The following is a 57,671-nucleotide window of genomic DNA, read 5'->3' on the forward strand; positions in this document are numbered from 1 at the left end:
CGTCGACGACGAGGCCCGGCGGGACCTTCAGATAGCCGAGGTCACGGGCGATGCCCATGTTGCGGACCATCGAGCGGCCGACGAAGGCGACCCGGCGGCCGTACTCGTGCGCCGCGTCGAGGATCTGCTGGATGCGGTGCACATGGCTGGCGAAGCTGGCCACGATGATCCGCTTGCGGGCGCCCGCGAAGACCTGGCGGAGCACGTTCGAGATGTCGCGCTCCGGCGGGACGAAGCCCGGGACCTCGGCGTTCGTCGAGTCGGAGAGAAGAAGGTCGATGCCCTCCTCGCTCAGGCGCGCGAAGGCGTGCAGGTCGGTGAGGCGGCGGTCCAGCGGGAGCTGGTCCATCTTGAAGTCGCCGGTGTGCACCACCATGCCCGCGGGCGTGCGGATGGCGACCGCGAGCGCGTCCGGGATGGAGTGGTTGACCGCGACGAACTCGCAGTCGAAGGGGCCGACGCGCTCGCGGTGGCCCTCGGCGACCTCGAGCGTGTAGGGCCGGATGCGGTGCTCCTGGAGCTTGGCCTCGATCAGGGCGAGGGTCAGCTTGGAGCCGATCAGCGGGATGTCCGGCTTCTCGCGCAGGAGATAGGGGACGCCACCGATGTGGTCCTCGTGGCCGTGCGTGAGGACGATGCCCTCGATGTCGTCGAGGCGGTCCCGGATGGACGTGAAGTCCGGCAGGATCAGGTCGATTCCGGGCTGCTCCTCCTCGGGGAAGAGCACTCCGCAGTCGACGATCAGGAGACGCCCGTCGTACTCGAAGACGGTCATGTTGCGGCCGATCTCGCCGAGGCCGCCGAGCGGGGTGACCCGCAGGCCGCCCTTCGGGAGCTTCGGCGGGGCGCCGAGTTCAGGATGCGGATGACTCAAAAGACTCTCCTCACCACGCGCGCCACGTACCTCCGGGGCACGTGGCGCGCATGACGTTCGTGCAGTAGCAGTTGTCTGGGTGCAGGCATGTGGCCTGCGATATTGCCTATTCAGTTGTGAAGTCTGTGGTTTACAGCTGTACCCCGCCGGCGGCAAGATCGATCTTGAGCTGAGCGGTCTCCTCGGGGGAGAGCTCGACCAGCGGCAGGCGCAGCGGTCCGCCGGGGCGGCCCTGCAGGGCGAGTGCCGCCTTGGTGGTGATCACACCCTGCGTACGGAACATGCCCGTGAAGACCGGGAGCAGCTTCTGGTGGATCTCGGTCGCCTTCTGTACGTCGCCGTTGGCGTGCGCCTCGAGCATCGCGCGCAGCTCGGGCGTGACGACATGGCTGACGACGGAGACGAAGCCGCACGCGCCGACCGAGAGCAGCGGCAGGTTGAGCATGTCGTCGCCGGAGTACCAGGCGAGGCCGGAGCGGGCGATGGCCCAGCTGGCGCGGCCCAGGTCACCCTTGGCGTCCTTGTTGGCGACGATACGCGGGTGCTCGGCGAGGCGCACGATCGTTTCGGTGTTGATCGGTACGCCGCTGCGGCCCGGGATGTCGTACAGCATCACCGGCAGCTCGGTGGCGTCGGCGATCGCGGTGAAGTGCCGGAAGAGGCCTTCCTGCGGGGGCTTGTTGTAGTACGGCGTGACGGTGAGCAGGCCGTGTGCGCCGGCTCGTTCGGCGGCGCGGGCGAGCTCGATGCTGTGCCGGGTGTCGTTCGTGCCGACGCCGGCCACGATGTGGGCGCGGCCTCCGACGGCGTCCACTACGGCTCGTACAAGCTCGGTTTTCTCCGCGTCGCTGGTGGTCGGGGACTCGCCGGTGGTGCCGTTGACGATCAGGCCGTCGTTGCCTGCGTCCACCAGGTGGGCGGCGAGCTGCTGCGCGCCGTCGATGTCGAGTGCGCCGTCCGCCGTGAAGGGCGTGACCATGGCGGTGAGGACCCGCCCGAAGGGGGTCTGCGGAGTGGAGGTCGGAGCCATGGGTAACACGCTACTCGCTGCTCAGTGCGGGGTCGCCCCTCGGGTGACGCACAGGGCCTGACGAGGGAGGAGCCCGGCACTGCCTGCTCGGGGGTTCAAGCAGTGCCGGGTCCGTTTGATCAGGCTAGATGAACTTCTAGAAATGCCGCAATACGGACACTTCGCTCGGCTCATCCGCACATCAGTGCCTCAAGGAGCCGCGCGTCCGCGCGTCCTGGGGCGCGACGACGGTGCCGTGCGCGGTCGCACGCCCCCCGGGGTCAGGGAGCGACGCGGCCGTTGGTGTTGAAGGCCGCGTGCGTGAGCGGCATGAGCCTGGCCCACTCCTGCTCCATCTTCTCGCCGACCATCTCGATCTCCCGCTGCGGGAAGGACGGGACCTTGGCGAGCTCGTGCTGCGTGCGCAGGCCGAGGAAGTGCATCAGGGAGCGGGCGTTGCACGTCGCGTACATCGACGAGAACAGGCCCACCGGCAGGACCGCGCGGGCCACTTCGCGGGCCACGCCCGCGGCCAGCATCTCCTGATACGCCTCGTACGCCTGGCGGTACGAGTCCTCCATCACGCGGCCCGTCAGCTCCTGCTGGGCCTGGGTGCCCTCGACGAAGACGTACTTCCCCGGGCGGCCTTCCTGGACGAGCTTGCGGGACTCGTCCGGGACGTAGAAGACGGGCTGGAGCTCCCTGTACCTGCCCGATTCCTCGTTGTACGACCAGCCGACGCGGTGGCGCATGAACTCGCGGAAGACGAAGATCGGGGCGCTGATGAAGAACGTCATCGAGTTGTGCTCGAAGGGGCTGCCGTGGCGGTCCCGCATCAAGTAGTTGATCAGGCCCTTGGAGCGCTCCGGGTCCTTCTTCAGCTCGTCCAGGGACTGCTCGCCCGCGGTCGAGACCCGCGCCGCCCACAGGACGTCCTGGTCGGTCGCGGCGTGCTTGACCAGCTCGACCGTCACATCGCTGCGGAAGCTGGGCTTGAGGTCTTCGGCTGGGGTCTCGCTCACTGGCGGGGTCCTTCCATGTGCATCTTCGGGCAGCCCATGTGCGTCTGCGGGCGGCGCCCACTCTATGGCCAGGCACTGACAATCGGCCGTCCGGTGACCCGTCCTGACAATCTTCGGCGAATTTGCCGAAACCGGGCACCTTTTGGTCGTTTCGTGCGTCTGTCTAGTCAACAGAGTTCCGTTCGAGTCCCGTGAGGAGAAGCGCGCCCCATGTTCCGTCGGCGAGAGCCCGTTCCCTTCGCCTTCATCGCCGAAGCCGACAAGTTCCGCAGCAACGTCACTCCCCCACCCCGTGAGCGCGCCACGGCCGGCCAGATCGTGGGCCGGACGCTCATCGGCCTCACCGTGGTGGCCGGCCTGGTGGGCTCCCTGCTCTTCGGGATGCCCGCGATGTCGGCCGACCAGTCGCCCGCGAAGACCCAGCAGTCCGAGGCGTCCGACGGGCGCTGAGGGCCGCCGGCGGTCCTGGCCGGGCGGTAGCCCCCTTGGCCCCCCATGGGTGGTAGCAGGGAGCACGGCTCGATAACCTCACCGGGCACAGCCCATGCGTGGATTGAGTGAGGATCAGCCGTGCCCCTGCCTTTCCTGACCGCGGACCGCGCTTTCGACGACCCGGCCGACGACGCCGCGCTGCCCTTCGAGGACCGCGACCGCTGGCGTCGGCCGTACCGCCCGGGCCCCTGGCGCGTAGCCGCCGCGGCCGTGCTGCTGCTCCTCGCCTCGTACGTCCTCGTGGCCGCCGTGATCATCGCCGCCGCCGGTGCCCTGCCGGGTGCCGCGGCCTGTGCGGGCCTGGCCGTCCTCGTCATCGCCGCCGCCCTGCGGCTGCTGCGCATGGGCACCTGGGTGAGCGCGCAGGGGCTGCGCCGGGTGGCCTTCCTGACCACGCACACGGTGCCGTGGGCACAGGTCGCCTCGGTGCGTACGGCCCAGCAGCCGGTGCGGTGGCTCGGGCTGCCCCGCACCGTGCAGGGGCAGGCCCTGGTCCTCGTACGCAATGACCGGGCCACGAGCGAGCAGCGGCTGCTCCTGACCGACCGGAACGCGGACTTCCTGGCGCGGCGGACGGCCTTCGACCGGGCGGCCGACACCATCGAGGTGTGGGCGGACGAGTACCGGCGCACGGCCTGACCGCGCGTACGGCCTGACCGCGCGCGCGTACGCGAACGGCCTGACCGCGGTGCCGCCCCAGCGGCCGTCAAGCCTCCGCTACACGTTCAGCGCCCTGCCCTCGTGCAGCGCGATCGCCCTCTGCATGGCCTTGCGGGCCCGGGGCGTGTCCCGGGCGTCGTGGTAGGCGACGGCCAGGCGGAACCAGCAGCGCCAGTCGTCGGGGGTGTCCTCCGTCTCCGCCTTGCGCCGGGCGAAGACCTCGTCGGCCGAGTCTCGGTCGATGCGGCCGCTGGGCGTGCGCTTCAACTCGTCGACGGGCAGGCCGCCTTCGGCCTCCAGCTCGGCGGCCAGGCGGTTCGCGCGCCGCACGAACCGCGTGTTCTGCCACAGGAACCAGACGCCGATGACCGGCAGGATCAGCACCGCGACGCCGAAGGTGACGGTGAGGACGGTGCCGTGCTGTATCAGGAGCACGCCGCGGCTGCCGACCAGGACGAAATAGACGACCAGGACGGCAGCCGTGACGGCGTAGGTGATCTTCGCTCGCATGGGGTTTCTTTTCCGGATCGGCCGAGGCCCGGTCAGCCGAGGTCCAGGAAGTGTTCCAGGCCGAAGGTCAGACCCGGCGTGGACACCACCCGGCGCGCGCCGAGCAGGATGCCCGGCATGAAGCTGCTGTGGTGCAGCGAGTCGTGCCGGACGGTGAGGGTCTCGCCCTCGCCGCCGAGCAGCACCTCCTGGTGGGCCAGGAGGCCGCGCAGGCGCACGGCGTGCACGGGGACGCCGTCGACGTTGGCGCCGCGGGCGCCGTCGAGCGCCGTCTCGGTCGCGTCCGGCTGCGGGGCGCTGCCCGCCTGCTCGCGGGCAGCGGCGATGAGCTGGGCGGTGCGGGTGGCGGTGCCGCTGGGGGCGTCGGCCTTGTTCGGGTGGTGCAGCTCGACGACCTCGACCGACTCGAAGTACGGCGCGGCGATCTGCGCGAACTTCATCGTCAGGACGGCGCCGATGGAGAAGTTCGGCGCGATGAGCACGCCGGTCTCCGGTGACGCGGCCAGCCAGGTGCGGAGCTGCGCGAGGCGCTCGTCGGTCCACCCCGTCGTACCGACGACGGCGTGGATGCCGTGACGTACGCAGAAGTCGAGGTTGTCCATCACCGACGACGGGGTGGTCAGCTCCACCGCGACCTGGGCGCCGGACTCGGCCAGCGTCTCCAGGCCGTCGCCCCGCCCGAGAGCGGCGACCAGCTCCATGTCGTCGGCGGCCTCGACGGCCCGCACCGCCTCGGAGCCGATCCGGCCCTTGGCGCCGATGACCGCCACGCGCAGCTTGCTCATGTCCTTCATTCCTTACGGGAGTTGGGCGGAGTTGGGCCCTCGGTCGGGCGGCGCAGCCGGGCGCCGCTAGGCGACCGCGTCGTGCAGGCGCGCCGCCTGCTTGTCCTGGAGCGGGCCGATCGCGGAGAGCGAGGGGCGCCGGCTCAGGACGTCCCGGGCCACTTCGCGCACCTCGTCCGGCGTGACCGCCGTGATCTTGGCGAGCATGTCGTCGACCGACATCTGCTCGCCCCAGCACAGCTCGCTCTTGCCGATGCGGTTCATCAGCGCGCCGGTGTCCTCGAGGCCGAGGACGGTGGAGCCCGCGAGCTGGCCGATGGCGCGGGCGATCTCGTCGTCCGTGAGGCCGTGCCGGGCGACGTGGTCCAGCTCGTCGCGGCAGATCTTCAGGACGTCGTGCACCTGGCTCGGGCGGCAGCCCGCGTACACACCGAAGAGGCCGGTGTCGGCGAATCCGGAGGTGTACGAGTACACGCTGTACGCCAGCCCGCGCTTCTCGCGCACTTCCTGGAACAGGCGCGACGACATGCCGCCGCCGAGCGCGGTGTTCAGGACGCCGAGGGCCCAGCGGCGCTCGTCGGTGCGGGCGAGGCCCGGCATGCCGAGGATGACGTGGGCCTGCTCGGTCTTGCGGTCGACGAGCTCGACGCGGCCGGACGTGGTCAGGCGGCGCGAGCCCGTGCGGGGCGTGAGCGGCGCGGCGTCCGTGCGGTGCAGTGCGCCGGCCTTCTCGAAGGCGGCGCGGACCTGGCGGACGACCTTCTGGTGGTCGATGTTGCCGGCCGCGGCGACGACGAGGTGGGTCGGGTCGTAGTGCTTCTTGTAGAAGCGGCGTATGCGCTCGGCGGTGAGGGCGTTGACGGTGTCGACGGTGCCGAGGACCGGGCGGCCCAGCGGGGTGTCGCCGAGCAGCGTGTGCGCGAACAGGTCGTGCACGCAGTCGCCCGGGTCGTCCTCCGTCATCGCGATCTCTTCGAGGATGACGCCGCGCTCCGCGTCGACGTCCTCCTGCTCGATGAGCGAGCCGGTGAGCATGTCACAGACGACGTCGATCGCGAGGGGCAGGTCGGTGTCGAGCACGCGCGCGTAGTAGCACGTGTACTCCTTGGCCGTGAACGCGTTCATCTCGCCGCCGACGGCGTCGATGGCGGAGGAGATGTCCAGGGCGCTGCGCCGGGAGGTGCCCTTGAAGAGCAGGTGCTCCAGGTAGTGCGTCGCCCCGTTCAGGGACGGGGTCTCGTCCCGTGAGCCCACGTGGGCCCAGATGCCGAAGGTCGCCGAGCGGACGGAGGGCAGGGTCTCGGTGACGATGCGCAGGCACCCGGGGAGGGTGGTCTTGCGGACCGTGCCGATGCCGTTCTCGCCCTTGATGAGGGTTTGGGTACGGGCGACGGCCCGCGCCTCCGAAGAGGTGCGGGCCGTCGCCTTGGAGCTACGGGACGTCACTTGGCAGCGTCGTCCTTTGCGTCGTCGGCCTTCGCGTCGGCGTTCTCCTCGGCGTCCTCGCCCTCGACCACGGGGATGAGGGAGAGCTTGCCGCGGGAGTCGATCTCGGCGATCTCGACCTGGACCTTCTGGCCCACACCGAGGACGTCCTCGACGTTCTCCACGCGCTTGCCGCCGGCGAGCTTGCGGATCTGCGAGATGTGCAGCAGACCGTCCTTGCCCGGGAGCAGCGACACGAACGCGCCGAAGGTGGTCGTCTTGACGACCGTGCCCAGGTAGCGCTCGCCGACCTCCGGCATGGTCGGGTTGGCGATGCCGTTGATCGTGGCGCGGGCGGCCTCGGCGGCCGGGCCGTCGGCGGCACCGATGTAGATGGTGCCGTCGTCCTCGATCGTGATGTCGGCGCCGGTGTCCTCCTGGATCTGGTTGATCATCTTGCCCTTGGGGCCGATGACCTCACCGATCTTGTCCACGGGGATCTTGACGGTGATGATCCGCGGGGCGTTCGGGGACATCTCGTCCGGGACGTCGATCGCTTCCATCATCACGTCGAGGATGTGGAGGCGGGCGTCGCGGGCCTGCTTCAGGGCGGCGGCCAGGACGGAGGCCGGGATGCCGTCCAGCTTGGTGTCGAGCTGGAGGGCGGTCACGAACTCCTTGGTGCCGGCGACCTTGAAGTCCATGTCACCGAAGGCGTCCTCCGCACCGAGGATGTCGGTGAGGGTGACGTAGTGCGTCTCGCCCTCGATCTCCTGGGAGATCAGGCCCATGGCGATACCGGCGACGGCGGCCTTCAGGGGCACACCGGCGTTCAGCAGCGACATGGTGGAGGCGCAGACGGAGCCCATGGACGTCGAGCCGTTGGAGCCGAGGGCCTCGGACACCTGACGGATGGCGTACGGGAACTCCTCGCGCGTCGGCAGCACCGGCACGAGCGCGCGCTCGGCGAGGGCGCCGTGGCCGATCTCGCGGCGCTTCGGGGAGCCGACGCGGCCGGTCTCGCCGGTGGAGTACGGCGGGAAGTTGTAGTTGTGCATGTAGCGCTTGCGCGTCACCGGGGACAGCGTGTCGAGCTGCTGCTCCATGCGGAGCATGTTCAGCGTGGTGACACCCAGGATCTGGGTCTCGCCGCGCTCGAACAGCGCGGAGCCGTGCACGCGCGGGATGGCCTCGACCTCGGCGGCGAGCGTACGGATGTCGGTCACGCCGCGACCGTCGATCCGCTTCTTCTCCTTGATGACGCGCTCACGGACCAGGGCCTTGGTCAGCGAGCGGTAGGCCGCGGAGATCTCCTTCTCTCGGCCCTCGAACTCCGGGAGGAGCTTCTCGCCGGCCAGCGCCTTGACGCGGTCCAGCTCGGTCTCGCGCTCCTGCTTGCCGGCGATGGTGAGCGCCTGCGCGAGCTCGGGCTTGACGGCGGCGGTGAGGGCCTCCAGCACGTCGTCCTCGTAGTCGAGGAAGATCGGGAACTCGCCGACCGGCTTGGCAGCCTTGGCGGCGAGGTCCGACTGGGCCTTGCAGAGGACCTTGATGAAGGGCTTCGCGGCCTCGAGACCGGCGGCGACGATCTCCTCGGTCGGGGCGTCGGCGCCGCCCTTGACCAGCTGGATGGTCTTCTCGGTGGCCTCGGCCTCGACCATCATGATCGCGACGTCGCCGTCCTCGAGGACGCGACCGGCGACGACCATGTCGAAGACGGCGTCCTCGAGCTCGGTGTGCGTCGGGAAGGCGACCCACTGGCCCTTGATGAGCGCCACGCGGGTGCCGCCGATCGGGCCCGAGAAGGGCAGGCCCGCGAGCTGCGTGGAGCAGGAGGCGGCGTTGATCGCGACCACGTCGTACAGGTGGTCGGGGTTGAGCGCCATGATCGTCTCGACGACCTGGATCTCGTTGCGCAGGCCCTTCTTGAAGGACGGGCGCAGCGGGCGGTCGATCAGGCGGCAGGTGAGGATCGCGTCCTCGGAGGGCCGGCCCTCACGACGGAAGAAGCTGCCGGGGATCTTGCCGGCGGCGTACATCCGCTCCTCGACGTCCACCGTCAGGGGGAAGAAGTCGAGCTGGTCCTTGGGCTTCTTGGAAGCGGTGGTGGCCGACAGCACCATGGTGTCGTCGTCCAGGTAGGCCACGGCGGAGCCGGCGGCCTGACGGGCCAGGCGGCCCGTCTCGAAGCGGATGGTGCGGGTGCCGAAGGTGCCGTTGTCGATGACGGCCTCGGCGTAGTGGGTCTCGTTCTCCACTAGCGGTTCTCCTACGTTTGTCTTCGCCCCCGGGCCCGTGTGGCCTGGGAGTTTCCCCGGGCCCGTGTGGCCTGAGGGTCCCCCGCCCGTATGGCCGGGGAGGTTCCACCGTCGGCCCGTGTGGCCTTGGGTGGTGTGGAGAAGCGCGCCGTGTGTGCGGGCCGGTCTTCGATCGAAGCACCCGGGGTTCGTCTTTTTCGTATCCCGGGGGCCACTACCGAGGACCGGCGGCGGCTGGATGCGCCTCTCCTATGGGGTTGTGATCGCGGGCTCGTGCCCGCTTCCGGTGGTGTGCCGGATGTCACCAGACTACAAAGGGCCGGTGACACCGCGCACGTACAGCAAAGGGAGCGGCCCCCTTCGAGTGCTTCGAGTGGGAACCGCTCCCTTCACGGCGTCTTACTTGGCGCCCGCCGCGCCGCGGCGGATGCCGAGCCGGTCAACCAGGGCACGGAAGCGCTGGATGTCCTTCTTGGCCAGGTACTGCAGCAGACGGCGGCGCTGGCCGACGAGGATCAGCAGACCACGACGGGAGTGGTGGTCGTGCTTGTGCGTCTTCAGGTGCTCGGTCAGGTCCGAGATGCGGCGGGAGAGCAGCGCGACCTGGACCTCGGGGGAGCCGGTGTCGCCCTCCTTGGTGCCGAACTCGGTCATGATCTGCTTCTTCGTAGCGGCGTCGAGCGACACGCGTACTCCTTGTGATGTCTTTGGTGCCTTCGAGTGCCCCTGGTCTTCTTCTCAGGGGAGCTTCCTTGACTCGGGAGGCGGGATCCCGCCGCGCTTTCCCTGGCCGGGGGCCTTGGGGGTGCGCAGACATGCGGGCGTTACACAGAGTACCAGGCTGAGGGCAGGGGCCCTCCCGGGCCCCGCTCCTGCCCTCTCACGTCAGCTTGTCAGCGCGCGGGCTGATGCGTACACGTCGAAGACCGCCAGTGTCAGCGGCACCAAGGTCAGGAGGACGAAGACCTCCGCGATCTCCAGGAAGCGGCCCCAGAAGGGTGTCACGCCGCTGCGGGCGGTGATCAGGCCGATGGCCGTGGTGAGGGCGGTGGTGGCCGCGATGGCGGCGACGAGCCAGATGGTGCGTACGTCGAGTGCCGCGGTGTCGCCGTTGAGGGCGTCGCGCATCAGGCTCTCCGGCGGGTTCAGGCAGAGGCCTACGCCGAGCAGGAGCAGGCACGCCAGGCCCGCCGCCAGAGCGGCCGCGACCTGGGCGGTGTAGCGGAAGAGCTGGGCCCGCATCAGCATGGCGATGCCGGTGGCGAGGGCGAGGAGCCGGGCCCACACGTCGTCCGAGAAGCCGAGGACCGCCGCGGCGCCGACGGACACCAGGGCGCAGCCGCCGACGAGGCCGATGAGCAGTTCGTGGCCGCGCCGGGCCTGGGCGGCGACGCGTTCGCCGTCGACCGGGTCCTGGGGCGCGGGGTCGGGGTCGGGGTCGTACGTCCGGCGCGAGGCGTGCGGCGGCTCGTAGCCGATGGGCAGCCGGGCGAAGCGCATGGACAGGCCCGGCAGGAAGGCGAGCGCGCCGACGGCGAACGGGGCGCAGAGCGCAGCCGTCTCGGCCGGTGTCAGCTCATTGAGGCTCGCCGTGAACGCGGCGAGGAGCCCCACGGCGGCGGCGAAGGCGCACGCCACGAACGGGCCGTCCGCCCGCGGCGACACCAGGACGAGCACCACCGACGCGATCAGTACGGCCGCGCAGGCGAGCAGGAACTGGAGCTTGCCGATCCCCTGCCCGTCGGCCGGCGGAAGCAGCCCCGAGCCCGCGACCGCCATGTTCGGCAGCGCGCCGAGGCCGAGCGCGACGGACGCGGCCCGGTCGTCGTAGATCCGGGCCCGGACGCCGGCGAGGGTGACAAGGAGCAGGCCGGCGACGGCGGCGAGGATGCCGGGGAGGCCGTGCGTGTCGTGCCGGGGGGCCGCGGTCCAGGTCGCGAAGGCGAGGAGGAACGGCAGCACGGCGCCGCCGGTCAGGCCCGCGAGGCGGGTCAGCTCGGCGTTCCACAGGGAGCGGTCGCGCGTGACCGCGGAGGCGATGGCGTCGGACACGTCGTCGAAGACGGCCGGGGGCAGCGACGCGGAGAAGGGCCGCAGCGTGAGGAGTTCACCGTCGAGGATGCGCTGGGCCGCGAAGGAGCGCGCGCTGTCGAGGACCGCGCCGTCCCGGCGTACGAGGTGGTATCCGACCGGGGCGCCTTCGGCGGGGCTCTGCCGCGACAGGCGCAGGATCTCCGGGTAGAGGTCGGCGACGGGGACGTCGTCGGGCAGCGCGACGTCGATGCGGCTGTCGGGGGCGACGATGGTGACGCGGCAGAAGCCGAGTCCGGCGACGGTCCTGGTGGACGCCGTGGCCGGTCCGCCGGCCGCCGGGCCGCGGCTGCCGGGTGTCTGCCCCGGCCCGTTGGCCCCGGCGGCGGCCGCAGAAGTTGTCACGCTCACCCGCTGTTCTCCTCATGCCCTCGGTCAACCGTCGGCCCCCGCGCACGCACCCAACCGCGCAGAGCGTCACCCCGGCCGACCACCCTGGCCGAAACCCGAACATCCCCGTCACCAAGACCACCGTGAACGGCCGGATTTATTCGCTCAGTTCGCAGATGCTCACGCGAACCAGAGGAACCCTATCGCCCCACGCGACGACGTGTGTCAGTAGGATCGCGAGTCGGCCGACATTCGCCCTCGCAAGGTCAAAGGGGCAATTCCGCACTCCGGCAAGGGAATTGGTGGGCAGTGAGCCACATCATCGTCAAGCGACCGCCGCGGGCTCTGCCGTCCGAGGTGCCCACGGCAGAGGCCGTTCTGCAACCCCCTCCCGAGCTGCCGCGCGGGCAGCAAGAGGGCGCGCTCATGCAATTGTTGCCGATGCTGGGCATGGGCGGCTCCGTGGTGTTCTTCTTCATGCCCACGGCGCATCCGTTCATGAGGATCATGGGCATGGTGATGATCGCGTCGACGATCGCGATGGCCGTGGCGATGCTCATTCGTCACCGCCGCGGCACCCAGGGCCAGTTGGCCGATTTGCGTCGCGACTATCTTCGGTACCTGGCGCAAACACGACGTGCCGCCGTCATCGCGGCGCGGGCGCAGCGGGACGCCCAGTACTACCTCCACCCTTCGCCCGAGCAGCTGTGGGCGCTCGTCGCCGAGGGCAGCCGCGTGTGGGAACGGCGGCCGGGCGACCCGGACTTCGGGCAGGTGCGCGTGGGCCTCGGTCCGCAGGCGCTCGCCACACCGTTGCGCGCGCCGGAGACGGCCCCGGTCGACGACCTCGAACCGCTGACCGCCGGAGCGATGCAGCGCTTCCTCGCCGCGCACACCACGGTGGAGGACCTGCCGATGGCCGTGTCCTTGCGGGCCTTCTACCACCTGACGGTCAGCGGTGAGCCGGAGGCGGTCCGGACCACGGCGCGCGCCCTGACGGCCTCGCTCGTCTCCCTGCACTCGCCCCAGGACCTGGTCGTCGCCATCGCGGCCGGCCAGGACGCGGCCGCCCAGTGGGAGTGGACGAAGTGGCTCCCGCACTGCCAGGCGTCCGACGCGACGGACGGCGCGGGCTCGCGCCGCCTGATCAGCAACGATCCGCGGGAGCTCGAGCGGCTCCTCGCCGCCCGCCTCTCCGGCCGCCCGCGCTTCCAGCCGGCCGGCACACCGGTGCCGGACGAGCCGCACCTCGTCGTCGTCCTCGACGGCGTCACGCTCTCCCCGGACTCCGCCCTCGCCACCGCCGAGGGGCTCCAGGGCGTCACGGTCGTCGAGGTCGTGCCGGGCGAGCTGACGGGCGGGCGCGGCGACCTGTCGATCGTCGTACGGCCGAAGGCGCTGCGCATGGAGTCCGGACACGGCCTGGTGTACGAGGGCACTCCCGACACGCTCTCGTACGAAGCCGCCGAGGCCCTTGCCCGGCAGCTCGCCCCGCTGCGCATCGCGTCGGGCGGTGACGACGACCAGCCGCTGCTCGCCAACCTGGACTTCACCGACCTGCTGGGCCTCGGCGACGCCGCGTCGGTGGACACGGCCCGCACCTGGCGGCCCCGCTCCCTCGCCGAGCGGCTGCGCGTCCCGATCGGCGTGGGCGAGGACGGCCGCCCGGTGATGCTCGACCTCAAGGAGGCGGCCCAGGAGGGCATGGGCCCGCACGGGCTGTGTGTCGGAGCGACGGGTTCCGGCAAGTCGGAGCTGCTGCGCACCCTCGTCCTCGGCCTCGCCGTCACCCACTCCTCGGAGACGCTGAACTTCGTCCTGGCCGACTTCAAGGGCGGCGCGACCTTCGCGGGCATGGCGCAACTGCCGCACGTCGCCGCGATGATCACCAACCTCGCGGACGATCTGGCGCTCGTGGACCGCATGGGCGACTCCATCCGCGGCGAGCTCAACCGCCGCCAGGAGCTGCTGCGCGACGCGGGCAACTACGCAAACATCCACGACTACGAGAAGGCGCGGGCGGCGGGCGCGCCCCTGACACCGATCCCCTCCCTCGTCCTGGTCATCGACGAGTTCAGCGAACTCCTCACCGCCAAGCCCGATTTCATCGACATGTTCGTGCAGATCGGCCGCATCGGCCGCTCGCTCGGCGTGCATCTGCTGCTCGCTTCGCAGCGCCTGGAGGAGGGGCGGCTGCGCGGCCTGGAGACGTACCTCTCGTACCGCGTGGGCCTGCGCACGTTCTCCGTGGCGGAGTCGCGCGCGGCGCTGGGCGTGGCCGACGCCTACCACCTGCCGAACGTCCCCGGATCCGGCTATCTCAAGTTCGGCACGGACGAAATGGTGCGCTTCAAGGCCGCGTACGTGTCCGGAGCGTACCGATCCGGTTCGGCGCAGGCCGCCGCACTCGGCGCGCCGCTGCCGGTGGACCGGCGGCCGGTGCTGTTCACCGCGGCCGAGGTGCCGGTGCGGTACGCGCCGGCCGCGGTGCCCGATCCGCGGGCCGCCGCGGCCCCGGACGCCGACGACGCGCTGGCCGACACGGTGCTCGACGTGATCGTGGGCCGCATCGAGGCCCGCGGGCCGGCCGCGCACCAGGTGTGGCTGCCGCCGCTGGACAGCCCGCCCTCGCTTGACGCGCTCCTTCCGGGGCTCACGGCCGTGCCGGGGCGCGGTCTCACCCAGCCCGGCTACGAGGGCGCGGGCCGCCTCGTCGTACCGCTCGGCCTGGTCGACAAGCCGTACGAGCAGCGCCGCGACCCGCTCTGGTGCGACTTCGCGGGCGCGGCGGGCCATCTGCAGATCCTGGGCGGCCCGCAGTCCGGCAAGTCGACACTGCTGCGCTCCCTGATCGCGTCCTTCGCACTCACCCACACCCCGCACGAAGTGCAGTTCTACGGCCTCGACTTCGGCGGTGGCGGCATGGCGGCGGTCGCGGGCCTGCCGCACGTCGGCGGGGTCGCGTCCCGCCTGGACCCGGAGCGGGTGCGACGGACGGTCGCCGAGGTGTACGGCGTCCTGTCGCGCCGCGAGGAGTACTTCCGTACGGCGGGCATCGCGTCGATCGCCGATTTCCGGGCACGCCGGGCACGCGGCGACATCGCCGTCACGGACCAGCCGTGGGGCGACGTCTTCCTGGTGATCGACGGGTGGGGCAACTTCCGCTCGGAGTACGAGGCGTTGGAGGAGCACGTCCTCGACATCGCGGGCCGTGGCCTCGGCTACGGCATCCACCTGATCCTCGCCGCGTCCCGGTCGATGGAGGTCCGCGCGAACCTCAAGGACCACCTGGTGAACCGCCTGGAGCTGCGGCTCGGCGACACGATGGACTCCGAGTTCGACCGCAAGGTGGCCGCGAACGTGCCCGCGGGCGTGCCCGGCCGTGGCCAGTCGCCGCAGAAGCAGCACTTCATGGCGGCCGTCCCGCGTATCGACGGCGTCTCGTCGGACGCGGACCTCGCCGAGGCGACGGCCGCGCTCGCCACCGAGGTCTCCCGCCACTGGACGCGGCCCGCGGCGCCCCAGGTCCGGCTGCTCCCCCGCGAACTCCCCGCGGAACAGCTGCCTCCGGGGCACGCGTTCCCCGACCGGGGCGTGTCCTTCGCCCTCGACGAGACCAATCTGGCGCCCGTCTTCGTCGACTTCGAGCAGGACCCGTTCTTCCTGGTCTTCGGCGAGAGCGAGACGGGCAAGTCGAACCTGCTGCACCTGCTCACCCAGCGCCTGACGGAGCGCTACAGCGGCGACACCTGCAAGCTCTTCGTGGTCGACAACCGCCGCTCGCTCCTGGACGTCACCCCGGCCTCGCACCTGGCGGAGTACGTCCCGATGTCAAACGCCATGGACCATCACGTCGACGCCCTGGCCGACCTGATGCGGCGCCGCACTCCCACCGCCGACGTCACCGCGCAGCAACTGCGCGACCGCACCTGGTGGTCGGGCCCCACCGTGTTCGTGATCGTGGACGACTACGACCTCGTCTCGACGTCCAGCGGCAACCCGCTCGCCAAACTCGCCGAGCTGCTCCCCTTCGCCCGGGACGTGGGCGTCCGCTTCATCGTCGCGCGCTCGACCGCGGGCGCGAGCCGGGCGGCGTACGAACCCTTCATGCAGCGCATGCTCGAACTCGGGGCGCAGGGTGTCGTCATGGCGGGCGATCCGGGCGAGGGCGACGTCCTCGGCGGGGTGCGACCTCGGCCGATGCCGGTGGGGCGGGGCATCTTCGTCTCACGCAAGCGCGGGAAGCCGCTGGTCCAGACGGGGTTGGTCGCGGGGCGGCCGTGAGGTGTCGCGGAGCGGCCGTGAGTTGTTCGCGGGGCGGCCCGTGAGTTGTCGCGGGGCGGCCCTGAGTAACAGAGCGCGAAGTAAGGTGTGCGCACAGTTCGTCCGTACGTCGTACGTCGGGAAGGGGCCGCTTCACCATGGCCGAGGCACAGCACGAGACGCAGGAGCAGGGCCGGAACCAGGAGTCGGAGCAGGACGTCAAGGCGCGCAAGGAGCGGGAGAAGGACGAGCTGTACGCGCTCGACATCTCCGGCGTCGAGTGGCACAGCGCGCCGGGCACCGAGACACACGAGGAGCGCGTCGAGATCGCGTACCTGCCCGGCGGCGCCGTCGCCATGCGCTCCTCCCTCGAACCGGAGACGGTGCTGCGCTACACCGAGGCGGAGTGGACGGCGTTCGTACTCGGGGCACGAGACGGGGAGTTCGACCTGGAGCCGTCGCCGCGGAATGGCGGTACGGCGGCGGAGTAGGGCCGGCGGAGGCGCCGCCGGTCCGGGAGGTGGGGGGGCCGCTCATGGGCGGTGATGAGGAGGACATAGCCGGCACAGCCGGCACAGCCGCGAGGCCGGTGCGGCGGTCGCGGCTGGCGGATCTGGCGGACATGACGGTGCCGGTACGGGCGGCATCGGAGGCCGCGTCCCCGGCGCCCTCGCCCCCGCCCCTGGCGCCCGGGCCTCCGGCACCGGATGTCGACGTTGCTGCCGCTGCCGCTGCCCGAATACGCCGGGAGTTCGCCGTACTGCTCGGTGAATTCCGGCGCACGGCGGTGCTGCTGCCGCTGGGCGCGGACGGCTCCCCTCTCGTGTCGGATCGCGACGGCCTGCGGTGGCTGTACGCGTTCTCGGATGAGGCGGCCCTGGCCCGCTTCGCGCTGGCGCGGGGCGAGACGGCACGCGCCTGGAACTATCAACGCCTCCTGGGTGCCCGTCTGTTGGATGCCGTGGTTCCGGCGGCGGGCGTGCCGTGCGGCGTGGCGCTCGACGTGGGCAGCGAGGGGCACGAGGTGCTGTTTCCGCCGGTCCTGGGCATCGTGCCGGATGCGGCGGCCGTGGACGCGAACGGGGACGACGGGGAGGAAGCGCAGTGAGCCAGGGTTTACCGGACCTGCAGACAAGCGGCCTGAAGCAGATAGCCCAGGGCATCACCCTGGCGCTCGACGAGCTCAAGGAACTCGGCATGGTGGGCGAGGCCGGTGCCGGGCGCGGCTTCGGTGACATCGCCCTGACGGGACTCGAGATGGGGCACGGCGGCCTGACCGCCGACTTCAAGACGTTCTGCGAGCGCTGGGAGTGGGGGGTGCGGTCCCTCGTCAACGAGGGGAACAAGTTCGCGCAGGGGGTGGGGCTTTCCGCGGGGACGTTCCACGAGACGGAGAAGTACGTGGAGGGCTCGCTCAAGATCGTCGTGAACGCGGCGAACCCCGGGGGCAGCCCCTACGCCACCGAGGACGAGATCACGCAAAAGAGCTGGGGGGAGCTGGCCGAGCAGCGCCCGTTCTCCGATCCGGACTACAGCGCGGATTCCTTCAAGGACGCCAAGGACAACATCGCGCAGGGCTGGAAGGACGCGGCCCGGGACGGGGCGACCTCGCCGCTGCTCGGAGACGCGCCGCAGGCCGTGACAGGCATGAGCGACGAGGAGTACGAGGCCGAGCTGGACGAAACGTTCGGTCCCTCGCCCGAGCAACGGGCCGAAGATGCCGCCCGTCACCAGAACCAGGACCAGAACCAGAACCAGAACCAGGACCAGGACCAGGACCGGCAGGGCGGCGGCGGTACGGACTGATGGCCATCGGCGACAGCATCGGCGGCGCCTTCGACAAAGGCCTGGACATCGCGAAGGACGGCCTCGGCGACGCGAAGGACGCCGTGGGGGAAGGCGTCAACTCCGGCCTGGGGAAGCTGGAGGACGGCTGGGACACGGCGAAGAGGTACGCGGGCGAAGGCATCGAGTGGGGCGGCGGCCAACTCGGCGACGGCCTCGACTTCGTCGGCGCGCACGGCGCCGCGGACGCGGTCGAGGACTACACCGACGGCCTCGCCTCCGGCCTCGGCGCCGACGTCGACGAGCAGCAGCTGGGCGAGACCGAGGAGGCCGACGAGCTGGTCCACGGCAACCCCGGCGCGATCCGCCGGAGCGCCGGGCATCTGAAGGACTTCGCCAAGGCCTTCGACAAGGTCGGTGGCGGCATGCGCAGCCTCGACTCCTCCCACTGGCGGGGCGAGGCGGCCGACACTTTCCGTGAGAAGTTCGCCGTGCACCCCACCAAGTGGGCGCACGCGGCGGACGCCTGCGAGCAGGCCGGGCAGGCCCTGTCGACGTACGCGGACACGGTCAAGTGGGCGCAGGGGCAGGCGCAGGACGCCGTCGACCTGTACAAGAAGGGCAAGCACACCTCCGACCGTGCGGTGGAGGCGTACAACAAGCGTGTCCAGACGTACAACGCGGCGATCATGCTGGACAAGGACCCCGGCCCCCGCCCGGAGCCCTTCAAGGACCCGGGCAAGGCCGACATGGAGCGCGCCCACGAGATCCTCGCCGAGGCGCGCCGCCAGCGCGACGAGGCGGGCCGCGTCGCGGCGGCCGTGGTCAAGGCCGCCCTCACGCACGCCCCCGCGGAACCGCCGCCGCTGGCCCGGCTGAAGTCCAACGGCGTCGACGTCATCAAAGGGACGGGCCTAGAGCTCACTCACGTCTCGGGCGGCGTCCTGAAGGGAACCGCCGGCCTGGTCAACACCGCACGCGGCCTCAACCCGCTCGACCCGTACAACATCACGCACCCCGCCGAGCACGCGCAGAACGTGCAGACGACGCTGGCCGGGCTCGTCTCCGCGACGACGCACCCGGACCGCACGGCGAAGGACATGTACGAAACCTTCAAGAAGGACCCGTCCGAGTTCGGGGGGAGGCTGTTACCGGAGGCGATCGGAACCAAGGGGGCGGGACTCGCGCGGGGCGGTGTCAGAGCCGGCGCCAGGCGAGGGATGGGGGACGCGGCGGAGTCGGCCGGGCGGGGTGGGGCACGCGATGCCGTCGGCGACGACCCTGCGCAGCGGGCACGCCAGGAGGGCGTGGAGAGCCGGGGCACGGACCCCATCGACCTCGCGACCGGCAAGATGTACCTGCCGCAGACCGACGTCACCTTGCCCGGCACACTCCCCCTCGCCTTCAAGCGGCGGGTCGAATCCGGCTACACGCTGGGCCGCTGGTTCGGCCCGTCCTGGTCGTCCACGGTCGACCAGCGCCTGGAGATCGACTCCGAGGGCGTCGTCTTCGTCACCGAGGACGGCCTGCTGCTCCCCTACCCGCACCCCGCCCCGGGCCTCCCGACCCTGCCGAGCCACGGTCCGCGCCGGCCCCTTGACCGCGTGGACGGCGGCTACACGATCACCGATCCGGCCACTCTGCGGGTGTGGCACTTCGCCGACCGCGGCGACGACCTGGCCGTCCTGGAGCAGATCGACGACCGCAACGGCAACTGGATCACCTTCGAATACGACGCCGAGGGCGCCCCGCTGTCCGTCGTGCACAGCGGGGGCTACCACGTCCGCCTCACCACCGAATCCGGCCGCGTCACCGCCCTGCACCTTGTGGGGGCGGTCCCCGACGGCACGGACCAGGAGCTGGTGCGCTACGGCTACACCGACGGAGATCTGACGGAGGTCGTCAACTCCTCGGGCCTGCCGCTCCGCTTCACATACGACGAGGCGGGCCGGGTCACTTCGTGGACGGACACCAACGGGCGCGGCTACACGTACGCGTACGACGACCAGGACCGGTGCGTGGCCGAGGGCGGCGCCGAGGGCCACATGAGCCTGCGCCTCACCTACGAGGAGCCGGACCCGGCGACCGGCCTGCGGACGACGACCACCACGACGGGCGCGGGCCACACCCGCCGCTTCCTGATCAACGAAGCGTGGCAGGTGGTGGCCGAGGTCGACCCGCTAGGCGCGGTCACGCGCTACGAACGGGACCGCTTCAACCGCCTGCTGTCCCGTACGAATCCGCTGGGCCACACCACATCGTTCCGCTACGACGAGGCGGGCAACCTCCTCGCACTCGTACGCCCCGACGGCCGTGAGGCGAAGGCGGAGTACAACGAACTGGGCCTGCCGACCCGCGTGGTGACCCCGGACGGCCAGGTCTGGCGCCACACGTACGACGAGCGAGGCAATCGCACCTCGTCGACCGGCCCGTCCGGCATGACCACTGACTTCACGTACGACGAGGCGGGCCGCCTCACGTCCGTGACCGACCCCCTCGGGAACACGACGACGGTCTGCTGCGACCGGGCCGGGCTCCCGCTGGAGACGGTCGACCCGCTCGGCGCGGTGACCCGCTACGAGCGCGACGCCTTCGGCAGGCCGATCGCTGCCGTGGACGCGTTGGGCGCGACGACGCGCCTGGAGTGGACGGTGGAGGGGCACCTCGCCCGGCGGGTGGCGCCGGACGGGACGGCGGAGTCCTGGACGTACGACGGCGAGGGCAACTGCACCACGCATGTGGACGCCCTGGGCGCCGTCTCCACGTACGAGTACACCCACTTCGACCTGCTGACCGCCCGCACGGGCCCGGACGGAGTGCGCTACGAGTTCACACACGACGCTGAACTCCGCCTCACGCAGGTCACCAACCCTCAGGGCCTGACGTGGAGTTACGCGTACGACGGGGCGGGCCGCCTGATATCGGAGACGGACTTCGACGGCCGCACACTGACGTACGACCATGACGCGGCGGGCGGCCTGCGCTCCCGCACGAACGCGCTCGGCCAGACGGTGAGCTTCGAGCGCAACGCCCTGGGCCAGGTGACGCGCAAGGACGCCGACGGCCGGGTCACGAGTTTCGCGTACGACCTGACGGACCAGTTGGCCCAGGCCACGGGGCCGGACGACACGACGCTGGTCCTGCTCCGCGACCGCTTCGGCAGACTGCGGTCGGAGTCGGTCGACGGCCGCAAGGTCACGTACGTGTACGACGCCTTGGGGCGCCGTACGGGTCGCACCACGCCCTCCGGGGCGACGAGCACGTGGACGTACGACGCGGCGGGCCGCCGCACGCAGCTTCTGGTGTCGGGCCGCGCCATCGACTTCACGTACGACGCGGCAGGGAGCGAACTCACCCGCCACATAGGCGAGTCCGTCACTTTCACCAATGCCTTCGACGACCTGGGCCGCCTGACCGCCCAGTCGGTCACCGCGGCCGACGGCCACTCGATCCAGCACCGCGCGTACGCCTACCGCGCGGACGGCAACCTCATCGGCATCGACGACCAGCTGAACGGCGCCCGCCGCTTCGACCTGGACGCGGCGGGCCGCGTCACCGCGGTGCACGCGGCGAACTGGACGGAGACGTACGCGTACGACGAGGCGGGCAACCAGACGACGGCGAACTGGCCTTTGTCGCACCCGGGCCATGAGGCGACGGGCGCCCGCGCCTACACGGGCACGAGGATCACGCGGGCCGGCACGGTCCGCTACGAACACGACGCCCTCGGCCGCGTCACCCTCCGCCAGAAGCCCCGCCTGTCCCGCAAGCCGGACACGTGGCGCTACACGTGGGACGCGGAGGACCGCCTGACGTCGACGGTCACGCCGGATGGGACGGTGTGGCGGTATACGTACGACCCTCTGGGCCGCCGCACGGCCAAGCTCCGCATGGCGCAGGACGGTTCGACGGTCAAGGTCACCGAACGGGTGGACTTCACGTGGGACGGGACGACGCTGTGCGAACAGACGACGAGCAGCCCCGAGTTGCCCCATCCGGTCACGCTGACGTGGGACCACCAGGGGCTGCGCCCTATTGCCCAGACGGAACGCATAACAGCCGCCGATCCTGCTGACGCACCTGGTGCGCTGGACGCACCACAGGCCGAGATCGACTCCCGCTTCTTCGCGATCGTCACGGACCTGATCGGGACGCCGAGTGAACTCGTGGACGAGCAGGGCGAGATCGCGTGGCGGAGCCGGGGCACGCTGTGGGGGACGACGGCTTGGGCGGCGGGCAGTTCGGCTTACACGCCGCTGCGGTTTCCGGGGCAGTACTTCGACCCGGAGACGGGGCTGCATTACAACTACTTCCGGCACTATGACCCTGAAACGGCTCGGTACGTTAGCCCCGACCCTCTCGGATTGACTCCAGCGCCAAACCCCGCGACCTACGTAACCAATCCACACGCCTGGGCAGACGTGCTCGGGCTTACTCCCGATGAGTGCGAGAACGGCGGGAGTTGGGATCCCGACGAAGAGCCATACCTCTACCGGGGTATCGGTCATGCCGATGAACGCAGCCCTGCGCAATGGATCAAAATGCATGAAGACGCTCAACGCGGGGTGGCTGAACCACTTGGCGGGCACTCTGATCCGCAAGCCCACGTGGGCGGCCGGACAGACAGTATCTTCACCTCATGGACGACCTACTACGAGGACATGGCGTTGGAGGAGAGTTACAGAGGAAATGGGCCTGGAATCGTATTGAGGATACCTAACGCGGACGGCCCGACATATTCCCGAGTGCCCGGTGTTTCATTCCCTTACGATGAGGGAGAAGTCCTCATTCGGGGACCTGTCAAGGGAGCGGAAGTCAGCATCAACGGAGGACCATGGATCAGCATAAAGTAAAGGAACTCGTCACTGCGGCAGCAGACGATGGCAGGTGCCCGCGGGAGCTGATCGAAACGATGTCGGGTATCACCTCCATTGAGGCAGGAGAAGTCTCACGGCTCAGCCTGTTGCATACGTACCGCCGTCGGCTCAAGAGAACCGAGAGCGGGTCCACTCTACAGACAGAAACTGCAGCACTCGTGTCACTCCTCGACGAATACCCTGAAGACGCACTCAACATGGTCAGCGTGAAACTGGAGGGCGATGGCTACCAGATGTTTCTCACTGATCTCCGCATGACGAAAATCATCTACTGGATGCGCATGTTCTCGCGATAGACCGGGGCGCCACGGAGAAGGGTGGTGACCCTGAATTCACGGGGCCGCTGGCCCAGGGCCAGCTGCCGTAAGCGCTCGGCTCAGCCCGTGCCTCGCTATGCCAACGCAACAGTACCGGGGTGGGCACCTCCCGCGCGCGCCCACCCCGATACTGTCACTCGACCTCACTGGAAGTAGCTGGCCCCCTTCAGGTCGCCACCCCGGTAATCACCGCCCGCTTGGCCGACCTTCTGGCCGATCTGCGTGAGGGCCGTGTGGATCGCCGAGGCGTGCTTGTCCCACTCCTTCTGCTTCAGGAGGTACGACTGGTGGGCTTCGCCTTCCCATCCTTCGGCGACCTTGGCCACGGCTCGCTTGATGTCAGCGAGGTCGGACTCCAACTGCTTGGCCTGAATGCCAAGTTCGGTGGTAATGGCGTCAAGTCCACCGTATTTGACTGCGAGTTCATCGAAGTTGTTGCCGCTTGCCATGCTTGTCCCATCCCCTGGTGGTTTCGGCCGGATCACGACGGCCCGGAGAACGGCTCAGCTCAGTAGCTGCTGATGGCCGAGTTTTTGCCGCCGTAGTCCACGTCGATACTGTTCATGGTCGCGCGGATCTCGTCCTCAAGCCGGTCCTTGTCCTTGCGGTTGGCGCTGATGCCGTCCAGGAAGTCCACGAGGATCCGGCCAATCGCCTGCATGTGCTGGTTGATCTCGGTCTGCTTCTTGTCGAAGGCGTGCGCACCGATGCCGCGCCAATTGGCTTCCATGGTGTCAAGCGTCCCCTGCAAACGCCTGAGCTGCTTCTGGACCGAGTCGTACTTGTCGACGATCTCCTTCTCAAGGAGCGCGACCTCTTTGTCATTTAGCTTCCGGCCGTCGGCCATGAGCGGGTTCTCCTTAGCATGAGCTGTCGGGGCGATCACTGAGTCTGTGCTGCGCGTGCCTGAACTGCTCAGGCGCTACGCCGATTTCGGACCACGGCGAAGGCTCCACCACCGATGACCGCGGCAGCAGCGACAGCTCCGACAACGATCCACAACTGGCTGTCGTTGTCCTCGGACTTCGAGCTGGACACTGACGCCGCAGCCTCGCCCCCCGCAGCGCCTTTGGAAGGTTGTGACGTCGGCGCCGAAGACTCTTTCGAGGACGAGGAAGGCGAGCTTCCCGCGACGGGGGTCTTCTCGTTCGTGAGGGGGTCAACGCCCGCAGGGCCAGGTTTCCCCTTGCCCTTCACCAGGTGCCAGGACGGGCGAACCAGTCCGTAGCCCAGGTAGTCGCTGGGCTTGTCCTTCGGCCAGCTGCGACTTGCGGTGTCGATCAGGACGCGGAGGACTTGGTTGGCCGTCCAGTCGGGGTGCTTGGACCAGATGAGGGCGGCGGAGGCGGAGGCGAGGGCGGTGGCAGCACTGGTTCCCCGTCCGTTGTCGCAGTACGAACGGAAGGTCGCATCGCACCATTCAGGGATGTCCAGGCCCGGCGCCGCTAGATCCACGTAGTCGCCGAACTCTGAGAAGCGCGCGACCTTGCCGGTCTTGTCGGCGGCGGAGACTCCGACGACATTTCGGTATGCCGCGGGGTATCCGACGAAGTTCTTCTTCTCCGCATCATTTCCGACACCCGCGAACATCAGCTTCCCTTTCGAGAAGGCATAATCCACCGCGTCCTTCTCATCTGGGTACATGAAGTCAGAGCCGATGGACATGCTGATGATCTGCGCATCGCTGTCTGCAGCAGCCCGAATCGCTTCGGCGCTGTCACTCCCCTTCTTACCGTTGACACCGTCCAGGCTGGTGCGAAAGGCGATGACTTCGGCTCCGGGTGCCAAACCCTTGAGCCCTCCACCTCGGCCGGAGCCCACAATCAACTCCGCCATCGTGGTTCCGTGACCGTCGTAGTCGTCTCTCGCCCCGCCCTTCAGACCCGTCACGTCTTCACCAGACAGCACCCGCCCTTCAAGAGAGGGCGTTTCCGCGACACCGCTGTCGACAACCGCGATCTTGATTCCCTGGCCAGTGCTGGTCCTCCACATGGCGTCGGCGCGCATCGCCTTCAAATACCACTGCTTCGACTCAACGTCGGCGCCGACCGCGCTCGGTGCCAGCCCCACAGACATCGCGATGAAAGCACTTACCGCCGAGCCTGCGGAGGCGACACGTCTCCCTGCGCGGCCCGACAAGAGCGCGGACCTTCCGCCATCTCGGCCAACCCCTGAATCCACGCCCAGCACGTCCTCACTCGCCATCAGTCGATCACTGGCGGCACATGGCGCCGCCCTCCAGGCAGATGCGTCTCTTCGTCCTCGACCACGTAGTCGGGCTGTTGCGAGACCTCATCCTCTTGCTGTTCAGAGCGCCGACGGTTGCCCACAGGACCACGTACGAGTCCCGTGCCACCCACGGTGAATCCGCTCCTGCGGCCGCCCACCACGGACGTACGCTCCTTGGGGGTCCCAACCACGCCATCAGGGTTGCTGACGGGCCGCCGGGGCATCTGTCCCCTCCCACCCGTTCCGTGGGGCGCCGCTCCCATGACTCCGCGCTGTCCGACGGGACCCGCCCCTGCTCGCGCCTGGCCAAAGCCTTCCGTGGGCCGCCCTCCTACGATGCCGTTGGCGCGCGGGGCGCCTGTGGTGCCCTGAGCCCCGGGGCGGCTGATCGGCACGTTGCCTGGCTGTGCCGTTCCGCCAGTGATGCCGCGTCCAACGGGGGGCTGCACGGGCGCCGTCGGGCCGCTGACGCCTCTTCCTTCTGCCGCCGGCGCACGCCCTACCGGGCCTGAGGGGCCACGCCCTGGCCCCTCAGGCACCCTTCCAGGGTGCCCCGGGACCACTCGTCCGGGCGCGGGCATCGTCGGCTTCACGTCTCCGCCACGACCGGGCGCAGGCGGGGTAGGGCCAACGACCGGAAGAGGCCCGATCGGAGGAGGCGGCGGTCCCCCAAGGCCCGTCGGACCTGGAGATGGAGGCAGAGGACCAGGGCCCGGGTTACTGGTCGGCGGGGGCAACGTTCCGACGCTGTCGATCGTCGTGCGATCAGGGACCGCACGGTCAGGGACCGTTCCGGTGGGACTGTCAGGGACAGTACCGGCAGGCCGATCAGCAGACGGCGTCGGACTGGTCCCTTCGCTGCGAGGTGGGACGGAATCGCCCGCCCCCTCGGGGCCCGACATCCCGAAGTCGGTGGAACGGCGAGGCCCCACCGGAGTGTCACCGACGGAAGTAGCAGGAGGCACGGCACTCCCCGTCTCGCCAGCACCGAGACGTCCCTTGTCCGGCCTAGGCATCCCCACATTCGGCATTGCCGAAAACGTGGGCGGCTCCTGCCCCGCCATCTCGTCCTGAGACACCCGATAGAACGACGCCAACCGGTTCATCTGATTGATCGCCTCTTGCCGGTGCTTCTCGGCCTTCACGGCGGCTTCGTAGTCCGCGTTTCCGTCCACCCTTTTGGGCGATGGAATGTCCTCCACGGCCTTGGGGTCGGTACGCGTGTCACGCGGCGGCATGGAACTGCGCACGGACGCCAACCCCGCGCCAGCCGACGCGATCTGCGCGCTGGCGACCTCAGCGAAGTCAGAGAGCTTGTGTGTGTCCTTGACGAGTTGCTTGCCCCACTTGCGGAACGCGCGCCCGGCTTCACCCTCCCAGTCGACGCGGTCGATGTGCTCGCCGAGTTCGCCGGCCGCCGCCGCGATCGCGTCGCGCGCCTTCTTTAGTGCCTGGCCCGCGCTCTCCAGGTCGGCGGGGTTCGAACTCTCGACCATGTCGACCATGTCGTTGAGGCGATGTCCGTCGAAGCTCACCGCTACCACCCATATTCCGACTTGTCGCTGCCGTGACCGCCTCGCTCGTCGGCCCTTCCGCCGGACGCACGCCCGTCCGCTGCCTGAGGACGGCAAACCTGGGCCTGAATCGCCCAAAACCGCTGCCGCAACTCGTCCTCAAGGTTGTCGAAGCCGACATCCGCGCCATGCACGGCGATCCCCATGGCTTCGATCTGGTCACCGAGCATCTTCGAGAGTGAGGTGAGCCGCTCGTGCACCCGGTCGTACTGCGAGTAGAGGCCGTCGGCCTCAGGGAACGGGGCCGCCTCGCCGCTGAAAGAGGCGCGGGCGATCTTCTGGTCGCGGACCTTGGACGTACCGCCGTCCGATCCCTCGAACTCGGTGAGGAGCGCGTCGATGCGGCGCCGGAACTTCTTCAACGCCTCTAACCCACGCTTGAGATCCGCGCCCGCCGACGGCGGCGCGGAACTCATGTAGCCATCCTCACGCACGATGCCCCCATCGTTCCCCGTTGGCCTCAAAGTGCGATCGCATCGGGCCTTGACCACCCGCCACTCGCCCATCGCACGCTCGTCACTCTAGCCACACTCAGAGTCACATCCAACCGACCTTTGCGCCACGGCAGTTGCAAACTGGCCATGACACGCATTCGGATGATCGCGCTCTATTCGCACACACGTATAGAGCCTGGCCCAGAGGCCGGGAGCCCCTCCGCGGAGGTGTCGTGAATCAGACAACTCGGCGGCATGACGAGCGAGTTGCTACGTTGAGCAGCAAAGCTGTCAGTCGTTGGAAGCAACCGGTACGTACGGGGGTGGCACGCGACCGTGGCGTGGGAAGAGTGGGAGCAGCTCAAGGCGCAGGCGGCGGAGCGGCAGTCAACGCGCATGCAACTCAACCAAGTTGAGCCCGGCATGGGAGGTGGCCCCGGAGCGACGCCGTCGGCGTACGGCGACCTGGCGGTTTCCCAAGCCGATCTGGCGAAGATCGGTGAGCATGCCTTCGGACTCTTCGACCGACTGAGCGACAAGGCGCGTGTCGCCATCCCCAGCAGCCGCAAGGCCGCGGGAGACCTTGCGCAGCAGGGCTTCGCGCTCGGGGGCGGGCTCCAGCACGTCGCGAAGCGCTGGGAGGAGCAGCTCAAGTCGCTCACAGACGCGTGCGCTCACATCTCCAACCACATGCGCGTCACGAAGAAGCTGCACCAGGGCGACGAGCACTACATCCGACGGCAGTTGAGCCGCATCGACGTCCTTGACGCCGGCTTCGACGAGCGGGTCGGTAAGCCCGGCGAGAAGAACCCCGTGTATCTGCCGCCGCCGAGCGAGAAGAAGGACGACTGATGGATCTCGACGCGCTCCGATTCGCCAAATTCGCGGCGTTGGATGACGCTGTCGACGACTGGTCGACCTTGGTGGACAGCTTGGAAGAGTTGAAGAGGGACGCCGACAAAGGGCTTCGGGGCGCCGCAAACAGGGCGAGTTGGGCGGGCGTCAACGCCACTGTCTCAAAGGAGTTCATCGGCAAGACCGCCGGAGAGTTCCAGGACGCTCACACGCAGGCCAAGTCCATTCACAGGATTCTGCTGGACACTCGGGACGAGCTGAAGCGCCACCATCGTCAGCTCAACGACGCCATCGAACGGGGCCTGAAGAAGAATCTGACGGTCATCCCGACGAGCGGCGGGGGCTTCACCGTACGAATGAACATCCACCCCGATCGCGCGGGGAAGGGAACCGACCTCCCCGACCACAGCGAGGGTGATGTGACCGCGCTGCGTGACGAGATCCAGCGGATCCTCGATGACGCCACCGAGAGCGACACTTCGGCCGGCAAGGTCCTCAAGGCGATCGCCGACCAGAGTACGCACGGCTTCTCCGAGGCGAAGTACAAGGACCGGGACAGTGCGGTCGCCGCCGTGGAGAAGGCCGACGAACTGTCGAAGCTGGCCAAGAAGGATCCGCAGGATCTGTCGGTCCGAGAGTTCGACAAGTTGCATGGCGGGTTGAAGGCGTACGCGCACGATCCGCTCTTCTCGGAGCGCTTTGCCACGAGACTCGGGGCGAAGGGGACGCTGGAGTTCTGGGCCGGCGTCAATGAGCCCGGAACCAACCCGGACTTGAACGACCACCGCCAGGGCAAGTTCGGCGACCTGCAGAAGTATCTGAGCCTTACTCTCGCGTCCGCCACGCAGAGTGATTCTGCGGGGATGGTGGACTGGACGCGACAGATGGTGGACCAGGGCGGCCAGCCCGTCCGCACCAACAGCGGCCCCCTCGGGTTCCAGGTCATGAGCAACCTCATGCGGTGGGGCGACTACGACGACAGCTTCCTGAACAATTACGGCAACGCACTCATGGAGACCGAGAAGCGGCTGACCGACAACGGCGAGCGTGGGGCGTGGCGGAGCACCCCCAACTCGCCGTACCTCAACCGAACCGGCAGCGATACGGGCTGGGACCCTATGACGGGTTTCCTCAAGGGCTTGTCGAACAGTCCCGGTGCGGCGACGCCTTTCCTCAACGGCACTTTCACGTCGAAGGGAGATGGGCAGGACACAGAGGTCTCGAACTTTCAGTACCTGTTTGAAAAGCGGGACTGGCCTGCCGAGGAAAGCCCCGACGGCGAGCCCAGCAACACCGGGCGGAACAACCTGGCGCTGGCACTCGAGGCGGGCACGACCGGTCACCCGGCGGGTGAACTTCCCACGGCCGACACCCCGCCCCACACCGCGGAACAGGCCCGGCTCATGGAGAGCGTCGTCTCCTCCGTTTCCCGGAACAACACGCTCCTCACCGAACATCCCTACATGGCAGACAGCTTCGGACAGATGGCTTCCGAGTACCTGCACGACATGAACCGCTCGATGACGAATGATTCGGACGGGGATACGGACCGGCTCTTCCCGATCGTCGGCGAACCGGCGGACTTCCAGCATCGCGACGTGACCCGTTTCCTCTTCACCGTGGGCCAGCATCCCGAGGGCTACGCGGCAGTTGAAGTGGGCCAGAAGTCGTACATGGCGCAGCTCATGGCCCACCACCTCGACCCCGCGCTTCCGGCGGACCAGCGTTATGCACAGAATCCGCAGTTCGTCGTCGAGAACGTGGCCAATGGGTCCGGCGAAGTGGCCGGGACCCTTGCGCAGGGGCGGGCGGAGGCGGTCGCAGGGGAAGCTGCGGAAAAGGACAAGGCTTATGAGGAGTCCGTGGCGCGGTGGAAGGACGGGATCTCAGGCGGCATCGGTACTGGTATTGGCGTAGGCACCGCCTATATCGCCAGCCCGGTCGGCGGGGCGGTGGTCGGCGGAGTGGCGGAGACGGTAACCAGTGCAGTTCTTGAGGATTTGTTCAAGAACGCGGAAGGAAAGGCCAAAGGGGATGCCGGGCTCATCATGGGCGAGAGCTGGGATGCAGGCATGAAGGAAAGCGCCCAGTATGTCGAGACAGCTGCAGAGCGAGCAGCAAAGGAGCACCGCAGGACTGACCTCCCCGATGCCGGAGAATGGTCACGCGGGGCTGCGAGACGCGGATTCATGCTGTCGGAGTCGAGCGTGAACGCCATGGCTCCGGACCTTAAGACGGATATCTAGAATCGCCCCCTGCAGAGAGAGGATTTCTCTTTTGAGCCTGCGTCACGACCGGGTTAGATTCTCAGGCCGTTTCCAGCGAACCCTTATCTGGGGGGCCGCGACAGCCCTGGTAGCTGCGCTGGCAGGATGTTCGAAAGACGGGGACAAGGAGGAAAGAAACTACGCGGCCCCGGACTCTTTGTGCGGCGTCGACGTGAACTCGGACCTGCTGTCGCCGTTCCTGCCGCCGGGAGACCAGGTATCCGCGCAGCGATCGTTCCCCAACGCGGGGACCGAGCGATGTACCGTAATCGTGGACAAAAGCAAGGTAGCGATGTTCGCCGACCAGGAATGGATCTCAGAAAGAGAGGACCTTCTCTTCGCGGCCCCATCTTCTGTCCGACGGGATCCTGACCACGTGACAGAGAATGAGAAGTATCTGTACGCAGGCGTGGGGGCAGCCGGCAGAACCAATGACTGTGCCGACCCGGCGCACCCCGATCAGCGCTTGTTCACCATCATTCAATCGTTCACACGCGACCGTGAAGACTCCCGCACCATGGGGAAACTCATCAAGGCCTACACCAAACAAGTCGAACAGTCGAAGGCCTGTCACCCCAAGCCGTAAAGGGGCCGGCACGCCCGTCGTCAACCGCCCTGCCGCCGCCTCCGCGCATCCCGCAAAGTAACCCCCACCCCACCAAGCCCCACCACCACAACCAGCGCCCCCACGGCCACGTACGTGGAGAGGCGGGCCGTTCGTTCCTCTGCGGTTTCGCCGAGGTGTAGCTCGGCGGCGCTCGGGGCCTTGCCGCGTACGACGCCTTCGCGGGACGTCGGTCGCTCGATCGGGTGGTCGTCCTCCGTGAGGGCGCGGACCGGGTCGACCACGCCCCAGCCGACCAGGCGGTCGTGGCCCGCGATGGAGCGTTCGGCGGTCTGCTCGATCTGGGCGGTGATCTGGCGGGCCGTCCAGTTGGGGTGCTTGGCCTTGATGAGGGCCGCGAGGCCGGCGACGTACGGGGCCGCGAAGCTGGTGCCGTTGTCTGAGCAGTGCCCGTCCCCCGGGACGGTCGAGATCATGTCCACGCCGGGAGCCGCCACGTCCACGAACTTGCCCGACTGGGAGAAGGGGGCCCGTTCGTTGTTGCGGTCCGATGCCGCGACCGCGAGGACGCCCTCGTACGAAGCGGGGTACGTCCGCTTGACGTTGCCGCCCAGGCCGTCGTTGCCCGCCGAGGCGACGATCACGCGGTTCTTGTCGAGCGCCTTGTTCACTGCCTCTTGGAGCCGCGGAGCGGGCTTCACCGCGTTCGCCGTGTCCTGCGAGATGTTGATGACATCGGCGCCCTCTTTGACCGCGTGGTCGATGGATTGCGCGAGGGTTTCTGTCGTTCCGTGGCCCTCCGCGTCGTTCTGTTTGATGGGGATGATCGTCGCCCCGGGGGCCAGCCCCACGAAGCCCGTGCCCTTGGCGGGGCGCGCCGCGATGATGCCCGCTACACGCGTGCCGTGGCCGACCGTGTCCGTGGTGCCGTTCGGCTTGCCCCGATCCAGCTTGTTGCCGTTCTCGTCCTTGAGGTTCTTGGCGAGAAAGTTGCCACCGCTGGACGCGTCCACCGCATGCTTGAGCTGCGGGTTCTTGATGTCCACGCCGGTGTCGATCACCGCCACTCGCATGCCCTTGCCCGTGGACTGACGCCAGAGCTCGTCGAGGAGGACGCGCTGCAGCGACCACGGTCGGCCCGCGTACTTCTTGGACGGGAACTCGCACTGGTCCGGGGAGAACGGCTCCGCGGCAGCGGGAGTCGCGGTCGTCACGGTCGTCGCGATGACAACCAGGGCGGCGGCCATCGTCGCCGCCGTCCGCGCCCATGAGTGGGTGCGAGGACAGCGGGCCGGAGATGTGTACGACATCGTGGGACTCCCTCAAGCCCTCAAGAACCCTGCGGCTGCCGTGCCGCCGCCGTCGACAGGCGGGGGCCCGTGGGGAGGAACTTGGCCCACGCCGCGGGCACCCGGCCCACCTCCGCGTCGCCGTAGCCGAGGCGGGTCTGGGCCTGCTGGGCCTCCTGGTCCTGCTGTTCCTGCCGCTTCCGCTGCTTGCGCTGCTTCTTGGAGGTGCCGATGCCCGCGTCGTCCGTGGCACTGTCGCTGTTGGACTGCATCGCATACCGCAGGCCCGTGTCCGTGACCAGGAAGACTCCGCCCGACTTCGTGTCCGTACCGGTGAACTGCCGGTAGAGCTGGCCCGATCCGGGCGTGACGTACGCGCTGGACGAGCCGGTGGGGAGGGGTGCCGGGAAGTCCGGGCCCGTCCACGTGCTCAGCGTGGTGGAGCCGTCGTCGTCGACGTGGCGTAGGACGTTGCAGACGGTGTTGCGGCTGTCGGGCGCGGTGGAGGCCTCGCGGGGCGTCCTCGGCCGCTCGGTCGGCCACGTGTGCTCCGCGCCGAACTCCTCGGAGTCGGGCCTGATGTCGGCGGCGCTGATGTCGCGGGCGTTGCCCCCCTGCCCCACACCTTTCAGCTCGTCGCTGCTGAGGAGCAAGTGCGCGGTGAAGTCGGAGACGGGTGCCACGCGTCCGGGCAGGACGACGTAGTACCGCCAGGTGTCCCCGTCCCGCGCCCGGAGAACCATGCCCACCCTGTCGGCCGCCCGGTCCTGGAGACCCTCGACCTTGGCATCGGCCCCTGGGACGCCGTCCACATCGGGGAAGACGATCCGGTCGCCGAACCGCAGGGTCGCGAGCCACTCCCTGGACACGCGCTGCGGCTGACGGGTGGAGCCCACGACCGTACGCAGGAGCAGCTCGTTCTCCGCGGAGATCCGGTACGCGTTCCCGCGCGCATCGACCACATACCGGGCCTTGTCAGGCCCCACCACATACAACAGCTCCCCACCCCGCAGCCGTTCACTGCCGTCGGTCCTGTCCCGCTCGCGTGCCGCCAGCACGAACGCCGCCTTCTGGATGGCGCGGCCGCCCTGGACGGGGCGCTCGCACACCGCCCAGCGCTTGGCGGCGCCGGCCTCGGAGGCGGAGGGCAGGCGGTCGGGGGCGTAGGGGATACCGATCGTGGCGCCGTGCGGGAGCTTGCCGTTGTCGAGGACGGACTCGTCGACCTTGATGACATCGCCCTTGCCGGCGTCGAGGAGGAGCTTCGCCGACGCCATGTTGAGGACCGGGTGCAGCTGGCGTTTGCCGTCGGTGTTGAGGATGACGTAGCGGGTGGTGGACTTGCTCGCGATGATCACGTGTTCCTTGGGCTTGTCCCAGCCCGGCTTGGCCGCGGGCTTCAACATTCCCCACGCGCCGAAGACCGCGAGGACGACCACCCCGACGATCAGGCCGGGCACCACCGCGCGCAGGGGGCGTGGGGCGCTCTCCTCCGAGCCCGAGGGCGAGGGCTGGATGAAGGCGGCGAGCGCGCGGCGCTTCGCGAAGGTGTAGGCGTTGAGTTCGTCGCGGCGTGATGCCATGTGCGGCTGCTTCCCCCTGTCGTCGCTGGGGGGTGCTCGGCCCCCACCCCTCAGTTGTCAGACCGAGCCTCTACTATGCCTGTTGTGTAATCGCGCGTGTGGGGTGGGTTAGGTTTCGGGGTTTCAAGTGCCCTGTGCACCAGGGCAATTCGGGAGATTCAACCGGGGGTGGGCTCATGGTTTCCGGCACACGGACGCGGGTACGGGGGCGGTCGGGACCCGGAGTTCAAGGGTCTCCCGGGGCCGTCGCCCCGGATGCGCCGCAGTCCGGGCGAGCCGTCGTCCTGCGCCTCCGCCCGCCATCGGCGCGGTTAGGGCCGTTTCGCTTGCAACGGCTGGTCTTCGTGGAGGTCGCGGCCGCTCTGCTGGTGACCGGCTGGGTCGTGGGCGGCCCGTCGGCCATGGGGCTCGCGGCGGGCGTCGCGGCAGTTCTTGTGCTGCTCGCTGTCGTACGCCGCCACGGGCGCTCGCTGCCCGAACTCCTCGGTACCTCACGAGCATTGAGGGATCGCGGCCGACGCGCGGCCGAGTCTCCGATACCAGCGGGGACGGACCCCGCATTCGCTCCGGCTCTCGAGTGCGACCCGTCCCTGCGGACGTACACCCATCGCGGTCGGGACCGGCGCGAAGTGGGCATGGTGGGCGACGGGACCTTCCTGTCCGCCGTGCTGCAGATCGAGTCGGACGGCACCGCCTTGCGCGTCGAGCACAGCCGCCGACCTCTGCCCCTGGGCCTGGTGCGGGACACCCTCGAAGTGGACGGGATCCGGCTGGAGTCGGCACAGATCGTGCTGCACACTCAGCCCGCGCCCGCACTTCACCTCCCCCAGCAGTCCGTGGCCGTCAGCAACTACGCACCCCTGCAAGCGCAGACGGGTGCGCCTGCGGTGCGTATCACGTGGATCGCCTTGAAGTTCGCCCCGGAGCTCTGCCCCGAGGCCGTGGAGGCGCGTGGCGGCGGGCTCGCCGGAGCGCAGAAGTGCGTCATGCGCGCCGTGGACCATCTGGCAAGTCGGCTTGCGGGCCAGGGCTTTCGGGCGTCGGCCCTGAGCGAGGAGGAACTGGCCGCCGCGATCGCGACCTCGGCCTGCGCCAATCCACTGGTGACGGCACAGTCCGGCCGCGACGAAGTGCCGCAGCGGCGTACGGAGGAGTCCGCGCGCGCATGGCGCTGCGACAACCGCCGGCACACGACCTACTGGGTACGGCGCTGGCCGCAGTTGGGCGGCGCGACCGGCGTGACGCTGCCTCAGCTCGTCACCTTCCTCACCGCCGTTCCGACTCTCGCGACCACCTTCAGCCTCACGTTGAGACGCGACGGACAGCGGGAGGTCTCGATACGGGGCCACGTACGTGTGACGGGGCGCAGCGACCCCGAACTGGAGGCGGCTCGGCACGCGTTGGAGCAGGGCGCCCGGCAGTCAGGAGCCGGGCTCGTGCGGCTCGACCGTGAACAGCTGCCCGGCATGCTCGCCACTCTGCCGCTCGGGGGAACTCGCTGATGGCCACGACATCGACCACCCCCGGCTCCGCATCGAGCCCCACGCCTCCGCCGCCGTCGGCGGGCGCCAGGCTGCGGGCCGTCGTGCGCGGAGGGTTCGGGCTGCTCGGGCCGCGCCACGGTCAACACGCCCTGGCAGCCGGGCAAGTGGACGCGCTCGCCCTGCCCATAGGGGACGACGGTGTGGTCGTCGGCGTGGACGCGCAGGACCAACCCGCGGTCCTCGGGTTCAACCGGCCCACCCCCTATGACGTGCTGCTCATCGGCGGGCTCTGGACCGCGCAGGTGATCGCCCTGCGGGCGGCGGCCACCGGCGCCCGCGTGGCCGTGGAGACCGGGCGTGCGACGGCATGGGCGCAGCTCGTGCAGGCGCTCGGGGTCGGGCCGAGCGGGATGTCCGTGCACGACGTGGGGCGGGTGCCGGCGCAGGGGGCTTCGGCCGGGAGCCCGGTGTTGGTGGTGCGGGACTGTGGGATGCGGCCGCCTCGGGGGCGCGTCGTGTCCGGGCCCTGGCAGTCCGTGCTGACGCTCTTGCCGTATCTGAGTCCCGTGGCCCCCCGGCTCGTCCGGCAGGCGCGGCTCGTGGGGGTGCAGCGGGTCTCGCCCGATGAGGCGGCCCAGGTCGGCAGGCTCCTCGGGCTGCCCCGCGCGGACGTGGAGTCCCTGCCGACGCTCGCCGACGGCGTGACGCTGTGGTGCGCCGAGCGCGACCGGCAGTACGTGATGACTCGGGCCACCGACGCGGAGAACGGGTTGTTGGGGACGGCTCGGCGGATGGATTGATGCGTGGGGTGGGTGCGGTTCTCAGTCGGGCCGGGATTCGGGGCGGGTGCGCTTGTGGGGTTTTGGGGTGGATAAGGGGTGACTTGATGGCTTCAGGGGGATTGGGGCGGGCTGGCCGGGGTTGAGTGGAGGGTGGCGTACGGGACTGCGAACGTGGGGTGGACTGGCCTGCCGTGCTCGTGCTTTTGGTGATTAGGCTGGGACAGGGCGCGATGTCAGAACCCGCGAGGGGGGTGTGCGCGTCCCGCACACGGGGAGAGCCAGGCGGATCGGACGACAGGAACGGTCGCCCCCCACCACGGCACGAGCGTGCTCGACCACACCAGGAGGCATTGTGAACAGCGATCGGGACAAGATCCGCGGCGGCTGGGACACACCCGTCGACGATCAGTCCGACGCGGAGTCCGCTGCCGAGACGACGGGCGAGTTCACCATCGACTACGCCCCTCCCGCCTGGTACACGCAGAACGCGTCCGGCAGTGCGGGGGAGACGCCCTCCGCGGCGCCCGCCTCCTCTGCTTCTTCCGGTTCTTCGTCCGGTTCTTCGTCCGGTTCTTCGTCCGGTTCTTCTTCGGGTTCTTCTTCCGGCTCCGAGGCGGCTGCTGCTTCCACCTCCGGCTCGGCTCCGGCTCCGGCTCCGGCCGGTTCCGCGGAGTCCGGGGAGTCCGGGGAGTTCGAGGCCTCTTCCGGTTCGGATGCTTCTTCGGGGGCGGATGCTTCTTCCGGTGTTTCGGCCGTCGCCGTGCCCAAGCTTCCCGTCGGCAGCGGGTTCCAGCTCGCGCCGCCCGCGCCCCTGACGCCGCCCGCTTCCGGTGGTGCGGCGGACTGGAACGGTGCCGTCGCGGGGGTCGCTTCCTCTGTTCCGGTACGTGATGTGGGGGACGGGAGCGGTGAGGGCGAGGACGCCCCCGTCGCCGAGAGCCTGGGGGGTGGTGACCTCGAGAGTGGCGCCACCATGCGCTTCTCCCCCGCCGCCCTGCGGCGTGAGATGGCCGAGCGTGACGCGGCCGGTGAGCGTGACGCGGCCGACGACGAGGTTGGTGCGAGCGAGACCGCGGGAGGCGAGGACGCCGACGGCTCGTCCGCCGACGGCTCGTCCGCCGACGGCTCGTCCGCCGACGGTGCGGCTGCCGAGGATGCTGCTGCAGCTGCTGCAGAGGTCCCTGTCGGTGCTGACGCGGATGGCGATGATGCTGGTGAAGCAGACGCCGGTTCACTCGTCGACGCCGCGGAGGATGGTGAGGGCGAGTCTGCGTCTGAGGCAGCCAGCCAGGTCGGCGATGGCGATGCCTCGCCTCAGGATGCTGTGCCTCAGGACTCCGTCCCTGACGTGACGTCGGAGCCCGAGGCTGATGCTGATGCCGAGGCCAAGTCCGAGGTCAAGCCTGAGCCCGAGCCCGAGCCCGACGGTGCCGCCCGCGTCGATGACGTACAGGACTCCGTTCCGCCCGCGTGGACCCCGCCGCCGCCCGCGCCGGAAAGCGGGCTTCCGCCGCTGCCGCCCGCGTTCCAGCCTGCCGCGCCGACCTCCGCCCCGCAGTGGCCCGTGCCGACCACGCAGGCCCCGGCAGCACAGGACCCGGCCCCGCAGCCGCCGGCGCCGCAGGCCTGGTCCGCGCCCACCGCGCAGCCGCCCGCGCCCGCCCCGGCCGCCGAGACCTCCGCTCCCCCACAGAGCGGGTACGGCTTCCCCGCCCCCGGCCCGACCGCTGCTTCGGGTGCGCCCGACTCCCCGGCCCCGCAGGGCAGTTACGGGTTCCCCCAGGCTCAGCAGCAGCCGCAAGCCATGCCTCCGGCTCAGGCCCCAGCTCCAGCCCCGGCCCCGGCCCCGGCCGCCGACGCGCAGCAGGCCCCCCAGCCCTCCGCCCCCGTACCGCCGCAGCAAGCCGCACAACCTCAGGCCCAGCCCCAAGCGCAACCCCAACCGCAGGCCCAGCCTCAGTTGCCGCACCAGGCGCAGTACGGCCAGGGGCAGCAGCCGCAGGTGCCGGGCCAGTTCCCGGGGGCGTACCAGCCGCAGCCCGCACAGCCGCAGCCCCAACAGCCCTTCCAGCAGGGGCCGTTCCCGCAGCCCCAGGGCCAGCAGCCGTTGCCGCCCACGCAGCCTGTGCAGCCCGCTCAGCCGCAGGACCAGCCCCTGCCCGCAGCCCAGCCGGGCCAGCCCCTGCCGCCCGCCCAGCAAGGCCCCCCGCAGGGCCAGCCCCAGCCCCCGACCCAGCAGCACCCGCAGGGACAGCAGCCGTACCCGCAGGGGCAGCAGCAGCCGTACCCGCAGGGGCAGGCCGCCGGTCAAGCGGCGCCGCCCGTCGACCCCCGTGCGGGAGCCGCCTGGCCGCAGCCCGTGCAGCACGATCAGCGGGAGCGGACCAACCCGGGCGCGCCCCTCGGGTACACCGCCGCCGTCGAGCTGTCCTCCGACCGGCTGCTCAACAACAAGAAGCAGAAGGCGAAGAGCAACCGGCCGGCCGGCGGCTCGCGGTTCAAGATCGGGGGCAAGAAGGAGGAGGCCGAGCGGCAGCGGAAGCTGGAGCTGATCCGTACGCCTGTCCTGTCCTGCTACCGGATCGCCGTCATCTCGCTCAAGGGCGGCGTCGGCAAGACGACCACGACCACCGCGCTCGGCTCGACGCTCGCCAGCGAGCGGCAGGACAAGATCCTCGCCATCGACGCCAACCCGGACGCCGGTACGCTCGGGCGACGCGTGCGGCGTGAGACCGGCGCGACCATCCGCGACCTGGTGCAGGCGATTCCGTACCTCAACTCGTACATGGACATCCGGCGCTTCACCTCGCAGGCGCCGTCCGGGCTCGAGATCATCGCCAACGACGTCGACCCGGCCGTGTCCACGACGTTCAACGACGAGGACTACCGGCGCGCGATCGACGTACTCGGCAAGCAGTACCCGATCATCCTGACCGACTCCGGGACCGGGCTGCTCTACAGCGCGATGCGCGGGGTGCTCGACCTCGCCGACCAGTTGATCATCATCTCCACGCCGTCCGTGGACGGGGCGAGCAGCGCGTCCACGACGCTGGACTGGCTGTCCGCGCACGGGTACGCGGACCTTGTGTCGCGGTCCATCACCGTTATCTCCGGAGTGCGCGAGACCGGGAAGATGATCAAGGTGGACGACATAGTGTCGCACTTCGAGACGCGGTGCCGGGGGGTGGTGGTCGTGCCCTTCGACGAGCATCTGGCCGCCGGGGCCGAGGTCAATCTGGACATGATGCGGCCGAAGGTGCGGGAGGCGTACTTCAATCTTTCGGCGATGGTGGCCGAGGACTTTGTGCGGGCGCAGCAGGCTCAAGGGCTGTGGACTTCGGACGGTAACCCGCCGCCTCGGGTGGCTCCGCCGATGCCGGGGCAGGGGTATGCCCCGGGTGGGGGGCAGGTGTACGGGGCGGGGGCCCCGGGTGGGCCTGGTGGGCCGGGTGGGGTTGTGCCGCCTGCGCCTTCCGGCGGGGGGCAGGGGTGGCAGGCGTCCGGGCCTGGGCAGGCGCAGTCGTCCTCCGGCGGGGGGTACGGCTACCCCGTGCCGGGGCAGGGCGTGCCGCAGGGCGGTGGGGCGCCGGAGGCTCCGGCTCAGCCGCCGCAGGCTCCTGTCCAGCCGCCGCAGCAGTAGGACTGCCGTCAGCCGTTAGGGCCCGCACCGCCTCCGGGGGTGCGGGCCCTTGGCGTTGCTCGCCCCCCTACATATCGGCACCGTCGGCCTGGGGCTGTGCCCACCCGTGCCGCCCTGCGGCACGACTGCCCACAGCGGGGGAGGGGTCACAGCCCCCGCCAGCGGAAACCCTGCCCCCCACCAACTGCCACCCCCCGACCAGCGCGGCGTCAGTGGTCTTGACCAATGCGGATGAAATCCCGGTCAACTCGTTATTTCCGCAGGCCACATGGGGTTCACCGGCCGTTGACGCGCGATGACCGGCGCTGATACACACACATCAACCAACCGACGTTCCTTGATCACGTAGCCGTAACCAGCCATCTCTGCGCAAGCGATGACGCGAGGTCACCGATCCATGGACACACAAGATCAGCACGGCAGAACACGGTCATCATCAGCGGCCCCGGGAGGGGAAACGGGGCAGCCCCGTCGCGCCCCCAACACCCCGCGCGCCCGGCGCACGAGCCGCCCCCGCCGCCCCCGCGGCCTCCTCGCCGCCGCCGCGGCCGCCGCCTTCACCCTCACCGCAGGCCTTGCGACCCCGCTCAACCCGGCGCCGCAGCAGGCCGAGGCCCGGCCGGCCCAGGCCAAGGACGACGGGAAGAAGACCCTCACCGTCGCGGTGGCGCAAAGCGTCGACTCGCTCAGCCCGTTCATCGCGCAGCGCCTGCTCAGCACCAGCATCCACCGGCTGACGTACGAGTACCTCACGAACTACGACGTCAAGGACAACCACGCGGTCCCGGCGTTCGCCACCAAGTGGGAGCCGTCGGCGGACAAGCTCACGTGGACGTACACCATCCGGTCGAATTCCAAGTGGTCGGACGGGAAGAAGGCCACGGCGGAGGACGCCGCCTGGACGTTCAACAAGATCATGTCCAAGGAGGGCACCGCCTCCGCGAACTCCAACTTCGTCACCAATTTCAAGAAGGTGACGGCCCCCTCCCCCACCAAGCTCGTCATCGAGCTGAAGAAGCCGCAGTCGACCATGGCGGCGCTGGACGTCCCGATCGTTCCCAAGCATGTCTGGGAGAAGGTCGACGACATCTCCAAGTTCAACAACGACAAGGATTTCCCGGTCGTCGGGAACGGTCCGTTCATTCTCAGCGACTTCAAGGTCGATCAGTACGTGAAGCTGAAGGCCAACAAGAATTTCTGGCGCGGCGCGCCGAAGTTCGACGAGCTGGTCTTCAAGACGTACAAGGACCAGGACGCCGCGGTCGCGGCGCTCAGGAAGGGCGAGGTGTCCTTCGTCGCGGGCCAGCCCGCGCTGACGCCCGCTCAGGCGAACGGCCTCAAGGGCGAGTCGGACATCAAGGTGAACAACGGCCCTGGCCGCCGGTTCTTCGCCATCGCCACCAACCCGGGGGCCCGCACCCGGGATGGCAAGAAGTTCGGCGACGGCCACCCCGCCCTGCTCGACAAGCGCGTCCGCCAGGCCCTCTTCCTCTCCGTCGACAGGAAGACCATCGTCGACAAGGTGTTCCAGGGGAACGCGGTGGAGGGTGCCGGGTACATTCCGCCGCGCTTTTCCGAGTACTCCTGGAAGCCGTCCGCCGACCAGCAGCTGACGTACGACCCGAAGCGGGCGGCGCGGCTCCTCGACGAGGCCGGGTACAAAAAGAAGGGCGGAAAGCGGGTCGGGAAAGACGGAAAGCCGCTCGACTTCCGGATTCTGTGTCATGCCACCGACCCGAACGACAAAGCCGTGGGGAAGTATCTGAAGGAGTGGTGGGGCGACCTCGGCATCGGGCTCAAGGTGAACTGCCTCGACGACGTGTCCGTGCCCTGGTACGCGGGTGAGTACGACCTCGCCTTCGACGGCTGGTCCGTCAACCCCGACCCCGACTTCGTCCTCGGCATCCACACCTGCGCCGCGCTGCCCGAGAAGGCCAAGGAGAGCGCCGCGACGGACAATTTCATCTGCGACAAGAAGTACGACGAGCTGTACGAGAAGCAGCTCGCCGAGTACGACCCGGCCAAGCGCGCCGAGATCGTCAAGCAGATGGAGTCGTGGCTGTACGACTCGGGCTACATGAACGTCATCGCGTACCCGAACGCCGTGGAGGCCTACCGCACGGACCAGATCAAGTCGCTCACCACCATGCCGTCGGCCGCGGGCAACATCTACGGACAGGACGGCTATTGGAGTTGGTGGTCGGCGGTACCGGCGAGTGGGAAGAGTTCTTCCGATGGTGGCAGCTCGACCGGTGTCATCATCGGTATCGCCGTCGCCGCGGTGGTGCTCGCCGGCGGCGGAGCCCTGATCGCCCTGCGCCGCCGTTCGACCGCAGAGGACCGCGAGTAACGCATGGAACACCAGCGGATGACCCATCAGAGGACGCCCCGCCCGCGGACGCCCCACCCGGGGGCGCCCCACAAGACCGTGAGTCACGCATGACCCCGGCAGACAGCAATCCGGCAGCGATCCTCGCCGCCGAAGCCGAAGCCGAACGCAAGGGCGCGGCTCCCGGCGGACCGGCCGACCAGGCCGGTCCGCGGGGCCGCGGCCCCCGGGCGCGCAACACGACCGCCTATCTCCAGTACGTCGCGGGCAAGCTCGGCGGCGCGCTCGTCTCGATGTTCGCCGTGCTCGTCACGAGCTTCTTCCTGTTCCGGCTGATCCCGGGCGACCCGGTGAAGCAGATGACGGGCGGGCGCCGCGTGTCGAGCGAGCAACTCGACGCCATGCGCGCGGAGTTCGGCCTGGACGACCCGGTGTGGCAGCAGTTCACGGACTACTGCGGCAACGTCCTGACGGGGGACTTCGGCACCTCGTACCAGTTCCACACGCCCGTCATGGACAAGATCACGGAAGCGATCGGCCCGACGCTGTGGCTCACCGGCACGGCGTACGTCCTCTATACGCTCATCGGTATCTGGCTGGGCACGCGCACGGCCTGGCGCAACGGCCGCATCGGCGACCGCTTCCACACCGGGCTCGCGCTGACCCTGTACTCGGTGCCGTCGTTCTGGCTCGGGCTGCTGCTCATCATCACCTTCTCCGTGGGGGTGGGGCCGCTGCCCGGGATGTTCCCGACGGGCGGCATGGAGAGCGGGGACGAGAGCGGCTTCGCGTACGTCGTCGACGTGGCCCACCACATGGTCCTGCCGGTGCTGACGCTCGTGGCCGTGGGGTACGCGCAGACGCTGCTCGTCATGCGGTCGTCCCTCCTCGACGAGATGGGCAGCGACTATCTGACGACGGCCCGGGCCAAGGGACTGCGGGACGACCTGGTGCGGCGGCGGCACGCCGTGCCGAACGCGCTGCTTCCGACGGTGACGCTGATGTTCGTGAATCTCGGAACGGTGGTCGCGGGCGCGATCCTCGTCGAGACCGTCTTCTCCTGGCCGGGGCTCGGCGGGCTCTTCTACCAGGCGCTGAGCGTGCCGGACCTGCCGCTGGTGCAGGGCCTGTTCTTCGTCTTCGCGACGGCGGTGATCCTGATGAACACGGTTGCCGACGTGATCTATCCGCTGCTCGATCCCAGGGTGGGCCGATGACGTCCGAGACAGCCTCCGTTCCCGCGCCGCAGGAGCCGGAGGGCACGCGAGAGACGCAAGAGACACAAGAGACGCAAAAGACACAGCCCCCGAAGGAGGCGAGGAGCCCGCGCGCCCTCGCCTGGACGCGCAGGCGGCACTCCGCGGCCCGCTTCTGGCGGGAGTACCGCACGCACCGGGCCGGGCTCTTCGGGCTCGCCGCGCTGGTCCTCATCACCCTGGCCGCGGTGTTCGCGCCGCTGCTCGTCGGCGCCGACGCGCAGAGCGTGACGGAGGCGCCGGGCGAGGCCATGCAGTCGCCGAGCGGCGAATTCCCGCTTGGCACCGACCAGTTCGGGCGCGATCTGCTCGCGCTGCTGGTGTGGGGCGCGCGGATCTCCCTGACCGTCGGGCTGCTCGCGGCGTTCCTGTCCGTGGCCATCGGCACGGTCGTGGGGATCACGGCGGGCCACTTCAGGGGCTGGTACGCGACCGTCATCATGCGGGTCACCGACTGGTTCCTGGTGATGCCGACGCTGGTCCTCGCGATCGCGCTGGCGTCGGTGATGGACCGTTCCATCTGGACGATCATCCTGGCGATCGGCGTGACGACGTGGCCGACGACGGCCCGCCTGGTGCGCGCGCAGACCCTCGCCGTGGAGTCCCGCCCGTACATCGAGCGGGCGCAGGCGCTCGGCGGCGGCCACGGCCACATCATGGCCCGGCACGTGCTGCCGAACGTCATGCCGCTGGTCCTCGCGCAGACCACGCTCGTCATCTCCAGCGCGATCCTCACCGAGGCGACGCTGGCCTTCCTCGGTCTCGGCGACCCGACGGTCGTGTCCTGGGGCGGCCTCCTCCAGGACGCCCGCGAGGCGGGCGCGGTCAGCGCGGGCGACTGGTGGTACCTGGCGCCGCCCGGCATCGCGATCGCCGTGGTCGCGCTCGCGTTCACGCTGTGCGGGCGGGCCGTGGAGTCCGTGCTCAACCCCAGGCTGGGAGTGTCCCGTTGACCACCGAGACGACCGTGACGACCACCACCGCACCCGAGGCCGCGGGGCGCCTGCTCGACGTACGGAATCTGCACGTGACGTACGCCTCCGGGGCCGCCGCCGTCCGCGGTGTCGACCTCGCCGTGGACGCCGGGCAGAAGCTGGGCGTGGCCGGCGAGTCGGGCTGCGGGAAGTCCACGCTGGCCCTGGCGCTGCTGCGGCTGCTGCCCGCCGGGACGAAGGTGACCGGCGAGATCCTGCTGGACGGCGAGGACGTGCTCGCCATGAAGTGGGGGCGGGTGCGCGCGGTCCGTTGGGCGGGCGCGTCCATCGTGTTCCAGGGCGCGATGCACTCCCTGAACGCGGTGCACCGCATCGGCGACCAGATCGCCGAGCCCATCCTGCTGCACAAGAAGGCGACCCCCGCGGGCGCCAAGAAGAAGGCCCGTGAGCTGCTCGAACACGTGGGTCTGCCGGGCGCCCGCGCGGACGCCTATCCCCACGAGCTCTCCGGCGGGCAGCGGCAGCGCGTGATGATCGCGATGGCCCTCGCCTGCGATCCGCGCCTGATCATCGCCGACGAGCCGACGACCGCCCTCGACGTCATGATCCAGGCGCAGATCCTGCGCCTCATCGAGCAGCTCGTGGCCGAGCAGGACCTCGGCCTGATCATGATCAGCCACGACCTGGCGGTCCTGTCCGACACCTGCGACCGGCTCGCGGTGATGTACGCGGGCCGGGTCGTCGAGGAGGGTCCGGCTCAGGACGTGTACGAGCGGGCTCATCACCCGTACGGCAAGGCGCTGTCGGCCGCGTTCCCGCGCATCGGGGACCCGTCCTCGCGGTTCGCGCCGCGCGGGCTTCCCGGCGATCCGCCGGACCCCTCGGCGCTGCCGTCCGGCTGCACGTTCCACCCCCGCTGTCCGGTGGCCCTCGACGCGTGCGCGACGGAGGACCAGTCGCTGCGGGCGGCGGGGCCGGTGCACCGGGCGGCGTGCGTCCATGTGGGCGCGCAGGTGCCGGAGCCGTCGGCGTCGGCGTCGTCGGTGGAGGGCGCGTCGTGACGGGCGCCCGGCCGCCGCGTGCGGCTGTCCGCGCCGCCGCAGGCACCCGGCCGCGTCCGGGTGTGCGCGGAGTGGCGTGCCCCGCGTACGCCGACCGGCGCCCGGCCCGCGCCGCGCACCACCCGGCGTACACCGTGATCCGCCGACCCGGTCCCCCGGCCCCGAGGAGAAGCGCATGACCACCGAGACGACCCTCGAACCGGCGAAGCCGCCGGCGGACTCCGCGCCGCTGCTCACGGCCTCCGACCTGCACATCACCTTCCCCGGGCGCCGGGGCGCCGACCCGGCGCGCGCGGTGGACGGCGTGGACCTCGACATCCGGCGCGGCGAGATCGTCGCGCTCGTCGGCGAGTCCGGCTGCGGCAAGACCACGCTCGCGCGCTCCCTGCTCGGGCTCGTCGCGCCCACCTCCGGCCGGGTCGCCTTCGACGGCAAGCCGCTGGAGTACCGCAGCCGCGCCCTGAAGGCCTACCGCAAGCGCGTCCAGCTCGTGCTCCAGGACCCGAGCGGCTCGCTCAACCCGCGGCACACGGTGTACGAGGCCGTGGCCGAGGGGCTGCGCATCCATGGGTACGGGGGTGACGAGCGGGCGGCCGTCGGCGAGGCGCTGTCCCGGGCCGGACTGCGGCCGCCGGAGCGGTTCTTCCTGCGCTACCCGCACGAGCTGTCCGGCGGGCAGCGCCAGCGGGTGGTCATCGCGGGCGCGCTGGTGCTCGAGCCGGAGCTGATCGTCGCGGACGAGCCGGTGGCCTCGCTGGACGCGTCCGTGCGGGGGGAGATCCTCGCGCTGCTGTTGCGGCTGCGCGAGGAACTCGGCCTGTCCGCCCTCGTCGTGACCCACGACCTGGGTCTTGCCTGGAACATCGCGGACCGCGTCGCGGTGATGTACCTGGGCCGCATCGTGGAGACCGGGGCGGTCGAGGACGTCCTCACGGCACCTCAGCATCCGTACACCCAGGCGCTGTTGTCCGTCCTGCCCGAGGCGCCGGGGGACCCGGTGGTGCTCACCGGGGAGCCGCCGGACCCGTCCCGGGTGCCGTCCGGCTGCCGGTTCCACGCGCGGTGTCAGATCCTCGCGAGCGGCGAGGCGGAGCGCGCCGGGGTGGCGCAGGACTGCCGTACGAAGGACTTGCCGGTGCTGTCCGGCGCTGGGGGGACGCAGGTTGCCTGTCACTGGGCGGCCGTTCGGGGTTGACCTTGCGGTCGGCGCGCCGCTGATCGCCCTTCGGGCTCGTCCTCAAACTCCCCCAAGCTCTTAAAGAGCAGGGAGGGACCCCCTCGACGGGCTGAAATTCACCGGCTGTCGGCCGCCTCGACCAGCTCCCGCGACTTCTTCACGTCGTCCGCGATCGCGACCAAGAGTTCGTCGATCGAGTCGAACTTCGCCTGGCCGCGCACGAAGGCGAGGAAGTCCACGGCGACGTGCAGGCCGTACAGGTCGAGGCCGACGCGGTCGATCGCGTAGGCCTCGACGGTGCGCTCGGTGCCGTCGAACTGGGGGTTCGTGCCGACGGAGATCGCCGCGGGCATCGCCTCGCCGTTCGCGTGCAGCCAGCCGGCGTAGACGCCGTCGGCGGGGATCGCGGTGTGCGGCAGGGTCTCCACGTTGGCCGTGGGGAAGCCCAGCTCGCGGCCGCGCTGGGCGCCGCGGACGACGACGCCCTCCACGCGGTGCGGGCGGCCCAGGATCTCGTTGGCGCCCGCGACGTCGCCCTCGGCGACGAGGCGGCGGGTGAGCGTGGACGAGAAGGGCAGGCCGCCGCCCGCCGTGCCGCTCACGTAGAGGTCGATGACCTCGACCTCGTAGTCGTAGGTCCGGCCGAGTTCGGCGAGGACCTCGACGTTGCCCGCGGCGCGGTGGCCGAAGCGGAAGTTGGGGCCCTCGACGACCGCCTTGGCGTGCAGCTTGTCGACCAGGACCTTGACCACGAAGTCGGCGGGCGACAGCTTCGAGAACTCGGTCGTGAAGGGCAGCACGAGGACGGCGTCCACGCCGAGGTCCGCCATCAGTTCGGCGCGCCGGTGGTGCGGGGCGAGCAGCGGCGGGTGGCTGCCGGGCCGCACGACCTCGCTCGGGTGCGGGTCGAAGGTGACGACCACGGCGGGCACGCCCAGCTCTCGGGCGTGGGCCACCGCGCGGCCGATGATGAGCTGGTGACCGCGGTGCACGCCGTCGTAGGAACCAATGGTGACGACGCTGCGCCCCCAGTCCTGGGGGATGTCCTCCAAGCCACGCCAGCGCTGCACTGTTTTCGCTCCTCGCCGAACCCGTGAATGTATCCGTACGCCCGTACGTCTGTACGTCCCGTTGCCGATTGCGCAGGTCTAAGACTGCCATGCCGACAGAATGTCGCCCGCATCGGCCGGGGTGGCGGAGCTCACGCCGACACGGGCACCGCCCCGGTGAGCTGCTCGATCGTGCGCCGGGCGCTCGGGCCGACGAGCGCGGCCCAGTCCTGCGGGGCCTCGCGGAGCCAGCCGGTGAGGCGCCGGGCGAAGCCGGGCACACGCCGCGCCAGGTCGACCAGGGTGCGGTCGGAGCGGGTCGCGCCCTCCGGGGTGCGGCCGAGCAGCAGCGCGGTGCGGCGCACCAGCTCGCGGTCGCGCTCGGCGCCGCCGCCCCGGCCGCCGACCGCGCGCAGCACGGCCTCGAAGACGGCGGGCTCCCGCTCGCCCGCGAGCATCAGGTCGAGCAGTTCGGTCCGCAGCGGGCGCGACACGGGGGTGCCGGGTGCGGTGAGCACGGGCGCGAGCGCGGCCCGCACGTCCGCGCTGCGGCTCCGCAGCAGCCTCGCGACCAGCGGGAACAGCTCGGCGCGCACGCCCGGCCCCTGTTCGAGGCGCAGATCCGCATACGCCGCCGCGTCGGCCGCGGCCCGCGGGCACTGCTCCGCCCGCTCCTGTACGAGCTCCGCCACGCGCCGCGCGAGGTCGGGCGTCGGCACGTCCGGGAGGCCGCGCAGGACCTCGGCGGTGCCGGTGCTCCGGGTGCGCAGGCGGGAGCGGAAGGCGGCGAGCACCGTCTCGGGGTGGGTGGTCAGGGCTGCGGCGAGGGCGCTCGCGGGCAGGCCGGGGTCGCCGGCCGCGAAGTGTTCGAGGGCCCGCGTCAGGTGGCGGGCGCGGGTGCGGGGCTCGCGGACGAGGAGGGCGAGGGCGTTGCCGTGCAGGGCGTCGTCGGCGGGGCGGGCGAGGAGGGCCTCGGCCGCGTACCGCAGGAGTTCGCGGTCGGCGTCGCCGGTGGCGTGCCGGGCGGCGCGCGGGGCGTGCGCGGCGGCGGCGACGCGGCGGGCGGGGCGGGCGTCGTGGGCCCAGCGGTCGACGGCGCGGCAGAGCGCGGACGGCTCGTCCTCGGCGAGCGCGCCGAGCAGTTCGTCGGCGCGCGGATTGGCGCAGTCGACGAGGGCTTCGGTGAGGTCGTCGACTGCGCGGTGCCGGTGGGTGTGGAGGAGGGCCTGGGCGGCGGAGGCGACGGTCGCCTCGGGGGCGGCACGCAGCGGACTCTCGTCGGCGAACCAGCGGGTGAGGTGGTGCTGTACGGCGGCGGGGTCGGCGGCGAGCCGCTCCGCGACGGCGTCCAGGCAGCGGCGCCCGGTGCCGGGCGGGCCGTCGTGCACCACGACGGCCCGCAGCAGCTCGAACCGTGCGGCCTCCGGCAGCCGCAGCGCGAACCAGAACTCGGGCCCGAACTGCCCCTGGGCGGCGACCTGTTGAAGCACGTCGACGTACGGAGTGGCATCACCCACCCGAAGCAACACCTCCCGCAACAAATGCCGAGCCCACCACCACGCGTCCCCAAACTCACCGAGCCCGGGCCCGACCTCCTCCAAGTCGCCGCCGAGGCCCCCAACCCCTGCCTCTGCCCCCACATCCCCCACCAGGCCACAGCCCGACACCTCCGCCCCCGACCGAACAGCCACCCCCTCCGGGCCCGCACCGGAACCCCCCGAGACGCCACCCGAGCCGTCCGGCCCCGACCCGCGCCCCCCAAGGCGGCCGAGCACCTCCAGCGCCCGCGCCAACTCCCCCAACCGGCCAGCGAGTTCGCTGGCCCCCCGTTGCCGTTCCAGCTGCAGCAGGGCCTGCAGCACCGGTCCGACGCGGTGGCGTGGGACCGGCAGTGACCGCGCCGCGGGCGACAGGGCGTCCGGCTCGGCGTACCGCAGGACCAGGGACGTCAGGGCGCCGTCCACGTCCAGGTGGAGGCCCTGGATCCAGTCGGCGACCTCTTCGTGGGCGAAGCGGTATCCGGCGCCGGCCGGGACGAGGAGGCCCTCGGTGAGCACCGCGGACGCCCAGCCGGTGCAGCCGTCGAACCCCTTGCCCGGCAGGGCTCCCCAGGGGAACACCTCCTCGAAGGAGGCCCGGTCGAGCTGTCCCTGCCCGGGGCCCAGGCACCGCCGGGCCGCCTCGTGCACCTGCCCCGACACCTTCGCCGCGAGCCGCCGCACGGCGGTCCCGCGCAGCCCGCTGTCGGCGGCGAGGCGGACGGCGACGCGCAGGGCGAGCAGGTCGAGGTAGGCGGCGAACACGTCCGCGCGGGAGGGCCGGCCGACGGGTTCGCCCGGCAGCGCCGCGGCCACCTCCGAGAGCAACCGCAGCGTCAGCGGATGGCGGGCGTCGGCGTCGGAGAGGACACCGTCCTCGATGCCGAACCGCTCCCGCGCCCGCCGCGCCTGCGGCTCGGGCAGCTCGCCGAGGCGCAGGCAGCCGGGGAGCTGCGCGCGCAGGCATTCGTCGGGTCGCTCGCCGATGCCCGGGGTGTGCAGCAGGTCCCCGGGGAAGTGCGTGCCGGCCTGCTCCCAGTACTCCGCGCGGCAGGCCACGACGAGCCGTGTCCCGGTGTCCCGCAGCCAGCCTGCCGTCCCGGTGCTCCACTCGGCGAGGCGGTGCGCGAGCACGGGCGGCATCTCCTCGGGGCCGTCGAGCAGGAGCAGCAGGGGCCGGCCCGCGTCCCGCACGAGCCGGGCGACGCGGCCCGCCGAGATGTCCCCGAGCCCGTCGTCGCCGCCCGTCACCGCGTCCGACGCGGCGAGGATGCGGCCGGCCCGCTCCAGGGCGCGGCCCACCGCGTCGGCCACGGAGGTGTCCTCGTCCCGCAGGTCGGCGCCGCGCAGCCACACGGTGGGGGCGGGTTCGGCGCCCCGGGCGCGGCGTCCGGCGAGCGCGGCGAGTTCGGTCGTGCGGCCGGTGCCGGGGTCGCCGACGAGGCCGAGCACGCGGGCCGGTCCGGCGGCGGTGAACTGCGTGAACTCCCTTTCCGTGGTGGGCCGTTCGACCGGTTCGGGGCGGGTCGGGCGCGGGCCGTCGGAGCCGGTCGAGGTGGCCGTGAGGTGCAGCGCGCCCGCGAGGTTCAGATCGCGGCCGTAGCCGGGCACGGTGGCCGCGTTGTGGGCGAGGAGGACGGCGAGCGGCCCGCCGGGGTCGGCGGCGGCCGCGGCCCGCAGCGGCACGGCGAATCCGGCGGCACGGTGCGGGGCCTGCAGGGCGGTGGCCAGGACGGCGAGGACGGCGCCGGAGGCGGCGTCGACGACGGGCCCGCCCGCGGCGCCGCCGCCGAGCCGCAGCGCGTCCGCGCCGTCGGTGCCGATGGCCAGCTCCATGGCGGCGTCGAGCAGGTGGAAGCGGTCCGTCGCGGTGTACGTCACGGCGGCCGAGTCGAGTACCCGGGCCTGCCGCCAGCCGCCCGCGGCGATGCGTACGTACGAACCCACGGCGACCGTGTCGCGCACGGTCACGGGCAGGGGGCGCAGACCGAGGCCTTCGGTGCGGACGAGGGCGAGGTCGCACTCCGGCAGCGCGGTGACGGCGTCGTCGGTGACGACGCAGGTGCGCTCGCCCGGCGCGTGCAGCACTATCCTGGCGAGGCCGTCGACCGCCTCGTGGCTGGTGATCACGGTGCCGTGCTCGTCGGCGGCGAAGCCGTGGCCGCGCGGGCGGCCTGCCAGGTCGCAGATCCGCACCAGGGACCACTCGGGCTCCCGCCACGCGTCCTGGCCCACCGTCCACTCGCTGCGCGGAGCACCCCGGTGTTCGCTCCGGTGGATCCGGTCACTCCGGCCCCGGGCCCGCTCCCCGCCGCCCCGTACCCGCGGGCCCCGTCCCGCCATGCTCGAACCTCCCAGCCGCGCCCCGTACTTCCGACCGTAGGCCGGAGATGATCAGCCGGACAGAACGCGAGCCGAACGCGCCCCCTTCCGCTCCCTCGGTTCACTCCGAGCGCCTGCCCATAGGGGTGAATCGGCGGGTGGCGGTGGATACACCTTCATGAGGGGGGACCGCAGGGGGGGACTGTGGAGCGGCGGACGAGGGTGCGCCGCTCCACAACAAGGGGGGCCGAGCTCCACAACAAGGGGACCGGCCGGAGCCGGTGCCAGAGGAACGCCGACGTAACGCGGAGCCGGCGTCAGGAGAACACGGCGAGGCTCTTGGCCTTGCCCTTCAACTCCTCGGCCAGGACCAGGAATTCACCCGCGGGCCCGAAGACGGCGACGGGACCGGCGCCCGCGTACTCCTCCGGCATCTCGATCCGCACGCCGTTGGCGAGCAGCCGCGCCCGCCGCTCGTCCACGTCCCAGCGCGGGAAGGCCGCGGCGGCCGCCTCGGCGACCGGCATCACCGTCAGCTCCTCCTGGAGCTGGTCGAGGGTCTTCGCGGAATCCAGCTTGTAGGGCCCGACGCGGGTGCGGCGCAGCGCCGTGAGGTGGCCGCCGACGCCGAGCCCGGCGCCGAGGTCGCGGGCCAGGGCCCGGATGTACGTACCCGAGGAGCAGACGACGGACACGACCAGGTCCAGGACGGGGGTGCCGTCCTCGGCGACCGCGTCCCGTATGTCGTACACCTGGAAGGACGAGACCGTCACCGGGCGGGCGGGGATCTCGAAGTCCTCGCCCTGGCGCGCTCGCGCGTACGAACGCTTGCCGTCGATCTTGATCGCGCTGACCTTCGACGGGACCTGCATGATCGCGCCGGACAGCTCGGCGATGCCCGCGTCGATGGCGTCGCGCTTGATGCCGGAGGCGTCCGTGGACGCCGTGATCTCGCCCTCGGCGTCGTCCGTGACGGTGGACTGGCCGAGGCGGATCGTGCCGAGATACTCCTTCTCGGTCAGCGCCAGATGGCCGAGCAGCTTCGTGGCGCGCTCGACGCCGAGGACGAGGACGCCCGTCGCCATCGGGTCGAGGGTGCCGGCGTGGCCGACGCGGCGGGTCTTCGCGATGCCCCGCATCTTGGCGACCACGTCGTGCGAAGTGAAGCCGGACGGCTTGTCGACGATGACAAGGCCGTCCGGCGTCGTTCCAGTACTGCGCTTGGTCATTACGAGGCGTCGCCGTCCTTGTCGGCCGCCGCGCCGGTGCTGCCGGCGCTGTCGTCCGCCTCTTCGGCGTCCTCTTCCGGCTTGCGGTACGGGTCCGCGCCGCCCGCGAACTCGGCGCCCGCGGAGGCCTCGCGGACCTTCGCGTCCGAGGCGCGCGCCCGGTCGAGGAGGTCCTCGATGGCCTTGGCGGTGTCCGGGAGGGCGTCCGCCACGAACGTCAGCGTCGGCGTGAACTTCACGCCCGCCGCGCGGCCGACCTCGGAGCGGAGCACTCCCTTGGCGCTCTCCAGGCCCGCGGCCGCGGCCGCGCGCTCCTCGTCGTCCCCGTAGACCGTGTAGAAGACGGTCGCCTCCCGCAGGTCACCCGTGACCCGGGTGTCCGTGATGGTGACATGCGAGCCGAGCCGCGGGTCCTTGATCCCGCGCTGCAGCTTCTGGGCCACCACCTCTCGGATGAGGTCCGCCAGCCTCTTCGCCCGCGCGTTGTCGGCCACTGCTCCGTCTCCTTCTGTGCCTTGCTCGTCGCTGGTCGTTCAGATCGTTCAAGTCGTTCAGTCGTCGTCGTTGCCGTGGAACCGCCGCCGTACCGACAGCAGCTCCACCTCGGGCCGGGCGGCGACGAGCCGTTCGCACCGGTCCAGTACGTCCGTGATGTGCCCCGCGTCCCCGGAGACCAGCGCCAGGCCGATCTCGCTCCTGCGGTGCAGGTCCTGGTGGCCGACCTCCGCCACGCTCACCGCGTACTTCCGCTGGAGTTCCGCCACGATGGGGCGGACGAGGGAGCGTTTCTCCTTCAGCGAATGTACGTCGCCGAGGAGCAGGTCGAAGGACAGAGTCCCCACATACATGTGTGTCCCGGATAACCCGCCGGTGCGGGATCGCGCCCTGCGCACGGTTGGCAGGATCACCTGAACCGTACAACGTGGGACCGGATCCCCTCGACGGAGTTTCGCCCCCGCCGCCCCTACCCGTCCCGTACCCGGGGCTCCGCCCCGGACCCCGCTCCTCAAACGCCGGAGGGGCTGGATTTCCCCGCCCACCCACCCCATCACGCCCGAAGGGCGAAAAAGGGCGGGCGGGTGGGGAAAAGCCCGTCCGGCGTTTGAGGACGAGGCGCGGAGCGCCGAAAAGGCGGGGGAAAGGGGGCGCAGCCCCCATACAAGCCGGGGGTTGCCCAGGGGGAGAACCCCCGGGCAACCCCCGGACCCGTTCACGCTATGCCCGCGGCTTCTCGCGCATCTCGTACGTAGCAATGACGTCGTCGACCTTGATGTCGTTGAAGTTGCCGAGGTTGATACCACCCTCGAACCCTTCGCGGATCTCGGTGACGTCGTCCTTGAAGCGACGCAGTCCCTCGATGTTGAGGTTCTCCGCGATGACCTTGCCATCGCGCAGCAGCCGGGCCTTGGTGTTCCGCTTGACCTCGCCGGAGCGGATGAGCACACCCGCGATGTTGCCCAGCTTGGACGAGCGGAAGACCTCGCGGATCTCCGCCGTGCCGAGCTCGACCTCTTCGTACTCCGGCTTGAGCATGCCCTTGAGGGCCGCCTCGATCTCCTCGATGGCCTGGTAGATCACCGAGTAGTAGCGGACGTCGACGCCCTCGCGCTCCGCCATCTGCGCGGCACGTCCGGCCGCGCGGACGTTGAAGCCGATGACGATGGCGTCGGAGCCCATGGCCAGGTCGATGTCCGACTCGGTGACCGCACCCACGCCGCGGTGCAGCACGCGGATGTCGACCTCCTCGCCCACGTCGAGCTGGAGCAGGGAGGACTCCAGGGCCTCGACGGAACCAGAAGCGTCACCCTTGATGATGAGGTTGAGCTGCTGGATCTCGCCGGCCTTGAGCACCTTGTCCAGGTCCTCGAGCGAGACGCGGCGGACGCGCTTGGCGAACGCGGCGTTGCGCTCACGGGCGGCACGCTTCTCGGCGATCTGACGGGCCGTACGGTCCTCGTCGACGACCAGGAAGTTGTCGCCCGCGCCCGGGACGTTGGTGAGACCGAGGACGAGGACCGGGGTCGACGGACCCGCCTCTTCCACGTTCTCGCCCTTGTCGTCGAGCATCGCGCGGACTCGGCCGTACGCGTCGCCGGCGACCATCGTGTCACCGACGCGCAGCGTGCCGCGCTGGACCAGGACGGTCGCGACGGCGCCGCGGCCCTTGTCCAGGTGGGCCTCGATCGCGATGCCCTGCGCGTCCTGGTCGGGGTTGGCCCGCAGGTCGAGCGAGGCGTCGGCGGTGAGGACGACGGCCTCGAGCAGCTGCTCGATGTTGGTGCCCTGGCGGGCGGAGATGTCGACGAACATCGTGTCGCCGCCGTACTCCTCGGCCACCAGGCCGAACTCGGTGAGCTGACCGCGCACCTTGGTCGGGTCCGCGCCCTCGACGTCGATCTTGTTGACCGCGACCACGATCGGCACGTCGGCCGCCTTGGCGTGGTTCAGCGCCTCGATCGTCTGGGGCATCACACCGTCGTTGGCCGCCACCACGAGGATCGCGATGTCGGTCGACTTCGCACCACGGGCACGCATGGCGGTGAACGCCTCGTGGCCCGGGGTGTCGATGAAGGTGATCGCGCGGTCCTCGCCGTTGACCTCGGTCGCGACCTGGTAGGCACCGATGTGCTGGGTGATGCCACCGGCCTCGCCCGCGACCACGTTGGTCTTGCGGATCGCGTCGAGGAGTCGGGTCTTTCCGTGGTCGACGTGACCCATGACGGTCACGACCGGCGGACGGGACATGAGCGCCTCTTCGCCGCCCTCGTCCTCACCGAACTCGATGGAGAACGACTCGAGCAGCTCGCGGTCCTCCTCCTCGGGGCTGACGATCTGAACCGTGTAGTTCATCTCGTCGCCGAGGAGCTGCAGCGTCTCGTCGGAGACGGACTGCGTGGCCGTGACCATCTCGCCGAGGTTCATCATCACCGCGACGAGTGACGCCGGGTTGGCGTTGATCTTCTCGGCGAAGTCAGTGAGGGAGGCACCGCGCGACAGGCGAACGGTCTCGCCGTTGCCGCGAGGCAGCATCACACCGCCGACCGACGGGGCCTGCATGGCCTCGTACTCCTGGCGCCTCTGCCGCTTCGACTTGCGACCGCGACGCGCGGGACCGCCGGGACGGCCGAAGGCGCCCTGCGTGCCACCACGGCCACCGGGACCACCCGGACGGCCACCGAAGCCGGGACGACCGCCGAAGCCGCCGCCACCACCGGGACGACCGGCACCGCCGCCACCGCCCGGACCACCGGGACGGCCGGCGAACCCACCGCCGCCGCCACCCGGACCACCGGGACGACCGGCGAAGCCGGGACGGCCACCGCCGCCACCGCCGCCACCGGGACGACCGCCGCCACCGGGACCACGGCCACCGCCGGGGCCACCACCGGGACGCGGGCCGGCAGCGGGACGCTGCGGCATCATGCCCGGGTTCGGACGGTTGCCGCCGGGGGCACCGCCCGGACGCGGCGCCTGCGGGCGCGGCATGCCGGCCGGGGACGGACGTGCGCCGCCCTGGCCCTGCGGACGCGGACCACCCTGGCCGCCGCCCTGACCGCCCTGCGGACGCGGGCCGCCGGGAGCGCCACCGGGACCACCGGGACGCGGGGCACCGCCCGGACGGGGCGCCTGCGGGCGCGCCATGCCGGTGGAGCCACCAGAGGTGAAGGGGTTGTTACCCGGACGCGGACCGGCCGGACGGCCGCCCGGACGCGGGGCGCCACCCTGGCCGCCGGGGCGCGGAGCACCCTGACGGTCGCCGCGGTCACCGCGGTCGCCACGACCGCCCTGACCCTGACCGCCCTGGCCGGGGGCCGGACGGCCCGCGGGCTTCGGGGCACCCGGGCGAGCGCCCGGACGGGGGCCCGCCGGCGCCGAGGAGGCGGCCGGGGCAGCCGGCGCGGCCGGCGGAGCGGTGAACTCCGGGGCGGCCGGAGCCGGGGTGACCGGCGCGGCAGGGGCAGCCGGAGCGGCCGGCGCCGGCTTGGGCGTCGGCGGCTTGGGACCCGGACGCGGGCCGGGGGCGGCCGGAGCGGCCGCGGGCTTGTCGGCCGCGGCGGCGGGCTTGGCCGCCGGGGGCTTGGGCGCGGCCGGACCCGGACGGGCGGCCTGCGCGGGAGAGGGGGCCGACGGGGTCGCCGGCTTGGGGGCGGCCTGCTTGCGCGGCGCGCCGGGCTTGGCGGCGCCGGACTTGCCGTTGCCACCGCCCTGATTCAATGCGTCAGTCAGTTTACGTACTACCGGCGCCTCGATCGTCGAGGACGCCGAACGTACGAATTCACCGAGTTCTTGGAGCTTGGCCATGACGACCTTGCTCTCCACGCCGAACTCCTTGGCGAGTTCGTATACCCGGACCTTAGCCACTTCGCTCCTTTTAGGTCCGGGTTACGCCGGACCGTCGCTACTTCATGGGCGTACTCATCGCGTACTCATCGAGTGCTCATCGCAATCTCGACCTACTTCCAACTCGCGAGGTACCAGGACCGCACGGGGTTCCGTGCGGCACGTTTTACGGTGTTGCCTGCTGGGCAACGGTCTCGGCTGCCTCGACATTCCCGCGCAGTGCCGCGGTGTCGAGCGGCCCCTGGACCCGGAAGGCCCGTGGGAACGCCCGGCGGCGGAGCGCCAGGTCAAGACAGACCAGGGCGGGGTGTACATACGCACCCCGGCCGGGCAGCGTACCGCTTGAGTCGGGGACGCAGACGCCCTCGACCGCCACGATGCGCAGCAGCTCACTCTTGGCCGCTCGCTCCCGGCACCCCACACACGTGCGCTCAGGGCATGCGCGGGCATGCGTCCGGCCAGACACGCTTAAGTCTACCTCCCCGTACCGACCTCACCCCTTTGGGGCAAAAATCGAACGGTTGTTGTCTTGATCAGTACGAGATCAGGCTCCAGAGCCATGCTCGGACTGATCGGGCTGCTCGGTGTCCGGCCGGATGTCGATCCGCCAGCCGGTGAGCCGGGCGGCGAGGCGGGCGTTCTGGCCCTCCTTGCCGATCGCCAGCGAAAGCTGGTAGTCGGGCACGGTCACGCGGGCGGAGCGGGCGGCCAGGTCGACGATCTCGACCTTGCTGACGCGGGCCGGGGACAGCGCGTGGGCCACCATCTCGCCCGGGTCGTCCGACCAGTCCACGATGTCGATCTTCTCGCCGTTGAGCTCGCCCATGACGTTGCGCACACGGCTGCCCATCGGGCCGATGCAGGCGCCCTTGGCGTTGAGGCCGGAGCGGGTCGAGCGGACCGCGATCTTGGTGCGGTGCCCGGCCTCGCGGGCGATGGCGGAGATCTCGACGGACCCGTCGGCGATCTCCGGCACCTCGAGCGCGAAGAGCTTCTTCACCAGGTTCGGGTGCGTGCGCGACAGCGTCACGGAG

The 57,671-nt window shown here is 70.5% G+C and carries 42 protein-coding genes (2 of these 42 only partly in view); 19 read left to right on the forward strand and 23 right to left on the reverse strand.

Annotated features, from left to right (window positions below):
- The 3 genes from AC0KTA_RS09585 to thyX all read right to left on the reverse strand — a co-directional run.
- Positions 1 to 874, reverse strand: the 5' portion of a protein-coding gene (locus AC0KTA_RS09585; RefSeq protein WP_481054690.1) for a ribonuclease J. Its footprint begins 812 nt before the window's first position; the window shows 874 of its 1,686 coding nt (coding positions 1-874); the start codon lies at positions 872 to 874; its stop codon lies off the left edge, out of view.
- A 130-nt stretch (positions 875 to 1,004) separates the two neighbouring features.
- A complete protein-coding gene (gene dapA / locus AC0KTA_RS09590) occupies positions 1,005 to 1,904 on the reverse strand; it encodes a 4-hydroxy-tetrahydrodipicolinate synthase (RefSeq protein ID WP_481054691.1) in 900 nt (299 codons plus the stop codon).
- A 260-nt stretch (positions 1,905 to 2,164) separates the two neighbouring features.
- Positions 2,165 to 2,905, reverse strand: coding sequence for an FAD-dependent thymidylate synthase (gene thyX / locus AC0KTA_RS09595; RefSeq protein WP_481054692.1), 741 nt, complete (start codon positions 2,903 to 2,905; stop codon positions 2,165 to 2,167).
- Between the two features lie 210 nt (positions 2,906 to 3,115).
- Here thyX and AC0KTA_RS09600 point away from each other — a divergent pair, with 210 nt between their 5' ends.
- Positions 3,116 to 3,355, forward strand: coding sequence for a hypothetical protein (locus AC0KTA_RS09600; protein ID WP_481054693.1), 240 nt, complete (start codon positions 3,116 to 3,118; stop codon positions 3,353 to 3,355).
- Between the two features lie 120 nt (positions 3,356 to 3,475).
- Entirely contained in the window at positions 3,476 to 4,036 is a 561-nt protein-coding gene (locus AC0KTA_RS09605; RefSeq protein ID WP_481054694.1) for a hypothetical protein, read from the forward strand.
- A 78-nt stretch (positions 4,037 to 4,114) separates the two neighbouring features.
- Here the strand turns inward: AC0KTA_RS09605 and AC0KTA_RS09610 are convergent, their stop codons facing one another.
- The 6 genes from AC0KTA_RS09610 to eccD form a co-directional block, all read right to left on the reverse strand.
- A complete protein-coding gene (locus AC0KTA_RS09610; protein WP_481054695.1) occupies positions 4,115 to 4,567 on the reverse strand; it encodes a tetratricopeptide repeat protein in 453 nt (150 codons plus the stop codon).
- Between the two features lie 32 nt (positions 4,568 to 4,599).
- Positions 4,600 to 5,352, reverse strand: coding sequence for a 4-hydroxy-tetrahydrodipicolinate reductase (gene dapB / locus AC0KTA_RS09615; protein ID WP_481054696.1), 753 nt, complete (start codon positions 5,350 to 5,352; stop codon positions 4,600 to 4,602).
- A 66-nt stretch (positions 5,353 to 5,418) separates the two neighbouring features.
- Positions 5,419 to 6,798, reverse strand: coding sequence for a M16 family metallopeptidase (locus tag AC0KTA_RS09620; protein WP_481054697.1), 1,380 nt, complete (start codon positions 6,796 to 6,798; stop codon positions 5,419 to 5,421).
- Positions 6,795 to 9,035: a polyribonucleotide nucleotidyltransferase gene (locus AC0KTA_RS09625; protein WP_481054698.1), complete on the reverse strand. Its 2,241-nt coding sequence runs from the start codon at positions 9,033 to 9,035 to the stop codon at positions 6,795 to 6,797. Before AC0KTA_RS09625 ends, AC0KTA_RS09620 begins: the two co-directional genes overlap by 4 nt.
- Before the next feature lie 399 nt (positions 9,036 to 9,434).
- Positions 9,435 to 9,722, reverse strand: a complete 288-nt coding sequence (gene rpsO, locus AC0KTA_RS09630; protein ID WP_030753863.1) for a 30S ribosomal protein S15 — start codon at positions 9,720 to 9,722, stop codon at positions 9,435 to 9,437.
- A 198-nt stretch (positions 9,723 to 9,920) separates the two neighbouring features.
- Complete coding sequence (gene eccD / locus AC0KTA_RS09635) at positions 9,921 to 11,477, reverse strand: type VII secretion integral membrane protein EccD (RefSeq protein ID WP_481054699.1); 1,557 nt, start codon at positions 11,475 to 11,477, stop codon at positions 9,921 to 9,923.
- Positions 11,478 to 11,765: 288 nt separating this feature from the next.
- Here eccD and eccCa point away from each other — a divergent pair, with 288 nt between their 5' ends.
- The 6 genes from eccCa (at position 11,766) to AC0KTA_RS09665 (ending at position 22,677) form a co-directional block, all read left to right on the forward strand.
- Positions 11,766 to 15,740, forward strand: a complete 3,975-nt coding sequence (gene eccCa, locus AC0KTA_RS09640) for a type VII secretion protein EccCa (protein WP_481054700.1) — start codon at positions 11,766 to 11,768, stop codon at positions 15,738 to 15,740.
- A 137-nt stretch (positions 15,741 to 15,877) separates the two neighbouring features.
- Entirely contained in the window at positions 15,878 to 16,210 is a 333-nt protein-coding gene (locus AC0KTA_RS09645) for a DUF397 domain-containing protein (protein WP_481054701.1), read from the forward strand.
- Between the two features lie 44 nt (positions 16,211 to 16,254).
- A complete protein-coding gene (locus tag AC0KTA_RS09650) occupies positions 16,255 to 16,827 on the forward strand; it encodes a hypothetical protein (RefSeq protein WP_481054702.1) in 573 nt (190 codons plus the stop codon).
- Positions 16,824 to 17,525 (forward strand): hypothetical protein, encoded by a 702-nt coding sequence (locus AC0KTA_RS09655; protein ID WP_481054703.1) that lies wholly within the window; start codon positions 16,824 to 16,826, stop codon positions 17,523 to 17,525. The genes AC0KTA_RS09650 and AC0KTA_RS09655 overlap by 4 nt, the downstream gene beginning before the upstream one ends.
- Positions 17,525 to 22,357: a putative T7SS-secreted protein gene (locus AC0KTA_RS09660; protein ID WP_481054704.1), complete on the forward strand. Its 4,833-nt coding sequence runs from the start codon at positions 17,525 to 17,527 to the stop codon at positions 22,355 to 22,357. Before AC0KTA_RS09655 ends, AC0KTA_RS09660 begins: the two co-directional genes overlap by 1 nt.
- On the forward strand, positions 22,339 to 22,677 hold the full coding sequence (locus tag AC0KTA_RS09665; RefSeq protein WP_481054705.1) for a hypothetical protein: 339 nt from the start codon (positions 22,339 to 22,341) through the stop codon (positions 22,675 to 22,677). The genes AC0KTA_RS09660 and AC0KTA_RS09665 overlap by 19 nt, the downstream gene beginning before the upstream one ends.
- Before the next feature lie 164 nt (positions 22,678 to 22,841).
- On the opposite strand, the gene AC0KTA_RS09670 is transcribed toward AC0KTA_RS09665, so the two are convergent.
- The 4 genes from AC0KTA_RS09670 to AC0KTA_RS09685 all read right to left on the reverse strand — a co-directional run bounded on the left by AC0KTA_RS09670 (position 22,842) and on the right by AC0KTA_RS09685 (position 26,917).
- Positions 22,842 to 23,147, reverse strand: a complete 306-nt coding sequence (locus AC0KTA_RS09670) for a WXG100 family type VII secretion target (RefSeq protein WP_481054706.1) — start codon at positions 23,145 to 23,147, stop codon at positions 22,842 to 22,844.
- 59 nt (positions 23,148 to 23,206) lie between these two features.
- Positions 23,207 to 23,545: a WXG100 family type VII secretion target gene (locus AC0KTA_RS09675; RefSeq protein WP_481054707.1), complete on the reverse strand. Its 339-nt coding sequence runs from the start codon at positions 23,543 to 23,545 to the stop codon at positions 23,207 to 23,209.
- Between the two features lie 68 nt (positions 23,546 to 23,613).
- Positions 23,614 to 24,774: a S8 family serine peptidase gene (locus tag AC0KTA_RS09680; RefSeq protein WP_481054708.1), complete on the reverse strand. Its 1,161-nt coding sequence runs from the start codon at positions 24,772 to 24,774 to the stop codon at positions 23,614 to 23,616.
- Positions 24,775 to 26,464: 1,690 nt separating this feature from the next.
- A complete protein-coding gene (locus AC0KTA_RS09685) occupies positions 26,465 to 26,917 on the reverse strand; it encodes a hypothetical protein (RefSeq protein WP_481054709.1) in 453 nt (150 codons plus the stop codon).
- Between the two features lie 354 nt (positions 26,918 to 27,271).
- On the opposite strand from AC0KTA_RS09685, the gene AC0KTA_RS09690 reads away from it, so the two are divergent.
- Genes AC0KTA_RS09690 through AC0KTA_RS09700 form a run of 3 tightly spaced genes read left to right on the forward strand, consistent with a single transcriptional unit; the run spans position 27,272 to position 30,643 of the window.
- A complete protein-coding gene (locus AC0KTA_RS09690) occupies positions 27,272 to 27,787 on the forward strand; it encodes a hypothetical protein (RefSeq protein WP_481054710.1) in 516 nt (171 codons plus the stop codon).
- A complete protein-coding gene (locus tag AC0KTA_RS09695; RefSeq protein WP_481054711.1) occupies positions 27,787 to 30,036 on the forward strand; it encodes a hypothetical protein in 2,250 nt (749 codons plus the stop codon). The genes AC0KTA_RS09690 and AC0KTA_RS09695 overlap by 1 nt, the downstream gene beginning before the upstream one ends.
- 31 nt (positions 30,037 to 30,067) lie before the next feature.
- Positions 30,068 to 30,643, forward strand: a complete 576-nt coding sequence (locus tag AC0KTA_RS09700; RefSeq protein ID WP_481054712.1) for a hypothetical protein — start codon at positions 30,068 to 30,070, stop codon at positions 30,641 to 30,643.
- Between the two features lie 20 nt (positions 30,644 to 30,663).
- Here AC0KTA_RS09700 and mycP read toward each other — a convergent pair whose 3' ends face one another.
- Both mycP and eccB read right to left on the reverse strand, forming a co-directional pair.
- Positions 30,664 to 31,932: a type VII secretion-associated serine protease mycosin gene (gene mycP / locus AC0KTA_RS09705; RefSeq protein WP_481054713.1), complete on the reverse strand. Its 1,269-nt coding sequence runs from the start codon at positions 31,930 to 31,932 to the stop codon at positions 30,664 to 30,666.
- A 20-nt stretch (positions 31,933 to 31,952) separates the two neighbouring features.
- Positions 31,953 to 33,494, reverse strand: coding sequence for a type VII secretion protein EccB (gene eccB / locus AC0KTA_RS09710; protein ID WP_481054714.1), 1,542 nt, complete (start codon positions 33,492 to 33,494; stop codon positions 31,953 to 31,955).
- Positions 33,495 to 33,670: 176 nt separating this feature from the next.
- On the opposite strand from eccB, the gene eccE reads away from it, so the two are divergent.
- From eccE to AC0KTA_RS09750, 8 genes are all read left to right on the forward strand, one after another.
- Positions 33,671 to 34,996: a type VII secretion protein EccE gene (eccE, locus tag AC0KTA_RS09715; protein WP_481054715.1), complete on the forward strand. Its 1,326-nt coding sequence runs from the start codon at positions 33,671 to 33,673 to the stop codon at positions 34,994 to 34,996.
- A complete protein-coding gene (locus AC0KTA_RS09720; protein WP_481054716.1) occupies positions 34,996 to 35,778 on the forward strand; it encodes a hypothetical protein in 783 nt (260 codons plus the stop codon). Before eccE ends, AC0KTA_RS09720 begins: the two co-directional genes overlap by 1 nt.
- A 334-nt stretch (positions 35,779 to 36,112) precedes the next feature.
- Complete coding sequence (locus tag AC0KTA_RS09725; protein ID WP_481054717.1) at positions 36,113 to 39,400, forward strand: SCO5717 family growth-regulating ATPase; 3,288 nt, start codon at positions 36,113 to 36,115, stop codon at positions 39,398 to 39,400.
- A gap of 397 nt (positions 39,401 to 39,797) precedes the next feature.
- On the forward strand, positions 39,798 to 41,750 hold the full coding sequence (locus AC0KTA_RS09730) for an ABC transporter substrate-binding protein (RefSeq protein ID WP_481054718.1): 1,953 nt from the start codon (positions 39,798 to 39,800) through the stop codon (positions 41,748 to 41,750).
- An 89-nt stretch (positions 41,751 to 41,839) separates the two neighbouring features.
- Positions 41,840 to 42,946 carry an ABC transporter permease gene (locus AC0KTA_RS09735; protein WP_481054719.1) on the forward strand — a complete coding sequence of 369 codons (1,107 nt, stop codon included), beginning with the start codon at positions 41,840 to 41,842 and terminating at the stop codon, positions 42,944 to 42,946.
- Complete coding sequence (locus tag AC0KTA_RS09740) at positions 42,943 to 43,938, forward strand: ABC transporter permease (protein WP_481054720.1); 996 nt, start codon at positions 42,943 to 42,945, stop codon at positions 43,936 to 43,938. The genes AC0KTA_RS09735 and AC0KTA_RS09740 overlap by 4 nt, the downstream gene beginning before the upstream one ends.
- Positions 43,935 to 44,981 carry an ABC transporter ATP-binding protein gene (locus AC0KTA_RS09745; RefSeq protein ID WP_481054721.1) on the forward strand — a complete coding sequence of 349 codons (1,047 nt, stop codon included), beginning with the start codon at positions 43,935 to 43,937 and terminating at the stop codon, positions 44,979 to 44,981. The genes AC0KTA_RS09740 and AC0KTA_RS09745 overlap by 4 nt, the downstream gene beginning before the upstream one ends.
- A 175-nt stretch (positions 44,982 to 45,156) precedes the next feature.
- Positions 45,157 to 46,176, forward strand: coding sequence for an ABC transporter ATP-binding protein (locus AC0KTA_RS09750; RefSeq protein WP_481054722.1), 1,020 nt, complete (start codon positions 45,157 to 45,159; stop codon positions 46,174 to 46,176).
- Positions 46,177 to 46,274: 98 nt separating this feature from the next.
- Here the strand turns inward: AC0KTA_RS09750 and AC0KTA_RS09755 are convergent, their stop codons facing one another.
- From AC0KTA_RS09755 to nusA, 8 genes are all read right to left on the reverse strand, one after another.
- Positions 46,275 to 47,228 carry a bifunctional riboflavin kinase/FAD synthetase gene (locus AC0KTA_RS09755; RefSeq protein ID WP_481054723.1) on the reverse strand — a complete coding sequence of 318 codons (954 nt, stop codon included), beginning with the start codon at positions 47,226 to 47,228 and terminating at the stop codon, positions 46,275 to 46,277.
- A 131-nt stretch (positions 47,229 to 47,359) separates the two neighbouring features.
- A complete protein-coding gene (locus AC0KTA_RS09760; RefSeq protein ID WP_481054724.1) occupies positions 47,360 to 51,088 on the reverse strand; it encodes a serine protease in 3,729 nt (1,242 codons plus the stop codon).
- A gap of 296 nt (positions 51,089 to 51,384) precedes the next feature.
- Positions 51,385 to 52,296 carry a tRNA pseudouridine(55) synthase TruB gene (truB, locus tag AC0KTA_RS09765; protein ID WP_481054725.1) on the reverse strand — a complete coding sequence of 304 codons (912 nt, stop codon included), beginning with the start codon at positions 52,294 to 52,296 and terminating at the stop codon, positions 51,385 to 51,387.
- Positions 52,296 to 52,790: a 30S ribosome-binding factor RbfA gene (gene rbfA, locus AC0KTA_RS09770; protein WP_481054726.1), complete on the reverse strand. Its 495-nt coding sequence runs from the start codon at positions 52,788 to 52,790 to the stop codon at positions 52,296 to 52,298. Before rbfA ends, truB begins: the two co-directional genes overlap by 1 nt.
- Positions 52,791 to 52,847: 57 nt before the next feature.
- Positions 52,848 to 53,144: a DUF503 domain-containing protein gene (locus tag AC0KTA_RS09775; RefSeq protein ID WP_481054727.1), complete on the reverse strand. Its 297-nt coding sequence runs from the start codon at positions 53,142 to 53,144 to the stop codon at positions 52,848 to 52,850.
- Between the two features lie 367 nt (positions 53,145 to 53,511).
- Entirely contained in the window at positions 53,512 to 56,658 is a 3,147-nt protein-coding gene (gene infB, locus AC0KTA_RS09780) for a translation initiation factor IF-2 (RefSeq protein ID WP_481054728.1), read from the reverse strand.
- Between the two features lie 145 nt (positions 56,659 to 56,803).
- The gene (locus AC0KTA_RS09785; protein WP_481054729.1) at positions 56,804 to 57,103 is read right to left on the reverse strand and encodes a YlxR family protein; all 300 of its coding nucleotides are present in this window, start codon (positions 57,101 to 57,103) and stop codon (positions 56,804 to 56,806) included.
- A 78-nt stretch (positions 57,104 to 57,181) separates the two neighbouring features.
- Positions 57,182 to 57,671, reverse strand: partial view of a transcription termination factor NusA gene (nusA, locus tag AC0KTA_RS09790; protein WP_481054730.1) — the 3' end only. It continues 518 nt past the right edge of the window; the window shows 490 of its 1,008 coding nt (coding positions 519-1,008); its start codon lies beyond the right edge, outside the window; the stop codon is at positions 57,182 to 57,184.

The sequence above is a fragment of the Streptomyces sp. Y309 genome (assembly GCF_056712025.1).

Coding starts and splice junctions, on each gene's coding strand:
- dapA (WP_481054691.1), bottom strand. CDS start 1,904: ATGGCTCCGACCTCCACTCCGCAGACCCCCTTCGGGCGGGTCCTCACC.
- AC0KTA_RS09600 (WP_481054693.1), top strand. CDS start 3,116: ATGTTCCGTCGGCGAGAGCCCGTTCCCTTCGCCTTCATCGCCGAAGCC.
- AC0KTA_RS09610 (WP_481054695.1), bottom strand. CDS start 4,567: ATGCGAGCGAAGATCACCTACGCCGTCACGGCTGCCGTCCTGGTCGTC.
- dapB (WP_481054696.1), bottom strand. CDS start 5,352: ATGAGCAAGCTGCGCGTGGCGGTCATCGGCGCCAAGGGCCGGATCGGC.
- AC0KTA_RS09645 (WP_481054701.1), top strand. CDS start 15,878: ATGGCCGAGGCACAGCACGAGACGCAGGAGCAGGGCCGGAACCAGGAG.
- AC0KTA_RS09650 (WP_481054702.1), top strand. CDS start 16,255: ATGGGCGGTGATGAGGAGGACATAGCCGGCACAGCCGGCACAGCCGCG.
- AC0KTA_RS09660 (WP_481054704.1), top strand. CDS start 17,525: ATGGCCATCGGCGACAGCATCGGCGGCGCCTTCGACAAAGGCCTGGAC.
- AC0KTA_RS09665 (WP_481054705.1), top strand. CDS start 22,339: ATGGATCAGCATAAAGTAAAGGAACTCGTCACTGCGGCAGCAGACGAT.
- AC0KTA_RS09670 (WP_481054706.1), bottom strand. CDS start 23,147: ATGGCAAGCGGCAACAACTTCGATGAACTCGCAGTCAAATACGGTGGA.
- AC0KTA_RS09675 (WP_481054707.1), bottom strand. CDS start 23,545: ATGGCCGACGGCCGGAAGCTAAATGACAAAGAGGTCGCGCTCCTTGAG.
- AC0KTA_RS09680 (WP_481054708.1), bottom strand. CDS start 24,774: ATGTCTGTGGGGCTGGCACCGAGCGCGGTCGGCGCCGACGTTGAGTCG.
- AC0KTA_RS09685 (WP_481054709.1), bottom strand. CDS start 26,917: ATGAGTTCCGCGCCGCCGTCGGCGGGCGCGGATCTCAAGCGTGGGTTA.
- AC0KTA_RS09695 (WP_481054711.1), top strand. CDS start 27,787: ATGGATCTCGACGCGCTCCGATTCGCCAAATTCGCGGCGTTGGATGAC.
- mycP (WP_481054713.1), bottom strand. CDS start 31,932: ATGTCGTACACATCTCCGGCCCGCTGTCCTCGCACCCACTCATGGGCG.
- eccB (WP_481054714.1), bottom strand. CDS start 33,494: ATGGCATCACGCCGCGACGAACTCAACGCCTACACCTTCGCGAAGCGC.
- eccE (WP_481054715.1), top strand. CDS start 33,671: ATGGTTTCCGGCACACGGACGCGGGTACGGGGGCGGTCGGGACCCGGA.
- AC0KTA_RS09720 (WP_481054716.1), top strand. CDS start 34,996: ATGGCCACGACATCGACCACCCCCGGCTCCGCATCGAGCCCCACGCCT.
- AC0KTA_RS09730 (WP_481054718.1), top strand. CDS start 39,798: ATGGACACACAAGATCAGCACGGCAGAACACGGTCATCATCAGCGGCC.
- AC0KTA_RS09735 (WP_481054719.1), top strand. CDS start 41,840: ATGACCCCGGCAGACAGCAATCCGGCAGCGATCCTCGCCGCCGAAGCC.
- AC0KTA_RS09740 (WP_481054720.1), top strand. CDS start 42,943: ATGACGTCCGAGACAGCCTCCGTTCCCGCGCCGCAGGAGCCGGAGGGC.
- AC0KTA_RS09750 (WP_481054722.1), top strand. CDS start 45,157: ATGACCACCGAGACGACCCTCGAACCGGCGAAGCCGCCGGCGGACTCC.
- AC0KTA_RS09760 (WP_481054724.1), bottom strand. CDS start 51,088: ATGGCGGGACGGGGCCCGCGGGTACGGGGCGGCGGGGAGCGGGCCCGG.
- truB (WP_481054725.1), bottom strand. CDS start 52,296: ATGACCAAGCGCAGTACTGGAACGACGCCGGACGGCCTTGTCATCGTC.
- AC0KTA_RS09775 (WP_481054727.1), bottom strand. CDS start 53,144: ATGTATGTGGGGACTCTGTCCTTCGACCTGCTCCTCGGCGACGTACAT.